Below are 56924 nucleotides of genomic sequence, written 5' to 3'. Positions count from 1 at the left end.
GGGGCCACGCGGTGATCCTTCAGCGACAGCGTGACGGCGGCATAGCCCGGCACCTTGTGCGGCGCGACGTTGCGCTCGACCCAGCGCGCAAACGCCTTGTTCTCGAGCAGGTGCTGTTCGAACGACGCGTCGGTGTCGGCGAGCTTTTCGTAGACGGGCGGCAAGAAGTACTGCGACACGCGGTCGACTTCCGCCTGCGTGAGCGTCGACGGGCCGTCCTTCAGGTGCTGCCACTCTTCCTCGACCTGCTGCGCGAACTTCGCGGGCGACAGCGCCTTCACGAGGATCTTGATACGCGCCTTGTACAGGTTGTCACGGCGACCGTAGCGGTTGTACACGCGCAGCACGGCTTCGCAGTAGGTCAGCAGGTGCTGCCACGGCAGGTCTTCCTTGATCACCGCGCCGACGATCGGCGTGCGGCCGAGACCGCCGCCCGCGAGGATGCTCGCGACCACTTCGCCCTGCGCGTTCTTCTTCAGGTACACGCCGAGGTCGTGGATCTGCACGGCCGCGCGGTCGTGCTTCGAGCCGGACACCGCGATCTTGAACTTGCGCGGCAGCCATGCGAATTCGGGATGGAACGTCGACCACTGGCGCAGGATTTCCGACCACGGACGCGGATCGATCTCCTCGTCCTGAGCGACGCCGGCGAACTGGTCGGCCGTGATGTTGCGGATGCAGTTGCCCGACGTCTGGATCGCGTGCATCTGCACCGACGCGAGCTTCGCGAGGATCTCGGGCGTTTCCTCGAGCTGGACCCAGTTGAACTGGATGTTCGAGCGCGTCGAGAAGTGGCCGTAGCCGCGGTCGTGTTCGCGGGCGATGCGCGCCAGCATGCGGAGCTGCTCGCTGCGCAGGTTGCCGTACGGAATCGCGATGCGGTGCATGTACGCGTGGCGCTGCATGTACAGGCCATTCTGCAGGCGCAGCGGACGGAACTCGTCTTCGCTCAACTCGCCCGACAGGCGGCGGCGCACCTGATCGCGGTACTGCGCGACTCGCTCGTCGACGATCGTCTGGTCGTACTGGTCGTACTGATACATTCGGGGACCCCAGGGTTTTCGTGGTGACCGCGCGACGTCCTAGCCACGTCGCGCCCGAATCTCCGTTCCGCCGCCACCGCCGGCCTTCCGCGGCCCGGCTGGATTGCTAATGACGAAAACAGATATCCATATTTGAAAAACTCCGGTGAATCGTAATAAACTCGCCTTATATTTCAAACGACTAAAAAATTCTGTTGATATGCGGAAGGGTTATAAATGAACCTGCACCAATTTCGCTTCGTGCGCGAGGCCGTCCGGCAGAATTTCAACCTCACCGAGGCCGCCAAGGCGCTCTACACGTCGCAACCGGGGGTGTCGAAGGCGATCATCGAGCTCGAGGACGAGCTCGGCGTGGAGATCTTCACGCGGCACGGCAAGCGCGTGCGCTCGCTCACCGAGCCGGGCAGGATCATCCTCGCGTCGGTCGAGCGGATCCTGCAGGAAGTTGAAAGCCTGAAAAGGGTCGGAAAAGACTATGCGGCGCAGGATCAGGGCAACCTGACGATCGCCGCCACCCACACGCAGGCCCGCTATTCGCTGCCGGCCGCGATCGCCGAATTCAAGAAGCGCTTCCCGAAGGTGCACCTGTCGATCCTGCAAGGCAGCCCGACGCAGGTCGCCGAGATGGTGATCCACGACCAGGCCGATCTCGCGATCGCGACCGAGGCGATCGCCGACTACAAGGAACTCGTGTCGCTGCCCTGCTTCCAGTGGCATCACGCGGCCGTGGTGCCGGCCGACCACCCGCTGCTCGAACGCAAGCCGGTCACGCTGGACGATCTCGCGCAATACCCGCTGATCACATACGACGACGCGTTCGCCGGCCGCAAGAAGATCAACCACGCGTTCGCGCTGCGCGGGCTGTCGCCGGACATCGTGCTGGAGGCGATCGACGCCGATGTGATCAAGACCTACGTCGAGCTCGGTCTCGGCGTCGGGATCATGGCCGACATCGCGTTCAACCCGGAGCGCGACCGCAACCTGCGGCTGATTCCGGTCGGCCACCTGTTCGGCAGCAACGTGACGCGCGTCGCGCTCAAGCAAGGTGCCTACCTGCGCAGCTATGTGTATACGCTCGTGGAGCTGCTGTCGCCGACGCTGAACCGCAAGCTGATCGAACAGGCGCTCAAGGGCGAATCCGAATCGTACGAGCTTTGAAGGACAGGTATAAACACAGGGGCGCACATTGCGCCCCTTTTTATTGCCCGACGGAGATTCCCGCATGACGCTTCCCGCCCCGTTGCGCCGCGCCGCCGGCGCCGCCCTCGTGCTCGCCTGCGCGGCCGCGCATGCCGATCTGAAGGTCGGCGTCGACCTGTCGTCGACCGGCCCGGCCGCCGCGATCGGCATCACCAGCAAGAACGCGATCCTGATGTGGCCGAAGACGATCGCCGGGCAGCCGCTGCAGGTGACGGTGCTCGACGACGCGTCCGACCCGGGCGCCGCCGTGCGCAACATCCGCAAGCTGGTCGACGAGGATCACGTCGACGTCGTGGTCGGGCCGAACATCACGCCGGCCGCGCTCGCGGCGCTCGACGCGGTGGCGGCCGCGCAGACGCCGATGATCACGCTGGTCGGCTCCGGCGCGATCGTCGAGCCGCAGGAAGGCGCGCGGACCTGGGCATTCAAGATGGCGCAGAGCGACAGCGCGATGGCCGACGTGATGACGCGCTACATGGCCAACCACGGCGTGAAGACGGTCGGCTTCATCGGCTTCGCGGACAGCTACGGCGACAGCTGGCTGAATGAATTCACACGCTTCGCGGAAGTCCGCAAGATCCGCGTGATCGCGACGGAGCGCTTCAACCGCACCGACGCCAGCGTCACCGGCCAGGCGCTGAAGCTGATCGCGGCGAAGCCGGACGCGATCCTGATCGCGGGCTCGGGCACGCCAGCCGTGCTGCCGCAGCGCACGCTGATCGAGCGCGGCTACAAGGGCGTGATCTACCAGACGCACGGGATCGCGACGCCCGAATTCATCAAGCTCGGCGGCAAGGACGTCGACGGGACGCTGTTCCCGACCCAGCCGGTCGTCGTCGCGCGCACGCTGCCCGCCGACCATCCGGCCCGCAAGGCCGCGCTCGCGTTCGTCGATGCGTACGAAGCGAAATACGGCGCCGGCACCGTCACGCAGTTCGCGGGCGACGCGGCGGGTGTCTATCCGCGCCTCGCCGACGCGGTCGGCCGCGCGCTCAAGGCCGCGCAGCCCGGCACGCCGGCCTTCCGCGCGGCGCTGCGGCGCGAGCTCGAGCGTGCGCACGAGCTCGTCGTGCCGAACGGCGTCGTCAACACGAGCGACAAGGATCACGTGGGGCTCGATCAACGCGCGAGCGTGATGGGAATCGTGAAACACGGCCAGTTCGTCTATCTGAGCCAGTAACGCAAGGACGATCGCCGGACAGCTTGCCCGGTGCCCCGTTTTCCGCCATAATCCGCGTTTCGCCGCGCACAATCGCATGCGCGGCCAGGATCAAAGCCCAGGTGGTGAAATTGGTAGACGCAGGGGACTCAAAATCCCCCGCCGCAAGGCGTGCCGGTTCGATTCCGGCCCTGGGCACCAGTATTTCGCAGCGTCATGCGCTGCACCTGTCGAAACCCGCGCAAGCTCGCCGCTTCGCGGGTTTTTTGTTTTTGCCGCGTGTTTTTCCCGCGCGCATCGCACACCGCAACGCGCACCCTCCGCCGACAGTCCAAGCATCAGGACACGCAAGCACGGAGGCCGCTCATGTCCACGCGCGTCTTCTTTTCGAGCCGGATTGGCCGCGGCATGCTCGTCGCGCTGCTGTCGATCATGCTGGGCGGATGCGATCTGCTCCGCGAGCCGCCCGTGCCCGACTGGCCTGGGCCGCATGCGCCCTACCCGTTCCCGGACAACATTCCGCACCGCACCGAGTGACCGGCTCGACCGACCTCACCCCAAGGCGCGCGCCGCACGTTCAACCCTGCTCGCAGAACCGCAGGATCGCGTCCGCGACGGCCGTCGGCGCCTCGCGCTGCGGAAAGTGCCCGACGCCATCGAGCACGGTCCGCTCATAGCGGCCGGTGAAGAACCGCTCGCGCCCGGCCGAAGTCTCCGGCCCGTTGCAGGTATCCGCGCCGCCGTGCAGCACCAGCGTCGGCACCGACAGCTCGGGCGCGGGCGTCAGTTGCGCTTCGTCTTCCGCATAGGCGGCCCCGCCGTCGACGAATCCCCAGCGATAACGGTACGAATGCAGCACCACGTCGATCCAGTCCGGCCCGTCGAAGGCAGTCGCCGCCGCGTCGAAGTCGCGCGCGTCGTACCAGCCGGCCGGCGACCACGTGTCCCACATCAGGCGCGCGAACGCACGGCGATCGTCGCGCAGCGCCTGCTCGCCGCGCGGCGTCGCCATGAACCAGTGGTACCAGTAATTGCGCGCCTGCGGCAGCGACAGCGGCTGGGCCGGGTCGTTCGTGCCGTACCCCACCGACAGCATCACCAGATGCGAGGCCGCGCCGTCGCGCAATCCGCACGCGTTCGCAACCGCGCGGGCACCCCAATCGTGCCCGACCAGGACCGGCCGTTCGATGCCGAGCACGTCGATGAATTCGAGCAGGTCGCGGCCAAGCGCCGCGAGCTGGCCGCTGCGCGGCGTCGCGGGATCGCGAAAGCGGGTCGGTGCGAAGCCGCGCAGCGCGGGTGCGAGCACGCGGTAGCCGTGCGCGGCCAGCGTTTCGGCCACGGCTTCCCAGCCGACCGGGCTGTCCGGCCAGCCATGCAGCAGCACGGCCACGTGTTCGCCGCGCGGATTCCATTCGAGATAGGCAAGTTCGAGCGACGCGGTGGTCGCATATCGATAAGCGGTCATGTGCACTCCGGTGAGTCAGCCTGAATAGCCCATGGTAGACCCGCCTTTCATCACGATTCGCGGCGTATCATCATTCATTCTTCGAATATCGCGTTGAATTACCCATGGAACCGCTGACCGATCCCGCGTCGACCGCGCTCGACATCGCGCTGTTGCGCACCTTCCTCGAAGTCGTCGACAGCCGCGGCTTCGCGCCGGCCGCGGAACGCCTCGCGCTGACGCCGTCCGCGGTCAGCGGCCACATCAAGCGGCTCGAGCAGGCGGCCGGCACGGTGCTGCTCGCGCGCACCACGCGCCACATCGCGCTCACGCCGGCCGGCGATACGCTGTACGCGTACGCGCGCAACATCGTCGACATGGAGCGCGAAGTGCGCGCCCGGCTGCGCGGCGCGTCGGCGTATGGCCGGCTGCGCGTGGGCGCGTCAGAAGACTTCGCGGGAACGTGGCTGCCGCAGGTGTTGCGCACGTTCCGCGACAGCCATCCGCACACGTCGATCGAACTGAAGGTCGGCATCACCGCGGCGCTGCTGCGCGAGCAGACGCTGGGCCGGCTCGACGTCGTGTTCGGCAAGCAATGCCGGCAGGTCGACGCGCCGGGCGAACTGCTGTGGGAAGAGCCGCTGGTATGGGCGTTCGCGTCGGATACGCCGCTCGACGCCGAAAGCGACGTGCCGCTCGCGCTGTTTCCGGAGCCATGCGTGTACCGGGAAGCCGCGGTATCCGCGCTCGCGGCCGCACCGCGGCGCTTTCGCGTGCAGTTCGAAAGCGCGAGCATGGCCGGCTGCGTGTCGGCCGCGCTCGCCGGCTTCGCGGTCACGGCGCTCGCGCGCAGCCAATTGCGCGACGGCCTGCGCGCATGCGGGCCGCGCGATGGCCTGCCGACGTTGCCGGCCGCACGCTTTTACGCGTTCGCAGCGAAGCCCGGCGGTGCCGGCGCCGCGCTGATCGACGCGGTGCGGGCCACCGGACGCACGCGGCAGTTCTCGGCACACGCCGACTGAACGCGCGGCACCCTTTTCAGTCGCCGGTCGCAGCCGCGCCCGTGTCGTTCAGCGCATCCGTCATCAACTCCGCGAACCATTCGACGAACGCATTGAGCCGCCTCGACCGGTGCCGGCGATGCGGATAGACGGCCGACACGTCCATCGGCGCGGCCCGATGGCCGGGCATCACCTCGACCAGCGCCCCGCTGTCGAGCAGATGCACGACGTCGAAGCGCGGAATCTGGATCAGCCCCATCCCGGCGATGCAGCTCGCGATATAGGTTTCGGCGTTGTTGACGATCACGCGGCTCGGCAGCGCCAGTGTGCGGTGCTCGCCGTCCGCGCAGTATTCCCAGCCGAGCTCGCGGCCGGTCGTCGGCGACGCATAGCCGATCGCCCAGTGCCCGTGCGCGAGCGCATCGGGGTGCTCGGGCACGCCGCATTCGCGCAGGTAGTCGGGGCTCGCGCAGTTGATCAGCGCGAACTGGCCGAGCGGCCGTACCACGAGGCTGCTGTCCGCGAGCCGCCCGACCCGGATCGCGCAGTCGACGCCCTCCTGCACGAGATCGATCGAGCGGTCCGTCGAGCCGAGCGACAGTTGCAGCTTCGGGTAGCGGCGAAACAGCGACGGCAGCGCGGGCGCGATCACGCGGCGCGCGATCCGGCTCGGCGCATCGACGTTCAGCCGCCCGATCACGTCGCGATCGCGGCGCCGGAACAGCCGGTCGAGCTCGTCGGCTTCCGCGAGCAGGCGCCGGCCACGCTCCAGCAGCAGCGCGCCGTCGGCCGTCAGCTGCACCTGCCGCGTCGTACGGTGCAACAGGCGCGTGCCGAGTGCGGTCTCGAGCTGCTGGACGGCGGCCGACACCGTCGCGCGCGGCACGTCGAGCGCATGCGCGGCCTTGATGAAGCTGCCCATCTCGGCAACCTGAAGGAAGATTCTGACCTGGTCCAGCTTGTCCATCGGCGGGCGGAAAACGTGGGTTCGGACGACCGTCACCGGCAAGCGCCGCGCGTCGCGGCCGATCCCGGCGGCACAGAAGAAACGGGCGCGCGGCCTCGTGCCCGCGCGCCCGCCCATTGTCCATGCAAACGGTCCATTGCGGGTCGCCGCGCGCACGCGGCGACCGCCGGCACGGCCCGTTACTTGGTCGTATAGCCGCCGTTGATCAGGATCGTCTGACCGGTGATCCACCAGCCGTCGGTCACGAGATGGCGGATGAACGGCACGACGTCCTCGATGTCGGTGAGGCCCGTCTTGCTGAACGGCGACAGCGCGGCCGCCGTCTTGTGATACGCGACGGCGTCGGCACCTTCGGCCGGATAGAAGAACGGCGTGTCCATCGGGCCCGCCCCGACCGCCGTCACCGAGATGCCGCGCGCGCCGTATTCCTTCGACGCCGCGCGTGTGAAGTGCTCGACGGGCGCCTTCGATCCTTCATAGGCCGCATAGAACGGCGTGAACGCGCCGAGCAGCGACGTCACGAGCGTGACGAGCTTGCCGTGATCCTCGAGGTGCCGCCCCGCTTCCTTGATGAAGAAGAACGCGGACTTGCTGTTCACCGCGAACATTTCGTCGTATTCGGCCTCGGAGATTTCGGTGAACGGCTTCTTCAGCACCTTGCCGACGGTGTTGATCGCGATGTCGATCTTGCCGAAGCGCTGCTTCGCGTCGCCGAACAGCTTCTCGACCGCGGCGGCCGTCGTCAGATCGGCCTGGAACGTCGCGGCTTGCGCGCCGGCCGCGCGCACGGCGGCGGCCGTCTCTTCGGCCTGCGCCTGCGATGCCGCGCTGTTGTAGTGAATCGCCACCGCCTTCGCGCCGTGGCCGGCCAGATCCCGGGCGATCAGGCCACCGAGATTCTTGGCGCCGCCTGCGATCAGGACGACCTTGTCTGCGAGCGTGTGAGTAGCCACGGTTGACTCCTTTTTGCGTTGGGTGAAGCTAGGAGTGTAGGCACGCACGACGCGCCGGTCAGCCGGGCATGGCTGGATGAATTATCCAGAAAAACGATCCAATCAGGCATCCGAAATGGCGGGCTGCCCCACCGACGCGGGCGGCGAAATCTGCCTGGCCTTGGCGCGACACGTCGCACCGCCACCGCGCCCGCGTGAGTCAGCGTGCGTAAAGCGCCGCGTCGATCTTGCCGAGCAGCCACTGCATCCCGGCCAGATGCTGCTGGTCGTGGCTGCACAGATAATGAACGAGGCCGCGCACGGTCAGCGCGCCATAGCCGTCGAATTCGCCCGTGCGTGCAAGCTGCCCGGGCGTCAGTCGCGACACGACGTCGAGCGTCTCGCGCCGCGCGTCGCGGATCGCCGCGAGCACGTCGGACGCGTTCGCGGCGTCGTAGCGGCGCTCGATCGCAAGCGCGTCGCCGTCGACCGATACGAGCAGCGGATGATCCTCATCGAGCATCCGCCTCAACCGCACGTGGTAGCCGTCGATCTCGATGTCGCGCACGTGGCAGAGTTGCCCGAGCGGCGAGAAGTGCTCGCTCGGGATGCCGTTCCAGTCGTCGGGAGTCCAGCGTGCATAGCCGTCCGGCACGGCGGCGAAATGAGCTTCGAGCTGGCGGGGAAAATCGGCGAGTGCATCGAGCGTCGTCGGATTCATGCGGCAAACTCCGTGTCGGGTGAAGACGGCAACAGCCCTGGCACGGACCCGCCGCCGCGGTGGCACTGCTTCACGCTGGAGCCGTACGTACCTTGCGTGCGATGGCCACTTTCCATGAAGAAGGAACGTGCCCCGCGTCGCGCCCAGCGCTCCGCAGCTTACCAGCGCGGGCGAGTTCGTGCCGGCGCCGGCGCGCCGCTTGATAGAATGCGCGCGCTATGGATCTCGAAAGCATTCTCTACACGCAGGGCTTCGGCTCGCGCCGCCAGTGCCGCGGCCTGATCGAAACGGGCCGCGTCACCGTCGCGGGCGCGAGCGCGACCGACCCCGACGCGTCGTTCGACACCGACGGCCTCGTGTTCACGGTCGACGACAACGCCTGGCCGTTCCACGCCCGCGCGTATCTCGCGCTCAACAAGCCGGCCGGCTACGAGTGTTCGCGCGACCCGCAACACCACGCGAGCGTGTTCAGCCTGCTGCCCGCGCCGCTCGTCGCACGCGGCGTGCAGTGCGTCGGCCGCCTCGACCAGGACACGACGGGCCTGCTGCTGCTGTCCGACGACGGCCAGTTCGTGCATGCGTACACGTCTCCGAAGCGCAAGGTGCCGAAGACCTACGTCGCGACCGTGCGCCACCCGCTCGACGATGCCCAACTGGACGCGCTGCGCGCCGGCGTGCAGCTCCACGGCGAGCCGAAGCCGATCGCGGCGGTCGCCGCCGACGCGCGCGACACGCACGCACTCGCGCTGACCGTCCTCGAAGGCAAATATCATCAAGTGAAACGCATGGTCGCCGCGGCCAGCAACCGCGTCGAGGCACTGCATCGCGAAAGCATCGGCGGTTTCACGCTGCCGGACGACCTGGCGCCGGGCGCATGGCGCTGGCTCGGGGAAGACGACCTTTCAGCCCTGCGCAATTCCGTCAAAACCCTGTAAGGGAAAATCCGCACGATCGTTCGGTGTCCGGCCGCGTCGCGGCCGCACGATCCCCCGCTATACTGAAATCACAAGCTGTACGAGCAGCAATGCAGGGGAGACATCATGAACATCAACCATTCTTTCGAACTGTCGTACGTGACGATCGCCTTCGCGGTCGTGGGTGCCATCGTGATCGGCGGGCTGCTGGCCACGATGCACATGAAGCACAAATATCATCCGAACCTGATCGGCGCGCTGATCGGCGCGTTGCTGTGCTTCCTGCTGATCGAGGCGTTACCGGCGCTCACCTGACGCGCCGCGCGGCGCGAGCGTTTGAAGGAATTCGTCTACGGTCGGATAGCGCAACGTCACGCACAATTCGGCCTTGAGCCGTGCATTCGACAGGCGCCGCGACTCGCGCATGAACGACAGAAGCGTCGGTTCGAGCCGATGTTCGGCGTCCGCGCGACTGATCCGCGGCGGCAGCGGCAGGCCGAACACCTGCGCGACCCGGTCGAAATACTCCCCCATCCGCAGTTCGCTGTCGTCCGACGCGTGCACGGCGCGCGCCGGCTTGCCGCGCACGGCCGCGCGCCGCAGGATCGCCGCGAGATCGTCCGCGTGGATATGGTTCGTGTAGACGTCGTCGGCCGCGTCGAGCGCCGGCGTGCCGCGCTCGAGCCGCGCGAGCGGCAGCCGGTTCGCCGCGTAGATGCCGGGAATGCGCACGATGCGCGCGGACAGCACGCCGCGCACCGTCGCCGCGCGCAACTGACGCTCGGCCGACACGCGCCGGAACGCGCGCGGATTCGCGGGGCGCAGCGGCTGCGTCTCGTCGATTCGCGCCCCGCCGCAATCGCCGTATACGCCCGTCGTGCTGGCGTAGACGAGCGTCGGCGCGCGAAGGGCGTCGGGTACAATACGCGCTGCCCGCGCCGGCACGCCGGCCTGCCGGGTCGCGGCACGCAGCGTGCGGAGCCGGCCGACCGGCGACACCGGCGGTGCGGATGGCCGCCGTGCAGGCACGGACAATGCGGCGATCAGCGCGCGGGTGCGGCGATCGTCGCGGCCGTCGGATTGCGGCGGCGCGAGATGCAGGATCGTGCGGGCGAGCCCCGCGATACGTCCGAGCGTCGCGCGGCGATCGAGGTCGCCGACGATCGGCGTCGCGCCTGCCGCGCGCAATTCGTCGCAGCGGCCCGGATGGCTCGTCAGCGCGACGATGCGCAGGTTGCGGCGCGCGGCGCGCCATTGCGCGACGCAACGCAGGCCGACGTCGCCGCAGCCGACGATCAGTGCGCGCGGCCGGCGCAGGATTCGAGTCGCGATCATGATGGTTGCGAAATCAGTAGCCACCGTTGCGCGGCGCGCAACGGGTTTGCATTGTAGCTGCCGTGCCGACATGCACGGTCCCCACATTTTGTTCTATTTGGTTCTATGGCATTCAACGTTACTCTCAAGCAAAGCGGCCGGCAGTTCCAGGTCGAGTCGGACGAAACCGTGCTGGCGGCGGCGCTGCGCCAGAACGTCCACCTGCCGTACGGATGCAAGAACGGCGCGTGCGGCTCCTGCAAGGGCCAGATCGTGTCGGGCCAGATCGAACAGGGCCCGCACGCCGCGTCGGCACTGTCCAACGACGAACGCACGCGCGGCCTCGCGCTGCTCTGCTGTTCGAAGGCGCAATGCGACCTCGAGATCGACGTGCGTGAAATCGCCGGCGTCGACGGCGTGCAGGTGAAGAAGCTGCCGTGCCGGATCGCCGCGCTCGAGCGCCGCGCCGACGACGTGATGGTCGTGAAGCTGCAGTTGCCCGCCAACGAGCGCCTGCAATACCTCGCGGGCCAGTACGTCGAGTTCATCCTGAAGGACGGCTCGCGCCGCAGCTACTCGATGGCGAATGCGCCGCACGAGGAAGGCCCGATCGAGCTGCACATCCGCCACATGCCGGGCGGCAAGTTTACCGACCATGTGTTCGGCGCGATGAAGGAGCGCGACATCCTGCGCTTCGAAGGCCCGCTCGGCACGTTCTTCCTGCGCGAGGATTCCGACAAGCCGATCGTGCTGCTCGCGTCGGGCACCGGCTTCGCGCCGATCAAGGCGATCATCGAGCACGTCAGGCATTCCGGCATCACGCGCCCGATGACGCTCTATTGGGGCGCACGCCGCAAGAAGGACATCTACCTCGGCGAGCTCGCCGAGCAATGGGCGCGCGAGATCCCGAACTTCAAGTACGTGCCGGTGCTGTCCGAGCCGGACGACGCCGACCAGTGGACGGGCCGCACCGGCTTCGTCCACCGCGCGGTGATCGAGGACCTGCCCGATCTGTCGGGCCACCAGGTGTACGCGTGCGGCGCGCCGGTGATGGTCGAATCCGCGCAGCGCGACTTCACGCAGCACCACGCGCTGCCGGCCGACGAGTTCTACGCCGACTCGTTCACGAGCGCCGCCGATCTCGCGCACCCGGTCTGAGCACCGGGCGCGCCCGCGTCCCCGCTGCGCGCCGCCGTGTCACATCCGTGGCATCGCGGCGGTTTACAGTGGGGCGCGGGATGCCTTATGCTTGCGCACATGAACCGCTTCCTGTCCGCTCTCCGACGTCGCCGCTCGCCGCTCCGCCCGGATGCCGCCGGCTCGTCACGGACTCGCGCGTAACCCTCCCTCCGCTTCACCGGTTACGCACAAGCTGTTCGACCTACCAGCCACGGCCTTCCGTGGCTTTTTTATTGCCCGTTTCCCTTTCAACGTCCGCTGGAGTCTGCTGTCATGTCCCTGAACGATTACCCGATCGACTCGCTGATGTACATCACGAACCGCCCCGACATCGTGTTTACGCACGGCAAGGGTTCGTGGCTCTACGATCACACCGGCAAGCGCTATCTGGACTTCATTCAGGGCTGGGCCGTCAACAGTCTCGGCCACTGCAACGACGGCATCGTCGAAGCGCTGAAGACGCAGGCCGAGAAGCTGCTGAACCCGTCGCCCGCGTTCTACAACGAACCGATGGCGAAGCTTGCGGGGCTGCTGACGCAGCACAGCGTGTTCGACAAGGTGTTCTTCACGAACAGCGGCGCGGAAGCGAACGAAGGCGCGATCAAGCTCGCGCGCAAATGGGGCCGCAAGTTCAAGAACGGCGCGTACGAGATCATCACGTTCGACCACAGCTTCCACGGCCGCACGCTCGCGACGATGTCGGCCAGCGGCAAGCCGGGCTGGGACACGATCTACGCACCGCAGGTGCCGGGCTTCCCGAAGGCCGAGCTGAACGACATCAACTCGGTCGAGAAGCTGATCACCGACAAGACCGTCGCGGTGATGCTCGAGCCGATCCAGGGCGAAGGCGGCGTGATTCCGGCGACGCGTGAATTCATGCAGGCGCTGCGTGCGCTGACGAAGCAGCACGACCTGCTGCTGATCGTCGACGAAGTGCAAAGCGGCTGCGGCCGCGCGGGCACGCTGTTCGCGTACGAGCTGTCCGGCATCGAGCCGGACATCATGACGCTCGCGAAGGGCATCGGCGGCGGCGCACCGCTCGGCGCGCTGCTGTCGAAGGCCGACGTCGCGGTGTTCGAGGCCGGCGACCAGGGCGGCACGTACAACGGCAACCCGCTGATGACGGCGGTCGGCCATTCGGTGATCTCGCAACTCGTCGCGCCCGGCTTCCTCGAAGGCGTGCGCGCGCGCGGCGAATACTTGAAGCGCAAGCTGCTCGAGCTGTCGGAGGAGCGCGGTTTCGAGGGCGAACGCGGCGAAGGCCTGCTGCGCGCGCTGCTGCTCGGCAAGGACATCGGCCCGCAGATCGTCGAGAAGGCGCGCGACATGCAGCCCGACGGCCTGCTGCTGAACGCGGCGCGCCCGAACCTGCTGCGCTTCATGCCCGCGCTGAACGTCACGACCGAGGAAATCGACCAGATGATGGCGATGCTGCGGTCGATCCTCGACACGCTCTGAGGAGACCGCCGCGATGGATGCCGCCGCCGATGCTGTCGCTATCCGCCCGTTCGAACGCGCCGACACCGATGCCGTGCTCGCGGTCTGGCGCGACGCGTTCCCGCAGTACGACGAAGCCGGCGCGCCGCCGCACCGCGATTCGCTGCGATCGATCGAGCTGAAGCTCGCGACGCAGCCGGAACTGTTCTTCGTCGCGACCAGCGGCGCGCGGATCGTCGGCACGCTGATGGCGGGTTTCGACGGACATCGCGGCTGGCTCTACTCGTTCGGCGTGTCGAACGATGCACGGCGACTCGGCATCGGCCGCGCGCTGATCGCGCATGCGGAACGCGCGCTCGCCGCGCGCGGCTGCCTGAAGATCAATCTGCAGGTGCTGCCCGGCAACGACGATGCGTGCCGCTTCTATGCGGCGCTCGGCTATCGCGTCGAGGAACGCATCTCGTTCGGCAAGGCGCTGCCGGCCGCCTGACGCCGGCAGCCCCCATCAGCGCGTGATCGGCCCCGCGTCCGGCAGCGGATTGCCGAGCGCGTCGGTCGGCACGGCCTGCTGCTCGAACGCCGCGAAATACGCGGCCCACTGCGACTCGCTCACGCGCACGATCAACGCGCCGTCCTGCCAGACGTCGTTGTGATCGTTGTGGTCGTCGCCCGCGCGGTGCAGATAGTGCGAGCCCGTCGACCCCTGGTTCATGTGCGTGTCGTGAATGCCGTTGCCTTCCGAATACGTGCGGCCGAACACGACGACGTCGAGCCCCTGCGACTGCGCGGCGTTGACGAGCCGCAGCAGCGACGGGATCGGCTCCGCGTTCTCGGTGCCGTCCATCACCGCGCTGGCGCGCCATGCGCCGGTCTCGTTCAGGATGTCGCTGCGCAGATAGTCGAGCGCCGGCAGCGCGGTTTGCCCGGTGAGATCGGTATAGCCTTCGGCCGCGGCCGCGAGCGTCGCCGTGACCGGATGATGGAAATCGTAGACGAGCTTGTAGTTCAGCAAGTCGTCCGCGTCGTTGGTGCCGACGTTGATCGCGACGTCCCAGTCGCCCGTCGGCAGTGCGAGTGTCAGGTGGATGTGATACTGGATCTCGCTGCCGTGCGGCGAGCCCTTCAACTGCGCCACCGACGTCACCTTCGCCTTCACGAAACCGTAGTCCAGACTCATGCGTGCTCTCCGTGTCCCGATGGATCGACCATGCTACGCAGCCCGCGTGTCGGTTTGCGGACGGCCGGTTGCGGAAGGCCGGTCGCGGACGGCCGGTTGCCGCGTCCCGCGCCGCATGGTCGGCGTCACCGCCGAATGAATGGAGTCGCCTCCGCATGCACAAGTTCGCCGCCGGGCGCGCTGCACGAAAAAAAAGCTGCCACGGCATCCCGTGACAGCTTTTCGAAAGCCCTTGCGCGGCACGCCGGCATCCGCCGCCGCGCCGCACCGGCCTCGCTCATTCGCCCAGATACGCGGCCCGCACCTTCGGATCGTCGAGCATCTGCTTCGCGTCGCCTTCCATCGTGACCGTGCCCGAGTCCATCACATAACCGCGGTCGGCCGCCTGCAGCGCGAGGCGTGCGTTCTGCTCGACCAGCAGCACCGTGATGCCCTCCTTCGAGATCTCGCGCACCACTTCGAAGATCTTCTCGACCATGATCGGCGACAAGCCCATCGACGGCTCGTCGAGCAGCAGCAGCTTCGGCTTCGACAGGATCGCGCGCGACATCGCCAGCATCTGCTGCTCGCCGCCCGACAGCGTGCCCGCCAGCTGCGTCGCGCGCTCCTTCAGGCGCGGGAAGAAGCCGAACATCCGGTCGACGTCCTTCTTGATCTGCTCCTTGTCGTTGCGCAGATACGCGCCCATCTGCATGTTCTCGATGATCGACATCCGCGCGAAGATCCCGCGGCCTTCCGGCACCATCGCGAGGCCGCGCTTGAGCAGTTCGTGCGACGGCACGCCCTTGATCGACTTGCCGTCGTACTCGATGTCGCCCGCCGAGTACGGCTTGAGACCCGTGATCGCCTTCATCGTCGTGGTCTTGCCGGCACCGTTCGCGCCGATCAGCGTCACGAGCTCGCCCTGGCGGACTTCCATGTCAACGCCCTTGACGGCCTGGATACCGCCGTAGTTGACCTGCAAGCCCTTGATTTTCAACATTGCCGCTGCCATCAGTGCACCCCTGCGCCGAGATATGCCTCAATCACCTTCGGATTCTTCTGCACGTCCTGCGGCAGACCCTCGGCGATCACCTTGCCGTAATCGAGCACCGTCATCCGGTTGCACAGCCCCATCACGAGCTTCACGTCGTGCTCGATCAGCAGGATCGTGCGGCCGTCCGAGCGGATCTTGTCGAGCAGGCGCGTGAGTTCGACCTTCTCGGTCGCGTTCATCCCGGCCGCCGGCTCGTCGAGCGCGAGCAGCTTCGGGTCGGTCGCCAGCGCGCGGGCGATTTCCAGCCGGCGCTGGTGGCCGTACGACAGGTTGCGCGACGTGTAGTCCGCGTACTGCAGCACGCCGACGTATTCGAGCAGCTCGATCGCGCGTTCCTTGATCTCGCGCTCTTCCTGGCGTTCGGCCGGCGTCTGGAACACCGCGCCGAGCAGCCCGTGCTTGGTGCGCACGTGGCGGCCCACCATCACGTTCTCCAGCGCGGTCATCCCGCCGAACAGGCGAATGTTCTGGAACGTGCGCGCGATGCCCGTCTTCGCGACCTGGTGCACCGCGGTCGGCTTGTATTCCGTGCCGTCCAGCTTGAACTCGCCGGAGTCCGGCGTGTAGAGGCCCGTGATCACGTTGAAGAACGTGGTCTTGCCGGCGCCGTTCGGGCCGATCAGGCCGTAGATCTCGCCTTCCTTGATCTCGAGGCCGACGTCGGACAGTGCCTGCAAGCCGCCGAAGCGCTTGTTCACGCCTTTGACGGACAGTCGGATTTGCTTGTCGCTCATGTGTGATATCCCCTTGTCCGTTGGTTAAGCGCGCACCGGCTTCTTGCTGTTGCGCTTCGCCAGTTTCGCGATCTTGTCCTCATGCTTCGGCGCCGGCCACAGGCCTTCCGAGCGATACAGCATGATGATCACCATCGCGAGGCCGTACAGCGCCTGACGGATCACTTCGGTATCGACGATGTCGTGACCGAAGATCGCATGCTGCAGCGGGCTCATCGTCGAACGCAGGAATTCCGGGAAGATCGCGAGCAGCACCGCGCCCAGGATCACGCCGGGGATGTGGCCCATGCCGCCGAGCACCACGCAGGCGAGCACGACGATCGATTCCCAGAACGTGAACGACTCGGGCGACACGAAGCCCTGGAACGCACCGAACATCGCGCCCGACAGGCCGCCGAACGACGCGCCCATCGCGAACGCGAGCAGCTTCACGTTACGGGTATTGATGCCCATTGCCTTCGCGGCGATTTCGTCTTCGCGGATCGCGGCCCATGCACGGCCGATACGCGAGTGCTGCAGGCGCGTACAGACCCAGATCACCAGCAGCGCGCAGAGCACGAACAGGTAGTAGTACATGTAGACCGACGGCAGCTGGAAGCCGAAGATCGAGTGCGTCTGCGACAGGTTGAAGCCGCCGACGTGCACCGGATCGATGCCCGTGATCCCCTTCGGGCCGTTGGTGATGTTCACCGGACGGTCGAGGTTGTTCATGAAGATCCGGACGATTTCACCGAAGCCGAGCGTGACGATCGCCAGGTAGTCGCCGCGCAGGCGCAGCGTCGGCGCGCCGAGCAGGATCCCGAAGGTCGCCGCCAGCGCCATCGCGATCGGCACGATGATCAGGAACGGGATGTGCAGGCCGTTCGGCGCGAGCGCCGCGATCCACTCGAACTGCGAGGTCAGGTGAGGCGAGCTCAGCAGCGCCGCCGTGTACGCGCCCACCGCGTAGAACGCGATGTAGCCCAGGTCGAGCAGGCCGGCGAAGCCGACCACCACGTTCAGACCCAGCGCGAGCATCACGTACAGCATCGCGAAGTCGAGCACGCGGACCCAGTAGTTGCCGCCCGCCGAGCCGATGATGATCGGCGCCGCGATCACGAAGGCCGCGGTCAGGATGCCGATGACGACGGTCTTCGTCGTGTTGCGTTCTTCGACGAGCGACGTCGAGGATTCGATCGGTTGAATGGATGTCATGTTGTTTGCTCCCCTTCCGTTACGCGCGGTCCGCGACACGTTCGCCCAGCAGGCCCGACGGACGGAACACCAGCACGATGATCAGCACGATGAATGCGAACACGTCCTGGTAGTTACTGCCGAATACGCCGCCCGTGAGGTTGCCGATGTAACCCGCGCCGAGCTGCTCGATCAGGCCGAGCACCACGCCGCCGACCATCGCGCCGCCGAGGTTGCCGATCCCGCCGAGCACCGCCGCCGTGAACGCCTTCATGCCGGGGATGAAGCCCATGTAGAAGTGCACGTTGCCGTATTCGGATGCGATCATCACGCCGGCCAGCGCGGCGAGCGCGGAGCCGATCATGAACGTCGCCGAAATCACGAAGTTCGGGTTCACGCCCATCAGGCTCGCGGTGTTCGGGCTTTCGGCGATCGCACGCATCGCGCGGCCGAGCTTGGTCTTGTGCACGAGCAGCAGGAGGCCCGCCATCACGATGAACGCCACCGCGATGATCACGATTTCAGTCACCGAGATCACGGCGCCGGGCGTCGTGTCGGTCGCCTTGATCACGTTGATCGGATCGGTCGGCAGCAATTGCGGGAACGGCAGCGGGTTGCGCGACCAGATGATCATCGCGGCCGTCTGCAGCAGGATCGACACGCCGATCGCGGTGATCAGCGGGGCGAGACGCGGCGCACGGCGCAGCGGCCGGTACGCGACACGTTCGATCGTGTAGCCCACGCACGCGCAGACGACGGCGGCGATGCCAAGGCCGATCGTCAGCGTCGCGACGTTGCCGAGTCCGGGGAAATGGTTCTGCAGCACGGTGATCGCCGACAGGGCGACCATCGCGCCGATCATCAGCACGTCGCCGTGCGCAAAGTTGATGATGCCGAGAATGCCGTACACCATCGTGTAACCCAACGCGATGATGGCGTACACACTGCCGAGCACCAGCCCGTTGAGGATCTGCTGGATGAAAATATCCATTTAAAGCTCCTTGGCCCATGCTGCCGGAGGACGTTGCGCCCCGCGGGTAAGCGAGGAATCGCGCCTTCTCGGCGACACTGCGGGTACTAGTCGATACCGGTAAGGGTGGATCGTCCCGGCGCGCGCCGCCCGGCCTGTACGGCCGGACCTGCCGCCGGAGCGGATACAGAAACGGCACCGCACTGTTCCGGTGCCATCATGAGTCCCGTCGCTAAATCGTCACGACATCGAGGACGGTGTACTTGGCCTCCTTGAAGTCGTAGGGCAGCGTGCCGCAACGGTGTCCGGTTGCCCGAACGCCGTGCCTTTTTCCGTCCGGGCCGGGGCGAACCCTGCTTCCGGGCAGATCAGGTTCCGCGCCGCGTCGCCCGCGGGCTCGACCACCTTGGCGGCGCACATGCCGTTGTCGCCAAGGATTTGCGCTCCGATGCCGGACGCCGTCGCCTGCGCTGCAAGCGGGCCGTCCGCCGCCGCCCGCGCGGCGCCCGAACCGGCATCGCGAAGGTGGCGCCCGACTTTCGTCAGGACTGCGTCGGAATCCGTGAAACGAAGCAGCCCGCCCGCCGCGACGCGATGAGTCGCGGCGACACGCTGTTTCGTCGAATCGAAATGAACGGGGATCAGTGACATCCGCACGTCGCCTGCGTTGCCCCGAAACCCGGGCGTCCGTCGTTCGACGCGCCCTGCTGTTGCCGCATCACGGTCCGCGGCTCGTTGTCGGACAATCTGCATGCCCGTCGCCCGGTCGATGGCAGCGCCGCCGGCGCGTGCTGGCCGCCGTGCCGAATGCATGCCGATCTTCGAGCCCTGCGCGTTGATTTCCTCGATCGCCAAACGTGCCCCGTTGTCCTTGTCACTGTCCGATTGCGCAACGCGGCACGCCGACGGCACCGCACGACCGGTTCCGGCAGCGCGCACGTCGCTGGCAGCCGGTACTGCGCGTGCCGCAGCGTCCCTGCCCGCCTCGTCGTCGCTCTTTTTGCTGCAGCCGGCAAGCATTGCAACCGGTGCGGCGACGGACATGGCGTAAGCCAACTTCACATGCATCGAGTAGGTCTCCCGCGCCTTGCCAAAACCCTATTTCAAAGCCATTCCGGCCTGAAAACGGGCGCATTGTAACTCCATTTATAGGACGCCAATAATCCTGATTCGATGGGGTTTTCCTGCATTGCAACCATTTTTGAGAGGCGGTTAAGCGCAGCGATAGCAACCGGGTTGCACCATTGGTGTGAATAATGGTTGCGCTCGCATTTTCGCAACGCAAAAAAAAGCGCGCCAAACGGCGCGCTTCGGGGTACCACGGGTGCGATGCGGCAATCAGGCGGCAGGCGGCAGGTTCAGCCCGCGCGGCAGCGGAAACGACACGTTTTCCTCGATGCCGTCGAGGGCGCGGACGTTGCGCACGCCGAGCTCGCGCAGCCGCGCGATCACGGCCTGGGCGAGCACTTCCGGCGCCGATGCGCCGGCCGTCACGCCGATGCGGCGCTTGCCGGCGACCCATGCCGGATCGATTTGATCGGGTGCGTCGACCATGTACGCGGCCACGCCGCGCTTCTCGGCCACTTCACGCAGGCGGCTCGAATTCGAGCTGTTCGGGCTGCCGACGACGATCACGACGTCGCACTGCGGCGCCATGAACTTCACCGCATCCTGGCGGTTCTGCGTCGCGTAGCAGATGTCCTGCTTCTTCGGTTCGCGAATCTTCGGATACTTCGCCTTCAGCGCGCCGATGATCTCGGCGGCGTCGTCCACGGACAATGTCGTCTGCGTGACGAGCGCGATGCGCTCGGGATCAGCGAGCTCGAGCTTCTGCACGTCCTCGACGCTTTCGACGAGATGCATGCCGCGCTCGACCTGCCCCATCGTGCCTTCGACTTCCGGGTGGCCCTTGTGGCCGATCATCACGATGTCGACCCCGTCCTGGCGCATCTTCGCCACTTCGACGTGCACCTTCGTGACGAGCGGGCAGGTTGCGTCGTAAATGCGCAACCCGCGCACGTCCGCCTCGTCGCGCACGGCCTTCGACACGCCGTGCGCGCTGAAGATCACGGTATTGCCGGCCGGCACTTCCTCGAGTTCCTCGACGAAGATCGCGCCTTTCTTCTTCAGATCCTCGACCACGTACTTGTTGTGGACGATTTCGTGACGGACGTAGATCGGCGCACCGTGCATCGCGATCGCGCGCTCGACGATCTCGATCGCGCGATCGACGCCCGCGCAGAAGCCACGCGGCTGGGCCAGCAGGATTTCGGCATCGGCGGCGACGGTCTGCCCGGACAGCGTATCGGTGGTGCTCATGATTACAGGATTCCGATGATTTTCACTTCGAACGTGAGCGCTTGGCCCGCGAGCGGATGATTGAAGTCGAACAGCGCCGAGGTTTCGCTGACTTCCTTCAGCACCCCTGCATAGCGGCCGCCGTCCGGCGCGTTGAACTCGATCAGGTCGCCCGGCGTGAAATCGTCGCCGACCATCCCGTTCTCGCGCAGCGTCGACAGCGTCACGCGCTGGAGCATGTCGGGATTGCGGGGACCGAACCCCTGCTCGGGCGTTAGCTGATAAGTCGAATGGTCGCCCACCCTGAGCCCGATCAGAATCTGTTCCAGCGAGGGCGCCAGTTGCCCCGCGCCGAGCAGCAGCGTGGCGGGCTTGTCGGAGAAGGTGTTGACGATGTCGGCGCCGTCGGCCAATGCAAGCCGGTAATGCAGCGTGACATGGGAACCGGGCTTCACTTCGGATAGATCGATGATGCTCATGAATGACTCGTGTTCGTCGGCGCCCGAACTGGCCGAAAGGCCCGGCGCAAAGCCAATATTGTAAGTCACCTGAGCGCGCAAGGCTGAAAGTGCGACGACATCGCGCCCGCGCCCGCCGCCAATGGAGTTTCGATCATGCTGTCACCCTGTCCCGCCGCACCGGCGACCGAATGTCGCGACACCGCCGATGCCCCCGTCGCTCCGGCCCGCCTCATCGACGCAGCCAGGCCGCCGGGCAAGCGCCGCCCGCGAAACTGGAAACCCCATCTGCCGCGCGAGCGCTTGCTGGAACGCGGGCCGGCGGCGCTGACCGACGCGGAGCTGATCGCGCTGCTGCTCGGCACGGGCGGCGGCGGCCACGACGTGTTCGCCAGCGCCCGCGCGCTGCTCGCACGTTTCGACGATTCGCTGCGCGACATGCTCGACGCGGAGCCCGGCGCGTTCGCCATGCACCCCGGCATCGGCCCCGCGCGCTCGGCGGTGCTGATCGCGGTGACAGAGATCGTGCGGCGCGCGCTGGCCGAGAAAGCCCGCGAGCGGATGCAGATCGGCTCGCCAGGCGCGGTCGAGGATTATCTGCGGCTCCGGATCGGCACGCGTCCGCACGAGGTGTTCGTCACACTGTACCTGGACGCCCGTCACGGCCTTATCGACGTGGAAGAGAGCGCCCGCGGCTCGCTGACGCGAATGGTCGTCTATCCGCGCGAGATCGTGCGGCGCGCGCTCATGCTGAATGCCGCCGCGCTGATCATCGCGCACAATCACCCGTCGGGCGCGGTGCAGCCGAGCGCGGAGGATCGCCGCCTGACGCGGATGCTGCACGAAGCGCTCACGCTCGTCGACGCGAAGCTGCTCGATCACGTGGTCGTCGGCACCGCCGATACATTTTCGTTCGCACGCGCCGGTTGGCTGTAGACTGTGGCCCGGCGACCCGCCCGGGGTGGCCGCAACGACGAAGCGAAATTGGGTTTGATTTTTCTGAACTTTTTCTGCTAGAATCGTCGTCTGTCTTTTTTCCAACCAGTTCTAGCCATCGAAGGGCCTTGTCTGTAAAGGCTTCGGCGTTCTGAGTGCAGCCATGGATCACGTGGCGGTACGATGGAACCTTCATCGGCGATCGAACCCCGAATTTAGCGTATTAGGAGTGCTCTCATGGCACGCGTATGCCAAGTAACTGGGAAAGCGCCGATGAGCGGCAACAACGTTTCCCACGCAAACAACAAGACGAAGCGCCGCTTCCTGCCGAACCTGCAAAACCGCCGGTTCTGGGTGGAGAGCGAAAACCGCTGGGTGCGCCTGCGCGTCTCGAACGCCGGCCTGCGCCTGATCGACAAGAACGGCATCGATTCCGTGCTCGCTGACCTGCGCGCACGCGGCGAAGCCTAAGCCCAAGGAGCACAATCATGGCAAAAGGCGCACGCGACAAGATCAAGCTCGAGTCGACCGCTGGTACGGGTCACTTCTACACGACCACGAAGAACAAGCGCAACATGCCGGAAAAGATGGCGATCAAGAAGTTCGATCCCGTCGTCCGCAAGCATGTGGAATACAAAGAAACCAAGATCAAGTAATCTCCGGTTTCTGCCAGCCTGACGGCGACCAAAAAGCCCCGCACATGCGGGGCTTTTTGTTTTGCGCGCACGCGCGGGCCCGACGCGGTATGCTCTCCCCTTTCCGCGGCCACGGCCGACGGAACGCACAAGAGCTAAAGCGTAACGATGGAGATGCAGCATGAAATTCGACGTGGCGATCGTCGGCAGCGGCCTGGCAGGGCTGTCGGTCGCACTCAACCTGGCCAGCACGCGACGTGTCGCGCTGATCGCGAAACGTTCGATGATGGAGGGGGCAAGCGATAACGCGCAAGGCGGCATCGCGGCCGTCCTCGATTCGGCGGACAGCATCGAGAACCACGTCGACGACACGCTGGTCGCCGGCGGCGGCCTGTGCGACGAAGGCGCAACGCGCTACATCGTCGAGCACGGCCGCGAAGCGATCGAGTGGCTGATCTCGCAGGGCGTGCCGTTCACGAAGGACGATGCGGCCGAACTCGGTTTCCATCTGACGCGCGAAGGCGGCCACAGCCACCGTCGAATCATCCACGCGGCCGACGCGACCGGCCATGCGGTGCTCGCGACGCTGTCCGACCGCGCGCGCCAGCATCCGAACATCACGTTCTTCGAAAACCACCATGCGATCGACCTGATCACGTCGGACCGGCTCGGGCTGCCCGGCCGCCGTTGTCACGGGCTGTATGCGCTCGACGTCGACAACGATCGCACGATCACGATCGAGGCGCCGCACACGGTGCTCGCGACCGGCGGCGCCGGGAAGGTCTACCTGTACACGACGAACCCCGACACCGCGACCGGCGACGGCATCGCGATGGCGTGGCGCGCGGGCTGCCGCGTGTCGAACATGGAATTCATCCAGTTCCACCCGACCTGCCTGTTCCATCCGTACGCGAAATCGTTCCTGATTTCGGAAGCCGTGCGCGGCGAAGGCGGCCTGCTGAAGCTGCCGGACGGCACGCGCTTCATGCCCGCGCACGATCCGCGCGCGGAACTCGCGCCGCGCGACATCGTCGCGCGCGCGATCGACTTCGAGATCAAGAAGCGCGGGATCGACTGCGTGTATCTCGACATCAGCCATCAGCCGGAAGCCTTCCTGCGCGAACACTTCCCGACGATCCACGCGCGCTGCCTCGAATTCGGCATCGACATCGCGAAGCAGCCGATCCCGGTCGTGCCGGCCGCGCACTACACGTGCGGCGGCGTCGTCACCGACCTCGCGGGACGCACCGATCTCGCGGGCCTGTATGCGGTCGGCGAGACGTCGTACACGGGGCTGCACGGCGCGAACCGGCTTGCGAGCAATTCGCTGCTCGAATGTCTCGTGATCGGCCGCGCGGCGGCCGAGGCAATCGAGGCGGCCGGCTTCGACGCCGAAACGCCGGGCACGCTGCCCGCATGGGACGAAAGCCGCGTGTCGGATGCGGACGAGGAAGTCGTCGTCGCGCACAACTGGGACGAACTGCGCCGGCTGATGTGGAACTACGTCGGCATCGTGCGTACCGACAAGCGTCTCGAGCGCGCGAAGCACCGGTTGTCGCTGCTGCGCGACGAGATCCACGAGTACTACGCGAACTTCCGCGTGACGCGCGACCTGCTCGAACTGCGCAATCTCGTCGACGTCGCGACGCTGATCGTGAAGAGCGCGTATTCGCGCCGCGAAAGCCGCGGGCTGCACTACAGCCGCGACTGGCCGCACACGTTGCCGAAGGCGCTGCCGAGCGTGCTCACGCCCCGCTCGCGCCGCTGAGCGGCACGCCCTTCCGGCTTGCGGCCCACGAAAAAAAGCCGCCGGCGTTTGAGCGCCAGCGGCTTTTTTCGTCAGACGGTATGTCGCGCGGTCAGTCAACGATCCGCATCGAATAGTCGGTCGCGTGCACGTCCTTCGTCAGCGCGCCGATCGAGATGCGGTCGACGCCCGTCTCCGCGAACGTGCGCACCGTATCGAAATTGACACCGCCCGACACCTCGAGCACGGCCCTGCCGGACGCAACGCGCACCGCCTCGCGCATCATGTCGAGCGTGAAGTTGTCGAGCAACACCGACTGCGCGCCATGCGCGAGCGCCGTGTCGAGCTGCGCGAGCGTCTCGACTTCGACCTGCACCGGCACGCCGGCATCGAGTGCGAACGCCGCATCGAGCGCCTCGCCGACACCGCCGGCCGCCGCGATATGGTTTTCCTTGATCAGGATGCCGTCGTACAGCGCGAGACGCTGGTTCTCGCCGCCGCCGACGCGCACCGCGTACTTCTGCGCGAGCCGCAGGCCCGGCAGGGTCTTGCGCGTATCGAGGATCTTCGCGCGCGTGCCTTCGACGCGATCGACGTAACGACGCGTCGCGCTCGCGACGCCCGAAAGCAGTTGCAGGAAGTTCAGCCCGTTGCGCTCGGCCGTCAACAGCGCGCGCGCCGGCCCTTCGAGTTCGCAGACCGCCGAATCCGGCGTCATCCGGTCGCCTTCGCGATACCGCCACTGCACGACGATCGACGGATCGATCCGCGCGACGACGGCCTCGAACCACGGCACGCCGCACAACACCGCCTCCTCGCGCACGATGATGCGCGCACGGCGCCGCTCGCCTGCCGGCACGAGCCGCCCGGTCTGGTCGCCGGTGCCGACGTCTTCAGCGATCGCATCGGCGACGTTGCGCGCGATCGCTTCGTCGAATGCCGTGCCGTATTGGGCGCGCACGGCTTCGAACAACGGAGAGACTGCGCTGGTCATGCAGCCCCCACGTTCGCAAACAGTTGCTGATCGCGCTGCAGATCGCCGCTCGCCTGCACGCGCTTCTTGTGCGCCGCTGCGAAATCGAGCATCCGGTCGATCGGCAGACGCGCGCGCGCGCCGATCGCGGGATCGACGAAGATCTCGTTGTGACCGCGCTCGAGCACGTCGGCGAGGTTCGCGAGGCCGTTCATCGCCATCCACGGGCAATGGGCGCAGCTCTTGCAGGTCGCGCTGTTGCCGGCCGTCGGCGCGGCAATGAAGGTCTTGCCGGGCGCCGCGAGCTGCATCTTGTGCAGGATACCGAGGTCGGTCGCGACGATGAAGTGCGTCGCGTCGAACTTCACGGCAGCGTCGATCAGCTGCGTCGTCGAGCCGACGACGTCCGCCTGCGCGACGACGTTTTCCGGCGACTCGGGATGCACGAGCACCTTCGCGTCCGGATACTCGGCGCGCAGCAGGTCGAGCTCGATGCCCTTGAATTCGTCGTGGACAAGGCACGAACCCTGCCACAACAGCATGTCCGCGCCGGTTTTCTTCTGGATGTAGCTGCCGAGATGGCGATCGGGTGCCCAGATGATCTTTTCGCCCCGTGCGTGCAGGTCGGCGACGATCTCGAGGCCGATCGACGACGTGACCATCCAGTCGGCGCGCGCCTTCACGGCGGCGCTGGTATTCGCGTAGACGACGACGGTGCGGTCGGGATGCGCATCGCAGAACGCGGAGAATTCGTCGACCGGGCAGCCGAGATCGAGCGAGCAGGTCGCGTCGAGGTCGGGCATCAGTACGCGCTTGCCGGGGCTCAGGATCTTCGCGGTTTCGCCCATGAAGCGCACGCCGGCGACGACGAGCGTCTGTGCGTCGTGGTCGCGGCCGAAGCGGGCCATTTCGAGCGAATCGGCGACGCAGCCGCCGGTTTCGTCGGCCAGTTCCTGCAGCTCGGCATCCACGTAGTAGTGCGCGACGAGCACGGCCTTTTCACGCGCGAGCAGCGCCTTGATGCGCGCCTTCAGCGCGGTGCGTTCTTCGGCGGACGGTGCCTCGGGCACCTTGGCCCACGCCTGGCCCACGCCGCAGACGGTCCCTGCCGAGACCGGCCGGTCGTACTCGACGGGTTTGATCGTCGATTGCATCTCCATATCTCCTGTCGACCCGAGTTAGTGCTTCAGCACTTACTCGGGTCCCATGCTTCGCGTTCGACCAGAGTTAGCGCGTGAGCACCTGCTCTGGCCCCATCCTCTACGCTTGCCCCGGGGCGCCACGTCGGCGCGGCCCCGAGCCTCATGCGAATTCCGGCACGTCGGGTCGCCCTTCGAAAACCGGCCGCCCAAATGAAAAAACCCCGCCAACGCGGGGTTTGTGACGTCCTGAGATTCTAATCGATTTCGAATCAGGCGTAGCGACGCAGGCGCGTCGCAAATTCCTGCAGCGCCTTGATGCCGCTTTGTTCCGCGCGATGGCACCAATCCTGCAATTGCGCGAGCAGTTGTTCGCGCGAGGCGGTCGAGCGATCCCAGATCGCGGCCAGATCCTGGCGCAGCTGGAAGTACGTATGCAGCTTCTGGCTGTTCGCGAAAATCTCCGGCAGCAGCTTCTTCTGCGGCTCGTCGAGGCCGTCGGCGTCCTTGTGGAACCACTTGCGCGCGCCGCGCATCAGCTGGTACTTCTCGCTCGAACCGAGTTCCTTCAGATGCGCGAGCTCCTGGCGGTACGCACGCTTCACGGCCTTGCCGTAGCGCGCCATCACTTCGTACCGGTTCGACAGCACGGCCTGCAGCGTTTCCTGGTCGAGCACCGTCTTCGGCTTGTTCAGACGCGGCGTCGGTGCAACCTTCTTCACCTTCGCGAGACCGAATGCCGACATGATGCGGATGTACATCCAGCCGATGTCGAACTCGTACCACTTGTTCGACAGCTTCGCCGACGTCGCGAACGTGTGGTGGTTGTTGTGCAGTTCCTCGCCGCCGATCACGATGCCCCACGGGAACAGGTTCGTGCTCGCATCGGCCGAGTTGAAGTTGCGGTAGCCCCAGAAGTGGCCGAAGCCGTTCACGACACCCGCGGCCCAGAACGGAATCCAGACCATCTGCACGGCCCATACGGTCAGGCCGAGCACGCCGAACAGCGCGATGTCGATCACCATCATCAGGCTCACGCCGAGGATCGGGTACTTCGAGTACAGATTGCGCTCGATCCAGTCATTCGGCGTGCCGTGGCTGAACTTGCGCATCGTTTCTTCGTTCTTCGCTTCCGCGCGATACAGCTCGGCGCCTTCGAGGAACACCTTCCAGATGCCGCGCGTCTGCGGGCTGTGCGGATCTTCCTCGGTTTCGCACTTCGCGTGGTGCTTGCGATGGATCGCGGCCCACTGGCCCGTCAGCATGCCGGTCGTCATCCACAGCCAGGCACGGAAGAAGTGACTCGCGATCGGGTGCAGCTCCAGCGCGCGGTGCGCCTGGCAGCGGTGCAGGTAGACCGTCACACCGATGATCGTGACGTGCGTGACGGCGAGCGCGAACAACGCGACCTGCCACCACGAAAAGCGCAGGAGCCCGTGGGAAAGAAAATCGAGCAGGGAATTCAACAAGGCAGTTACCTGTGGTGAGAGCGATGCCGGCGCAAGCCGACGTCATAAAAATGAAAGCATACCGCGTGTAGACCGGAATTTTACTTCAACCGTTCCAAGTCTTTGTAAAAAATGAATATTTTCTTGTCTTGACGCAACGCAAACAGTCCATCGGCGGACCGGGAAAGCGCCACGATCCGGTTCTGACCGCCCGATTCGCCCGGTTCGCGCCTAGGCCGCCGACGCCCGCCCGTCCGCCGCACCGCCGACCACCGCCACAGGCGTCCCGTCCGCTACGGCGCCGGTCGCGGCCAGACCGTCTGGCAGGCCGACCACGCGCACTTCACGCTGCGGGAACGGAATCGAGATTCCGTGCTCGCCGAAAAGCCGCCAGATGTTGCGGTTCACGGACGAACGCACGCCCGACGTGCCTTTCGCCGCATCCTCGATCCAGAAGCCGAGTTCCAGATCGATCCCGTCCGCGCCGAAGCTGACCAGATAGGGGGTCGGCGCCGGGTCCGCGAGCACGCGCGGCACGTCCTTCGCGGCTTCCGCGAGCACCGCGAGCGCCTGCTCGACGTCGCTGGTATAGGCAACCTGCACGGCGACCTTCGCGTAGCCGCGCGTCAGGTACGACGACTGGTTCTGCACGACGTCGGTGATCAGCTTCTCGTTCGGGATCAGCGTCTCGTTGCCGTCGAGGCCGCGCACGACCGTATAACGCGTGCGGATCTGCGTGACGACGCCCTGCAGCCCGCCGACACTGATCGCGTCGCCGAGCCGCAGCGAGCGGTCGAGCAGGATGATGAAGCCCGACACGTAATTGCTGGCGATCTTCTGCAGCCCGAAGCCGAGGCCGACGCCCACCGCGCCGCCGAACACGCCGAGCACCGTCACGTCGATGCCGACGAGCGACAGCCCGATCAGGATCGCCGCGAACACGAGCAGCGCGCGGCCGACGCGCGACATCACGACCTTCAGGTTCGCGTCGAGCGTGGTGGCGCGCGCGAGGCGCTCCTCCAGCACCGAGCCGAGCCACATCGCGACCATCAGCGTCACGCACACCCACAACGCGCCGGAAATCACCGACAGCAGCGTCAGGTGCGCATTCGCGACGCGGAACTGCACGCTGTCGAGCCACGCGATCACGTCGCGCTGGATCCCGAGCACCGTCAGCACCATCGCCGCCCACACGATCACCGACACGATCTTCTCGACGATCGACAGCCACGCATGCGTATGGCCGTCGCGCGCGAACACGCGCCGCGCGAAGAAGAACAGCACGTAGATGAGCCCGATGCCGAACAGCGGCACGAGCGCGAGCGACAGCAGCGACGTCGACATGAACGGGTCGAACCCAAGCTGCGCGGCCAGCACGAACAGGCCGCCGAACAGCGGGAACAGCGCGCGCTTCAGGCTTTGCGCACCGGCGCCCGGCGTCCGGCCGGCCGCGCGCCGGCGCGCGTCGATGCGGCCGTGCACGAAGCGCGCGGCAACCCACGCGAAACACAGCGCGCCGACGAGGATCGCCGCCTGCCAGATCATCACGGGCTGGTTGAAGTCGCGAATCACCGACGCGAGCCGGTGCGACAGCAGGCGGTTCTGCATCATCCGTGGGTCCTGCCGTTACTGCGCGCGTCGTTCGAGGACCGCGGCGAAGAAGCCGTCGGTCGCATGGCGGTGCGGCCACAGCGACAGGTAGTCGCCGGTCTCGAGCTCGATGCGCTGGTCGGCCAGCACCTTCTGCGCGGGCACCAGCACGAAGTCCGGATGGTCAGCCAGGAACTGCTCGACGATCGCTTCGTTCTCCGCGTCGAGCACGCTGCAGGTCGCATAGACGAGCCGGCCGCCCTTCTTCACGAGACGCGCCGCGCTCGCGAGAATCGACGCCTGCTTCGGCGTGAGCTCCTCGATCGACGTGCGCGTCTGGCGCCACTTGAGGTCGGGGTTGCGGCGCAGCGTGCCGAGGCCGCTGCACGGTGCGTCGACCAGCACGCGGTCGATCTTGCCGGCGAGCCGCTTGATCTTCGCGTCGTGCTCGCTGTCGATCAGCACCGGATTCACGTTCGACAGCCCGCTGCGCGCGAGGCGCGGCTTCAGCTTCGTCAGGCGCTTTTCCGACACGTCGAACGCGTACAGGCGCCCGGTCGAGCGCATCATCGCGCCGAGCGCGAGCGTCTTGCCGCCGGCGCCCGCGCAGAAATCGACGACCATCTCGCCGCGACGCGGCGCGACCAGCGAGCACAGCAGCTGGCTGCCCTCGTCCTGCACCTCGATCTGGCCTTCCTCGAACAGCTTCAGGCGCGTGAGCGCCGGCTTGCCGACGACGCGCACGCCCTGCGGCGCGAACGGCGTCTCGCCCGCGTCGATGCCGTTCGCGCGCAGCGCGTCGATCACCTGTTCGCGCGTCGCCTTCTGCGCGTTGGCGCGCAGGTCCAGCGGCGCGGGGTAATTCAGCGCCGCGGCGAGCTGCGCGAGCTCCTCGGCGTCGAAACGGGCCGACAGCGCCTGATAGATCCAGTCCGGCAGGTTCGTGCGCACGCGCACCGGCAGGCTCGCCGGATCGATCTTCGACACGTGCTCGAGCCACGCGGCCTCGGTGTCGGACACGAACGGCTTGAGCGCATTGCGGCCGAGCGTCTGCATCAGGCCGAGCAACGTCAGGCGCCGCGCGGGGCTGCCCGTGCCGCTCTCGGCCAGGTGCGAAAACTCCATCTTCCGGCGCAGCACCGCGAACACCGCCTCGGCGATCACGCCGCGTTCGGCGTGGCCGAGCTTCGGGTGCGCGCGGAAGAACCGGCTCGTGGTCGCGTCGGCGGGGCCGGTGAACTTCAGCACCTCGGCCAGCAAGGTCTCGGTCTGGCCAATCAGGAATCCGTGCAGCTTCATACGCCCTCGCTCGTTTCGGTATGCGGTTGATCCGCGAAAATCCAGCGCGCCTCTTCCGGCGCCACCACTGCCCGGCCGTTCTCGAGGCGCAGGCGCCCCTCGACGAACCAGCGCACCGCACGCGGATACAGCACGTGCTCGACCGTCAGCACGCGCTGCGCGAGCGCGGCCGCGTCGTCGCCGGCGCGCACGGGCACCGCGCCCTGCGCGACGATCGCGCCGCTGTCGAGTTCGGGAATCACGAAATGCACGCTCGCGCCATGCAGCGCGACGCCGGCATCCAGCGCCTGCTGGTGCGTGTGGATGCCCTTGAAGCTCGGCAGCAGCGACGGGTGGATGTTCAGCAGCCGGCCTTCATATCGTCTGACGAAATCGGGCGTGAGGATGCGCATGAAGCCGGCGAGCACGACGAGATCGGGCGCAAAGCGGTCGATTTCGGCGGCGAGTGCCGCGTCGAAGCTGTCGCGGCTGTCGAACGACCGGTGGTCGACCACCGCGGTCGCCACCCCGTGCGACGCGGCAAAAGCCAGGCCGGCCGCGTCGGGCCGGTTGGCGATCACGGCGGCGACCTCGGCCGGCCAGCGCTCCTGCGCGCACGCGCGGACGATGGCCTCCATGTTGCTGCCGCGACCGGAAATCAGGATCACGAGTTTTTTCATCCGCGAATTTTACCATTCGCCCCCGCGTTTCCCCCCTTCTCGGCCGCCGGGCCGCCCGAACGTTTATAATCTTCTGCTTTGCGGCATCCCACCGCCCATTCCCCCGACGCTGCATCCGCTATCGTGAAAGTCTTCCGCGGCCTGCCCAACGCCGAGAGCCGCGCGCCGTGCGCGCTGACGATCGGCAACTTCGACGGTGTCCATCGCGGCCACCAGGCCCTGCTCGCGCGCGTGCGCGCGGCAGCGGACGCGCGCGGCCTGCCCGTGTGCGTGATGACCTTCGAGCCGCATCCGCGCGAATTCTTCAACCCGGCCGGCGCGCCGCCGCGCATCGCGATGCTGCGCGACAAGCTGGAAGCGCTGCGCGAACACGGGGTCGACCGCGTCGTCGTCGAGCACTTCAACCATACGTTCGCGAGCCAGTCGCCGCAGGCGTTCGTCGAACGCACGCTGGTCGGCGGGCTGCACACGCGCTGGATGATGGTCGGCGACGATTTCTGCTACGGCGCGAAGCGCGCGGGCACCTTCGACACGCTGAAGGCGGCCGGCGAGCAGTACGGCTTCGAGGTCGAGCAGATGGGCACGGTCGCCGGCAGCGACGGCACGCGCATCTCCAGCTCGGGCGTGCGCGCCGCGCTCGCCGCGGGCGATCTCGACGCGGCCGCGCAGGCGCTCGGCCACGGCTACGCGATCAGCGGCCACGTCGCGCACGGGCTGAAGCTCGGCCGCGACCTCGGCTTCCCGACCCTGAACCTGCCGATCGCACACAAGCGGCCGGCGCTCGCGGGCATCTTCGTCGTGCAGGTGCACGGCCTGGGCCCCGCCCCGCTGCCGGGCGTCGCGAGCCTCGGGCTGCGTCCGACCGTCGACGATTCCGGCCGCGTGCTGCTCGAAGTCCACCTGCTCGACTGGCACGGCGACGCGTACGGCAAGCTCATCCGCGTCGAATTCCTGAAGAAGCTGCGCGACGAGGCGAAGTTCGACGACCTCGAGGCGCTGTCGCGCGCGATCGCGCTGGACGTCGCGAACGCGCGCGCGTACTTCATCGAGCGCGACCGCGCGCCGGGCAGCCGCGCGACCGGCTTCGCGACATCGGCGACCGACCGAATTAGCTGATCCGGCCGGCGGCGCCCCGCGCCGCACCCTCGCGCCGCCGACACGCGCGCATCCCCGATTCACGACGCACGAGCGTCCCCCGATTTAGATAGCGATCCCATCATGAGCAACAAGAAAGCCGATTCGAAACCGCAGGCCAAGTATCCGGTCAACCTGCTCGACACGCCGTTCCCGATGCGCGGCGACCTGCCCAAGCGCGAACCGCAGTGGGTCAAGGAATGGGAAGAGCGCGGCATCTACGACAAGATCCGCGCGGCCAGCCAGGGCCGGCCGAAGTTCATCCTGCACGACGGCCCTCCGTATGCGAACGGCGACATCCACCTCGGTCACGCGGTCAACAAGATCCTGAAGGACATCGTCGTGAAGTCGCGCAACATGGCCGGCTTCGACGCGCCGTACGTGCCGGGCTGGGATTGCCACGGGATGCCGATCGAGATCCAGATCGAGAAGCAGTTCGGCAAGTCGCTGCCGGCGGCCGAAGTGATGAGCAAGGCGCGCGCGTACGCGACCGAGCAGATCGAGAAGCAGAAGGTCGGCTTCAAGCGCCTCGGCGTGCTCGGCGACTGGTCGAACCCGTACAAGACGATGAACTTCGTCAACGAGGCGGAAGAGATCCGCGCGCTCGGCAAGATCATCGAGAAGGGCTACGTGTATCGCGGGCTGAAGCCGGTGAACTGGTGCTTCGACTGCGGCTCGGCACTCGCCGAGGCGGAAGTCGAGTACAAGGACCGCACCGACCCGACGATCGACGTGATGTTCGCGTTCGCGGAACCGGAAAAGACCGCGCAGGCGTTCGGCCTGCCCGCGCTGCCGCGCGCCGAGGGCGGCATCGTGATCTGGACCACCACGCCGTGGACGATCCCCGCCAACCAGGCGCTGAACCTCCATCCGGAAATCGTCTACGCGCTGGTCGACACCGAGCGCGGGCTGCTGATCATCGCGGAAGAACGCGTCGAAACCTGCATGGCCGACTTCAAGCTGACGGGCCGCGTCGTCGCGACCGCGCCCGGCGTGAAGCTCGCGAACCTGCGCTTCCACCACCCGCTCGCATCGGCCCACCCCGGCTACAAGCGCACCGCGCCCGTCTACCTCGGCGACTACGTGACGACCGACACGGGTACCGGCGTCGTGCACTCGTCGCCGGCCTACGGCATCGAGGACTTCCAGTCGTGCAAGGCGCACGGGATGACCGATTCGGACTTCATCAACCCGGTGATGGGCGACGGCCGCTACATCGAATCGCTGCCGCTGTTCGGCGGCCTGTCGATCTGGGACGCGAACCCGAAGATCGTCGACGCGCTGAACGCGGCCGGCTCGCTGCTGCGCAGCGAGAAATACACGCACAGCTACATGCACTGCTGGCGCCACAAGACGCCGATCATCTACCGCGCGACGTCGCAGTGGTTCGCCGGCATGGACGTCAAGCCGCGCGACGACGGCAAGACGCTGCGCGAAACCGCGCTCGAAGGCGTCGAGGCAACCGCGTTCTATCCGTCGTGGGGCAAGCAGCGCCTGTTCAGCATGATCGCGAATCGTCCCGACTGGACGCTGTCGCGCCAGCGCCAATGGGGCGTGCCGATGGCGTTCTTCGTGCACAAGGAAACCGGCGAGCTGCATCCGCGCACGCTCGAGCTGCTCGAGGAAGTCGCGAAACGCGTCGAGCAGTCGGGCATCGAGGCATGGCAGACGCTCGACCCGCGCGAGCTGATCGGCGACGACGCGAACCTGTACGAAAAGAACCGCGACACGCTCGACGTGTGGTTCGACTCGGGCACGACGCACTGGCACGTGCTGCGCGGCTCGCACAAGGATCAGCTGCAGTTCCCGGCCGACCTGTACCTCGAAGGCTCGGACCAGCACCGCGGCTGGTTCCACTCGTCGCTGCTGACCGCGTCGATGATCGACGGCCGCGCGCCGTACAAGGGCCTGCTGACGCACGGCTTCACGGTCGACGGCGAAGGCCGCAAGATGAGCAAGTCGCTCGGCAACGGCATCGATCCGCATGAAGTCGCGAACCGTCTCGGCGCGGAAATCATCCGCCTGTGGATCGCGTCGACCGACTATTCGGGCGAGCTCGCGATCTCCGAGGAAATCCTGAAGCGCGTGACGGAAGGCTATCGCCGCATCCGCAACACGCTGCGCTTCCTGCTCGCGAACCTGTCGGACTTCGACTTCGCGCAGCACGCGGTGCCGGTCGGCGAATGGCTCGAGATCGACCGCTACGCGGTCGCGTTCTCCGCGCAACTGCAGACGGAACTGCTCGGCCACTACGAGAAGTACGAGTTCCATCCGGTCGTCGCGAAGCTGCAGACGTACTGCTCGGAGGACCTCGGCGGCTTCTACCTCGACGTGCTGAAGGACCGCCTGTACACGAGCGCGCCCGATTCGCGCGCCCGTCGCTCCGCGCAGACCGCGCTGTACCACCTGACGCACGGGCTGCTGCGCGTGCTCGCGCCGTTCCTGTCGTTCACCGCGGAAGAAGCGTGGAAGGTGTTCCAGCCGGCCAGCGACACCGTGTTCACGGAAACCTACTACACGTATCCGGAAGTCGCCGGCGCGGCCGCGCTGATCGAGAAGTGGGCGCTGCTGCGCGACGTGCGCGGCAACGTGACGAAGGCGCTCGAGGAGGCACGCACCGCGAACCGCATCGGTTCGTCGCTGCAGGCGGAAGTGGCCGTGCATGCGAGCGGTGCGCGCTACGACGCCCTCGCGAGCCTCGGCGAAGACCTGAAGTTCGTGCTGATCACGTCGGCGGCGACGGTCGTGAAGGTCGACGACGAAGCGCAGGAAAGCGTCGACGTCGCGGCGTCGAAGTACCAGAAGTGCGAACGCTGCTGGCATTACCGCGAGGACGTCGGCGCGCACGCCGATCATCCGACGCTGTGCGGCCGCTGCTTCTCGAACCTGTTTGAAAACGGCGAAAACCGGAGCGCTGCTTGAATATGGCGAAGACTGTGTCGAAACCGGCCAGCGGCGCGCTCGCGCCCTGGCTCGGCATTTCGCTGATCGTGATTCTGTTCGACCAGCTGTCGAAGATCGCGATCCTGAAAACGTTCGCGTACGGCGCGCAGCATGCGCTGACGTCGTTCTTCAACCTCGTGCTGGTGTACAACCGCGGCGCCGCGTTCGGCTTCCTGTCGACCGCGAGCGGCTGGCAGCGCTGGGCGTTCACCGCGCTCGGCATCGGCGCGACGCTCGTGATCTGCTTCCTGCTGCGCCGTCACGGCCAGCAGCGGCTGTTCAGCCTGTCGCTCGCGCTGATCCTCGGCGGCGCGCTCGGCAACGTGATCGACCGGCTGATCTACGGCCACGTGATCGACTTTCTCGATTTCCACCTCGGCGCCTGGCACTTCCCGGCGTTCAACCTCGCCGATTCCGCGATCACGATCGGTGCGGTGCTGCTGATCTACGACGAACTGCGTCGCGTGCGCGGCTCGCGCTGAGCGCGCATACTCGGTGTCGACGGCCGGCTTTGCGCCGGCCGTTCCGTTTGACCCTTGGAGGCCTGAGTTGGCACACGCAGAACTCGCAGGAAAACACCTCGTTCTCGGCCTGACGGGCGGCATCGCCTGCTACAAGATCGCCGAGCTCACCCGGCTGCTGACGAAGGCGGGCGCGACCGTGCAGGTCGCGATGACCGAAGCCGCCACGCAGTTCATCACGCCCGTCACGATGCAGGCGCTGTCCGGCCGGCCCGTCTACACGAGCCAGTGGGATGCGCGCATCGACAACAACATGGCGCACATCGACCTGTCGCGCGAAGCTGACGCGATCGTGATCGCGCCCGCGTCGACGGATTTCCTCGCGAAGCTCGCGCACGGATTCGCTGACGACCTGCTGTCGACGCTGTGCGTCGCGCGCGACTGCCCGCTGCTCGTCGTGCCCGCGATGAACCGCCAGATGTGGCAGAACCCGGCCACGCAGCGCAACGCAGCGCAACTGCGCGCCGACGGCGTGACGGTGCTCGGCCCCGATTCGGGCGCGCAAGCGTGCGGCGAAGTCGGCGACGGACGCATGCTCGAACCCGAGGCGATCTATGAAGCGATCGTCGCGCACTTCGCGCCGAAGGTGCTCGCGCACCGTCGCGTGCTGATCACGGCCGGCCCGACGTTCGAGCCGCTCGATCCGGTGCGCGGCCTCACGAACCGCTCGAGCGGCAAGATGGGCTTCGCGCTCGCGCGCGCCGCGCAGCAGGCCGGCGCCGACGTGCATCTCGTCGCGGGGCCGGTCGCGCTCGACACGCCGTGGGGCGTATACCGCCAGGACGTGCAGACGGCACAGCAGATGTACGACGCGGTGATGCAAGCCGTGTCCGACGCCGACATCTTCATCGCGGTGGCCGCGGTCGCCGACTGGCGCGTCGATCATCCGGCCGAGCACAAGATGAAGAAGACGGCCGACCGCAAGATGCCGGCGCTCGCGTTCGTCGAGAACCCGGACATCCTCGCGTCGGTCGCGGCGCTGCCCGATCCGCCGTATTGCGTCGGGTTCGCGGCCGAAAGCGGCGACCTCGACGTGCACGGCGACGAGAAGCGCAAGCGCAAGAACGTGCCGCTCCTGGTCGGCAATCTCGGTCCGTTGACGTTCGGCCGCGACGACAACGAAGTCGTGCTGTTCGAGGCGGCCGGCCTCACGCGCCTGCCGCGCGCCCCGAAGGACGAACTCGCGCACGTGCTCGTCGCGGAAATCGCGAAGCGCCTGCCGGACAACCGCCTGATCTGATCACCCGCGCGGCGGCCCGCGCCGCCGCGCTCTTCCCGACCGATTCGACGACCGCATGAAACTCGATCTGAAGATTCTCGACGCGCGCATGCGCGACTACCTGCCCGCCTACGCCACCACCGGCAGCGCGGGCCTCGACCTGCGCGCGTGTCTCGACGCGCCCGTCACGCTGCAGCCGGGCGAAACGACGCTCGTACCGACCGGCCTCGCGATCCACCTCGCGGATCCCGGCTACGCGGCGCTGATCCTGCCGCGCTCGGGCCTCGGCCACAAGCACGGCATCGTGCTCGGCAACCTCGTCGGCCTGATCGATTCCGACTACCAGGGTCAGCTGATGATCTCGACGTGGAACCGCGGCCAGACCGAGTTCGTGCTGAACCCGTTCGAGCGGCTCGCGCAGCTCGTGATCGTGCCGGTCGTGCAGGCGCAATTCAACATCGTCGACGACTTCGCGCAAAGCGATCGCGGCGAAGGCGGCTTCGGCAGCACCGGCCGACACTGAACGACGCCATGCAAAAAAGGGGCCTCGCGGCCCCTTTCCTTTTTCCGCGACCGTTCACCGATCGGCCGTCTGCGCAATCCGCGCGGGCACGAGCTCGCGTCGCCGCGCCTGCACGATGATCGCGTAGATCACCATCGCGACGAGTACGCCGAGCAGCACCGCCGACGATCCGACGGTGCCGAGCGCGAGCCCGCCCTTGGCAACCGGTTTCGTCAGCAGGTCGCCGACCGTCGCCCCGAACGGACGCGTGAGCACGAACGCGGCCCAGAACAACAGCACGCCCGAAATGCGCGTGAAATAGTGGGCCAGAACGATCAGTGCGAGCAGCCCGCCGATCAGCAGCGCGCCGCCGCCGAAGCCGAGGCCCGAGCTGTCCGCGAGGAAATCGCCGAGCGCGGTGCCGAGCGTGTTCGAGAACAGGATCGCGATCCAGTACAGCAGTTCGACCTTGCGCGTGCGGATCAGGTCGACCGACAGCGATTCGCCGCTCAGCCGCCATACCGCGAAGATCGCCAGCAGGATCGCGACGAGAATCGACGAGCCGGCGGCATAGCCGAGGCCGAGCGTCCGGTCCATGAAATCGGACATCGTCGTGCCGGCGGTGCTCGTCGCGACGATCACCGCCCAGTAGATCGCCGGGCGATACTGCGTCGTTCTGAGCTGGGCGCCCAGCGTCACGAGAAAGAAACCGAACAGCAGGATCGAGCTCGCCGCATAGCCCACGTTCAGCGTCATCGACAGCAGGTCGCCGCCGGTCTCGCCGAGCGTCGTCGCGCAGATCTTCATGATCCAGAACGCGAGCGTGATTTCAGGAAGTTTGTTCATTCGAACCCCTTTTTACAGATGGCGACGGACTGGCGCGCGCCAGCCCGGATCGCGGACAGGTTCGAATGTAGTCGCCGCCGGCTTAACGGAACCTTAGCGGTGTGGCAGCGCCGCGCAGCCCGCGGCGCGCGCAGCCGCGCGTCAACGCGCGTCAACGCGCGTGCCGGTGCCGGTAGTGCAGCGCGTACGCGAGCGTCAGCAGCACGACGAACACGACGCCGACCACCATCGTCATCCGGAATTCGCGCGTGAAAGCGGTCGTCAGCAGGATCGCGCCGACGAGCCCCGCACCGAGCAGGCTGCCGAACGGGTGCCCCCACATCCGGAACGCGAGCGCCGGGCCACGATATTGCGCGCGAAAACGCAGGTGCGTGACGAAGATCATCAGCCATGTGAACAGTGCGCCGAACATCGCGATCGCCATCATCACGGTGAACGCGGTATCCGGCGACAGCGCGACCAGCACCGCCGCGACCGCGACGCCGCTGGTCGAGATCCACAGCGCCGCACGCGGCACGCCGTTGTTGCCGAGCCGGCCGAACACGGCCGGCGCGAGCCGTGCGCGCGACAGGCTGAACATCATCCGCGTCGTCACGTAGAGCTGGCTGTTCATCGCCGACAGCGCCGCGATCAGCAACACGAAGTTGATCACGCCGGCCGCGTACGGCACGTGCGTCGCGGCCATCACCTTCACGAACGGGCTTTCGTCGGTGCCGGCCTGCGTCCAGGGCACGATCGCGAGCATCAGCGACAGCGTGAGCAGGTAGAACAGCACGAGCCGGAACACCGTCGAGCGGAACGCGCGCGTGACCGCATGCTGCGGATCGCGCGCCTCGCCGGCCGCGATCGCGACCGCCTCGATGCTCATGTAGCTGAAGATCGCGACGATCACCGCGACCCACGTGCCCCACGGCCCTTTCGGCATGAAGCCGTCGTGCGCGGTGTAGTTCGCGAAGCCGATGCCCGAGGCCGCCGGCGCCGCCCACACGAGATACGCGCCGAGCGCGATGAACACGACGATCGCCGCGATCTTCAGCAACGAGAACGCATATTCGACCGACCCGTACAGCGTGACGCTCGCGAGGTTCACCGCGATCAGCAGCGCGGAGAAGCCGATCACCCAGTACCAGCCGGGCACGGCGGGGAACCAGTACTTCATGAAGACGGCGATCGCGCTGATCTCGGTGCCGATCGCGAACACGACCGCGAACCAGTACGCATAGCGCACGAGAAAGCCCGCGAGCGGGCCGACGTAATGCTCGGCGTACGCACCGAACGAGCCGGCCGTCGGATGCGCGACCGTCATTTCCGCGAGCGCGCCCATCAGCAGCAGCGCGATCAGCGCGCCGATCGCGTACGAAACCAGCACGCTCGGGCCCGCGAGCCCGATCGCGAACCCGCTGCCGAGGAACAGCCCCGTGCCGATCGCGCCGCCGATCGCGATCATCGCCATCTGCCCCGACGTCAGCGCATGGCGCAACCCTTGTTCGCGCGCGACGATGTTGTCGAACGACCGTTGTTGTTGTGTCACCGCGTTACCACTCCCCTGCACCACCATCGCGCCACCGGCGCCAGATAAAGCGAAACGGCGCGGAAAACTTCCCGCGCCGTTCGCATGAACAACGAATTATCGCTTACTCGACTTCGACCGTCTCTTCGTTCGGCTTGTGCGGCGGATTCGCCAGCTTGTCGAACGACAACTGCACCTTGTCGTTTTCGTCGACGTCGACCGTCACGTGACCGCCATTGACGAGCTTGCCGAACAGCAGTTCATCGGCCAGCGCGCGACGGATCGTGTCCTGGATCAGCCGCTGCATCGGCCGCGCGCCCATCAGCGGGTCGAAGCCGTGCTTCGCGAGATGCTTGCGCAACGCGTCGGTGAAGAGCGCGTCGACCTTCTTCTCGTGCAGCTGCTCCTCGAGCTGGATCAGGAACTTGTCGACCACGCGCATGATGATTTCCTCATCGAGCGAGCGGAAGCTGATGATCGCATCCAGACGGTTGCGGAACTCCGGCGTGAACAGGCGCTTGATGTCGGTCATCTCGTCGCCCGTCTCGCGGCGCGTCGTGAAGCCGATCGTCGCCTTCTGCATCGACTCGGCGCCCGCATTCGTCGTCATGATGATGATGACGTTGCGGAAATCCGCCTTGCGGCCGTTGTTGTCCGTCAGCGTGCCGTGGTCCATCACCTGCAGCAGCACGTTGAAGATGTCCGGATGCGCCTTCTCGATTTCGTCGAGCAGCAGCACGCAGTGCGGCTTCTTCGTGACGGCTTCGGTCAGGAGGCCGCCCTGGTCGAACCCGACGTAGCCCGGCGGCGCGCCGATCAGGCGGCTCACCGCGTGACGCTCCATGTATTCCGACATGTCGAAGCGGATCAGCTCGATGCCGAGCGTGAACGCGAGCTGACGCGCCACTTCGGTCTTGCCGACGCCCGTCGGGCCGGAGAACAGGAACGCGCCGATCGGCTTGTCCATCTTGCCGAGGCCCGCACGCGCCATCTTGATCGACGCCGCGAGTGCGTCGATCGCCGGATCCTGGCCGAACACGACGCTCTTCAGGTCGCGATCGAGCGTCTGCAGCTTGCTGCGATCGTCCTGCGACACGCTCTGCGCCGGCACGCGCGCGATCTTCGAGATGATTTCCTCGATCTCGCTCTTGCCGATCGTCTTCTTCTGCTTCGACTTCGGCAGGATGCGCTGCGCGGCGCCCGCTTCGTCGATCACGTCGATCGCCTTGTCGGGCAGGTGACGGTCGGTGATGAAGCGTGCCGACAACTCGGCCGCGGCCGACAGCGCACCCGACGAATACTTGACGCCGTGATGCTCCTCGAAGCGCGACTTCAGCCCGCGCAGGATCGCGACCGTCTGCTCGACGGTCGGCTCCGTCACGTCGACCTTCTGGAAGCGCCGCGACAGCGCCGCGTCCTTTTCGAAGATGCCGCGATATTCGGTGAACGTGGTCGCGCCGATGCACTTGAGCGTGCCCGACGACAGCGCCGGCTTCAGCAGGTTCGATGCGTCGAGCGTGCCGCCCGAAGCGGCGCCCGCGCCGATCAGCGTGTGAATTTCGTCGATGAACAGGATGGCGTGCGGCCGTTCCTTCAGCTCCTTCAGCACCGTCTTCAGACGCTGCTCGAAGTCGCCGCGATACTTGGTGCCCGCGAGCAGCGCGCCCATGTCGAGCGAATACACCTGTGCGTTCGCGAGGATGTCCGGCACTTCGCCGCGCGTGATGCGATAGGCGAGCCCTTCGGCGATCGCGGTCTTGCCGACGCCGGCTTCGCCGACGAGCAGCGGATTGTTCTTGCGGCGGCGGCACAGCACCTGCACGACGCGCTCGACTTCCGGCTCGCGACCGATCAGCGGATCGATGCGGCCGTCCTTCGCCATCTGGTTCAGGTTCTGCGTGAACTGCGCGAGCGGGGTTTCCTTTTGCGCGTTCGCGTCTTCGCTTTCCGCGTTCGCGTCGGCCGACTTCGCGGCTTCGCCGCCGTTCGTCTTCGCGATGCCGTGCGAAATGAAGTTCACCACGTCCAGGCGCGTGACGCCCTGCTGCTGCAGGTAATAGACGGCGTGCGAGTCCTTCTCGCCGAAGATCGCGACCAGCACGTTCGCGCCGGTGACCTCCTTCTTGCCGTTCGACGTCGACTGGACGTGCATGATCGCGCGCTGGATCACGCGCTGGAAACCGAGCGTCGGCTGGGTATCGACATCGTCGGTGCCCGGGACGGTCGGTGTGTTGTCGTGGATGAAATTGCGCAGGTTCTGACGCAAGTCCTCGATGTTGGCCGCACACGCGCGCAACACCTCGGCTGCCGTCGGATTATCCAGCAGGGCCAGCAGCAGATGCTCGACCGTAATGAACTCATGGCGCGCCTGGCGTGCTTCCATGAACGCCATGTGCAGGCTGACTTCCAATTCCTGGGCAATCATGCTTCCTCCATCACGCACTGCAGCGGATGCCCGGCCTGCCGCGCATGGGTAACGACTTGCTCAACCTTGGTCGACGCGATGTCCCGCGTATAGACCCCACAAACCCCTCGCCCTTCACGATGGACCTTCAGCATGATCTGCGTGGCCGTCTCGCGATCCTTCTTGAAATACTCCTGTACGACCATCACGACGAACTCCATCGGCGTGAAGTCGTCGTTCAGCAGCACCACCTTGTACATCGAAGGCGGCTTGAGCTTCTGCTGCTTGCGTTCCAGGACGGTGCTGTCCTGCTTGTCCGGGATAATCGCCATACACCCATTCTAAACAACTCGGACAGGCCCGCAATCCTGCCATTACCCGACCGACCGGCCGGCGCCCTCCCTGGTTCCCGACGACTCGCGATCGTCTTCGTGCCATACGAAAGCCGGCTGCGGTGCCGGCTTTCACGCGTGGCGCGGAACACGAACCGTCAGGGGGAAACCGCACCGGACCGTCGCATCCGCATCCAGTATCCCACAAGCCGGGACGACTCGATCGCGTGTCACTCGAGCCTGGTATATGAGCCGATTATGCGACTTTTCAAGTCCGCGCGCTCGGCGGCATGCTGCAAAGCAAAGCCGGAAAAACCCTGAAAATGGGTTCTTTACAACGGCCCTCTAACCGTCTAAAAATTCCGCTTGACACTCAAATAAAGAGCGCCAACAATCAAGCTGGCACTTTTTTCAACTCGTCGGTTGGCGAAATGAAAGAGGCCGAAGGTGAGCTTGTGAGGGGGGAACGGCTGTATTTTCCGGTCGTTTAGCTTTTCGAGCGTGCTCGTGGTAAGTAGCAGCGACTGTGTGACAGGGGAAGTAGGAAAATGGCAACTGGTATCGTTAAGTGGTTCAACGACGCGAAGGGCTTCGGTTTCATCACTCCCGACGAGGGCGGTGAAGATCTGTTTGCGCACTTCTCGGCCATCAACATGCAGGGCTTCAAGACCCTGAAGGAAGGCCAGAAGGTTAGCTTCGAGGTCGTTCAAGGGCCGAAGGGCAAGCAAGCGTCGAACATCCAGGCCGCGTAAAGGCACCGGATATCAGACGAAGAAACCCGGCATTGCGCCGGGTTTCTTTTTTTTCAGGCCGGCCACGCGTTAATTCGATTGGCCGGCCTTTTCGTTCAATCCCGATAATTGAACATGTATTGTCTTGTCTCACGCGCAGATCGAATGCCGTCATACGCGTGAAACATATTCAATACTCGTTACACGACCTTCAGCGTGCCCATCATGCCGAGATCCTCGTGTTCGAGAATATGGCAGTGAAACATGCGCTCGCCGGGCATGTCCTGCCTGACGAGCATCGTCACGGTCTCGCCGCTGCGCACGTTCACGGTGTCGCGCCACGCGCGGAACGGTTCGCTCGAGCGCGTGCCGTCCGATGCGCGCTCGATCACCTGGAATTGCGTGCCGTGCAAATGGAACGGATGATCCATGTCGGTGGCATTGCGAATCGCCCAGCGCTCGACGTCGCCGCGGCGGCTCGTCAGCGTCGCACGGTGCGGCGCGTAGGTCGCGCCGTTGATCGTGAAGCGCATCCCGGCCGGGCGGCCATGCGCCGGGCTGTTCATCATCGCGTCCATGTCCATCTCCTCGCCGAACGCGACCTCCTTGTGCGCAACCGGTTCGCCGAGGGCAGGCACCGCGCGCAGCGTGGCCGGCAGCGCACGGGCGGCGGCCGGCGCGAACGTGACGTCGGCGAGCGGCAGCGCCGGATCGGGCGGCAGACTGCCGTGGCCGCCGTCGTGCGACATCGCCATCTTGCGGCGGTCGTATTCGGCCGCCTGCAGCACCGCGCGTGACGCGCGATCGCCCGCGCGCACCAGCAGTTCCGCGCGCTCGCCCGGCGCGAGCACCAGCGACGTCACGCGGCGCGGCGCATCGAACAGCCCGCCGTCGGTGCCGACCTGCTCGAACGCTCGGCCGTCGTCGAACGCAACGCGCAGGTAGCGCGCGCTGCACGCGTTCCACACGCGCCAGCGCTCGTCGCCCGCGACGTCGATCCGCGGCCGGCGCGCACCGTTGACCAGCACGAACTGGCCTTCGCGGCCGTTCATCCAGTCCATCATGTCGTTCGGCGGAATCGTGCCGTCGCGCGCGAGCTTCAGGTCGGACACGAACAGGTTGCGCTCGGGCCAGCCGGCGAGCGGATCGTCGGCGGCACGCACGACCAACGGGCCCGCCAGCCCGCGGAACACCTGCTCGGCGGTCATCATGTGCGGATGCGGGTGATACCAGTAGGTGCCGGCACTCCCCTTCGGCAGCGTGAAGCGATACACGCGCGACGCGCCCGGCGCGACGGGATCGGACGGGTTGCCGTCCTGGTCGGGCGGCACCGGCAGGCCGTGCCAGTGGATCGTCGACGGCTGCGGCAGCTTGTTCACGAAGCGGATTTCGACCGTGTCGCCCTCGCGCACGTCGATCAGCGGCCCGACCACCGGCCCTTGCGTGCCCGCGCCGAACTGCCAGAACGTCGTCGGACGCGCACCGCGCAGCATCGGACGCACGACCGGCTGGGCGACCAGCGTCGCGCGGAACGTGCCGGGCTCGCGGCTTTCGTTCGCGAGCGTGCGCAGCGACGCGAGCGGCGCGCCGGACGGCAGCGCATCGGCCGCCGCGAGCGCGGCCGGCGCCGGCTTCGCGTGCTGCGCGTGGTCCGCCATCCCTGACATGCCCGACATCCCCGGCATGTCGTCCATCTGATCCATGCCGGCCATGCCCGTATGACCGGCATGCTGCGCCCAGGCGGTGCGCGCAAACAGCGATGCCGCCGCGACGCCGATGGCGCGCGACAGGAAGGTTCTCCGTATCATCAATCGTTCCTCGTTATTCGTGCTGCGTCGCGCGGCCGTCGCGACGCTCGCGCCGGCCGGCACGGAGAAGCGCTCGTGCGCGACGCGAATCCTGATGCCCGCGTCATCATAACCGCAGCCCCCGGCCGAGGCGCGGCGACGGCGAGCGAGCGTCGATACGACGCAGCGCGCGGCCGGTCGGACGAACGGACCGGCCCCGGATCATCGAGCGTTTTCGATCTTCGCCAGGTGCTGCGGCGCCTCACCGCATTCACCGCAATCGGCGCCGCCCGCTTTCGCCACGCCCCGTCGAGACGATTCGCCCCTGCCGCTCATCCCGCGATCGGCTTGCCTGGCGCCACCCATATGCGAACCCGCCAATTTTTCACGATGCGGAACAAGTCCCTGCGTTATAAAAATTCGTGGTGCACGGCACAAATTGGTTGTTTCGCGATGCCAAAAAACGTTCCGCAATACAAAACGTGCGAAATAAACCACTGTTTTTACGGAAGAATTTTTGTTTCGAGAAAGCGCTCTACGCGCGCCATCGGGCGCGGCCCCGGACGTAGACTTTGTTCCATGCACTGACGCTTCGCCACGACGGTCGATACGGAATCCGGCGCAAGCAGCCAGTCGGGCCACGGCCGAACGAACCGGCGGGCGGCACAACAGAATCGCTTGTGATCAGAAAGGGAGAACGGAAATGAAGGGATTTCGCTTTGGTTCAGCGCTCGGGTCGTTCTACATCCTGCCGGGTAACGGCGGCTGGGAAGCGACGTTCGGCAACGCCCTGCTCGGCGCGTTCTCGTGCCCGGAAGTGGCGGCCGACCACATCTCCCGCGGCGACTGCGAGCAACTGTCCGAACTGGATACGGCCACGCTCGAAGTGCCGCACGAAATCGCCGAGTGGGAAATCGTGCACGTCTGAATGGCACGCCTGCAACGAAAAACGCCCCGGGTGACCGGGGCGTTTTCATGTTCGGCGGAACGGCGAGCCGCCAGGCCCGCCGCATCGGCTGGTGCCGCCGCCGCTGCCGTGGCGCGCGCGGGAGCGCGGCCCGCGTCAGGCGACTGCGTCGACGATGCCGTTCAGCGTTGCGCTCGGACGCATCGCCCGGCTCGTCAGCTCGACGTTCGGACGGTAGTAGCCGCCGATCGCCTGCACGCTGCCCTGCGCCGCCGACAGTTCTTCCAGGATGCGCGCCTCGTTGTCGGACAGCGCCTTCGCGACGCCTTCGAACTGCGCCTTCAGCGCGGCGTCCTCGGTCTGCTCGGCCAGCGCCTGCGCCCAGTAGAGGCACAGATAGAAGTGGCTGCCGCGGTTGTCGAGGCCGCCGACCTTGCGCGCCGGCGATTTGTTCTCGTCCAGGAACTTGCCGGTCGCCTGGTCGAGCGTCTTCGCGAGCACGAGCGCCTTCGGGTTCTGATACGCGTTGCCGAGATGTTCGAGCGACGCGGCCAGCGCGAGGAATTCGCCGAGCGAATCCCAGCGCAGGAAGCCTTCCTCGACGAACTGCTGCACGTGCTTCGGCGCCGAGCCGCCCGCGCCCGTTTCGAACATCCCGCCGCCGGCCATCAGCGGCACGATCGACAGCATCTTCGCGCTGGTGCCGAGTTCCATGATCGGGAACAGGTCGGTCAAGTAGTCGCGCAGCACGTTGCCCGTGACCGAGATCGTGTCCTTGCCCGCGCGGATGCGCTCGAGCGAGAAGCGCGTGGCGTCTTCCGGCGTCATGATGCGGATGTCGAGGCCGTTCGTGTCGTGATCCTTCAGGTAGCGTTCGACCTTCGCGATGATCTGCGCGTCGTGCGCACGTGCCGGATCGAGCCAGAACACGGCCGGCGCGCCGGTCGCGCGGGCGCGGTTCACCGCGAGCTTGACCCAGTCCTGCACCGGCGCGTCCTTCGTCTGGCACATGCGCCAGATGTCGCCCGACTCGACCGCGTGCTCGAGCAGCACGTTGCCGGCGTCGTCCGTGACGCGCACGACGCCGTCGGCCGGGATCTGGAACGTCTTGTCGTGCGAACCGTATTCCTCGGCCGCCTGCGCCATCAGGCCGACGTTCGGCACGCTGCCCATCGTGACCGGGTCGAATGCGCCGTGCTGCTTGCAGTCCTCGATCACGGCCTGGTAGACACCCGCGTAGCAGCGATCCGGAATCACGGCCTTCGCATCGTACAGTTCGCCGTCCGGGCCCCACATGCAGCCCGACTCGCGGATCATCGCCGGCATCGATGCGTCGACGATCACGTCGCTCGGCACGTGCAGGTTCGTGATGCCCTTGTCCGAGTTGACCATCGCGAGGCGCGGACGCGCTGCGTATTCGGCCTTGACGTCGGCTTCGATCGCTTCGCGCGTGTCGGCCGGCAAGTCCTTCAGGCGCGCGTACAGGTCGCCGATGCCGTTGTTCGGGTTGAAGCCGGCCTGCGTCAGCACGTCCGCGTGCTTCGCGAGCGCGTCGCGGTAGAACACCGACACGAAGTGACCGAACAGGATCGGGTCCGAGACCTTCATCATGGTCGCCTTCAGGTGCACCGAGAACAGCACGTCCTGCGCCTTCGCGTCGGCGATCTGCGCTTCGATGAAGCTGCGCAGCGCCTTGCGGCTCATCACCGATGCATCGATGACTTCACCGGCCTTCACGGCCGTCTTTTCCTTCAGCACCTTCTTGACGCCGTCGGCCGTCGTGAGTTCGATCTTCACGCTGCCGGCATCGGCGATCAGCGCCGACTTCTCGCTGCCGTAGAAGTCGCCTTCGCTCATGTGCGCGACGTGCGCCTTCGACGTCGCCTTCCATGCGCCCATCTTGTGCGGGTGCTTGCGTGCGTAGTTCTTGACCGACAGCGGCGCGCGACGGTCGGAGTTGCCTTCGCGCAGCACCGGGTTCACCGCGCTGCCCTTGATCTTGTCGTAGCGGGCCTTGACGGCCTTCTCTTCGTCGGTCGACGGCTCTTCCGGGTACGCCGGCAGCTTGTAGCCCTGCGCCTGCAATTCGGCGATCGCGGCCTTGAGCTGCGGCACCGATGCGCTGATGTTCGGCAGCTTGATGATATTCGCTTCCGGCTTCAGCGTGAGCTGGCCCAGTTCGGCCAGATCGTCGGAACCCTTCTGCTCCGGCGGCAGGACGTCGGCGAATGCCGCGATGATGCGGCCGGCGAGCGAGATGTCGCGCGTTTCGACGGCGACGCCCGACGAGCGCGTGAAGGCCTTGACGATCGGCAGCAGCGAATAGGTCGCGAGCGCCGGCGCTTCGTCGGTGAGGGTGTAGATGATCTTGGGCGAAGTGGACATGGTCGATGCGTTGCTACGTGAAAATTTGGGACTGAGGAGCGCCGACGGTAATCGGCGGGGAGCGACCGGGTCGATCGCGAAAGGGGCGTGCCGGCTAGCCGGGCGGTGGTGTTGCGAGGGCCGTCATGTTCTACCTTGCAGGGCGTGCGAGCCGCATCGCGGCGCCGCGGCCCGCATGCCGGACCGCCCTGCCAACAAACCTGCCGTTCATGAAATGCCCCGGCGCCGGCAGTAGGCGCCGGGGCTGCCGGCGGTCCGCCGGCCTGCCCCGGAAGGGGACTTACATGTTCTCGATCAGCACTTCGCCGAAGCCCGAGCACGACACCTGCGTCGCGCCTTCCATCAGGCGCGCGAAGTCGTACGTGACGCGCTTCTGCAGGATCGACTTCTCCATCGCGGCGATGATCGTGTCGGCCGCTTCCGTCCAGCCGAGGTGGCGCAGCATCATTTCCGCCGACAGGATCTCGGAACCGGGGTTCACGTAATCCTTGCCCGCGTACTTCGGCGCCGTGCCGTGGGTCGCCTCGAACATCGCGACCGAATCCGACAGGTTCGCGCCCGGCGCGATCCCGATGCCGCCGACCTGAGCGGCCAGCGCGTCGGAGATGTAGTCGCCGTTCAGGTTCAGCGTCGCGATCACGTCGTATTCGGCCGGGCGCAGCAGGATCTGCTGCAGGAACGCGTCGGCGATCGAATCCTTGATGACGATCTCGTTGCCCGTCTTCGGGTTCTTCACGCGCATCCACGGGCCGCCGTCGATCAGCTCGCCGCCGAACTCCTTCTGCGCGAGCGCGTAGCCGGCGTCACGGAACAGGCCTTCCGTGAACTTCATGATGTTGCCCTTGTGCACCAGCGTGACCGACTTGCGATCGTTGTCGATCGCATACTGGATCGCCTTGCGCACGAGACGCTCGGTGCCTTCCGTCGACACGGGCTTGACGCCGATCCCCGAGGTTTCCGGGAAGCGAATCTTCTTCACGCCCATTTCTTCCTGCAGGAACTTGATGACCTTCTTCGCCTGCTCGGAGCCCGCGGCCCATTCGATGCCTGCGTAGATGTCTTCCGAGTTCTCGCGGAAGATCACCATGTCGATCTTTTGCGGCTCGCGCACCGGCGACGGCACGCCCTTGAAATACTGGACCGGGCGCAGGCACACGTAGAGGTCGAGCTCCTGGCGCAGCGCGACGTTCAGCGAACGGATGCCGCCGCCGACCGGGGTCGTGAGCGGCCCCTTGATCGACACCACGTATTCCTTCAGCACCTGCAGCGTTTCGTCCGGCAGCCACACGTCCGGACCGTACACCTTCGTCGCCTTCTCGCCCGCGAAGATCTCCATCCAGTGGATCGTGCGCTTGCCCTTGTAGGCATGCGCGACCGCCGCGTCGACGACCTTGATCATCACCGGCGTGATGTCGAAGCCCGTACCGTCGCCTTCGATATAGGGAATGATCGGCTGATCGGAAACGTTGAGCGAGAAGTCCTTGTTGACGGTGATCTTGTCACCGCCCTCCGGAACCTTGATGTGCTGATACGGCATGATCGACTCCAGTGACGTGGCTGAGCAGGTGATGCTGGTCGAAACTGCGCGCGCGGCGAGGTGGCCCTGCCACCCTCGTGACGGCAACAGCGAGCGCTATTCTAGCGCCCCAACCGGGGCCGGCGGCACGAAGCGCGACGCTGCGTATCAAGTCTTCCCTTATGTCTTATATAAGACAGAGGACTTGCCGTTCCGTATTATGCATTAAGATTCCGCCATTTGCCATAGACCGCCCGTCCCGCTTCCCGCGGCACGTCGGGCGGGCGCCTCGACATGACCCTGATCGCCCTCAACAAGCCGTTCGGCACGATTTGCCAGTTTTCCGCGCACGAGACGCGGCCGTCGCTCGGCGACTGGGTGAAAGCACCCGGCGTCTACCCGGCCGGCCGGCTCGACGCGGACAGCGAGGGCCTGCTGCTGCTCACCGACGACGGCGCGCTGCAGGCGCGCATCGCCGAGCCGCGCCACAAGCTCGTCAAGCGCTACTGGGCGCAGGTCGACGGCGCGCCGGGCCCGGCCGACCTGAAGGCGCTCGCGCGCGGCGTCGATCTCGGCGACTACGTGACGCGCCCGTGCCGCGCCGAATTCATCGAACCGCCCGACACGCTGTGGCCGCGCAATCCGCCGATCCGCTATCGCGCCGCGATCCCGACCACGTGGATCGAACTCGCGATCACCGAAGGCAAGAATCGGCAGGTGCGGCGCATGACCGCCGCGATCGGTTTCCCGACGTTGCGTCTTGTGCGCGTCGGCATCGGCGCGCTCGACATATTCGCGCTCGGCATTGCACCGGGCGAAACAATCGCGCTGCCGCCGCGCGCCCCGTGGGATGGTTTCGCGCGCGCTGAATGACGCATTCCGGCCGCGCGAATTTTTCGTCATCTTTTTCGTCAACCGCCTGCGAAGATCGCGCGTTAAACCACGCAGATGCCAACCTTAGCTATCCGGCATTGGCAGCCGAATCCGTGTTTGCGTCACGAAAGCGACGTTTTCATCGAATACGATTCGGCGCCCGCAGCGCAATGAGAAATTTCTCGAAGCGTCTGTCAACCGAAAGGTGGATGGCACCGTTAGACGACATGACTCCTATTGCCGGGTCATTTGGTTAATTAACTAAAGCTGAGGAACACAACATGAACAAACTGATCGCTGCTCTGGTCGCTGGCCTCTTCGCAACGGCTGCTTTCGCACAAGCTTCGGCTCCGGCCGCTCCGGCTGCTGCTGCTCCGGCAGAAGCTGCTTCGGCACCGGCTAAGAAGGCAACGCACAAGAAGCACCACGCTGCTAAGAAGCACCACGCAGCTAAGAAGGCAGCTAGCGAAGCCGAAGCACCGGCAGCTGCTTCGAACTAAGTAAGCAAGCTGTAATAACGCAGTCAAGAACACGCAGTCTTGCCGTTCTTACGGCGTTGAAAGGCAGATCACCGCGAGGCGATCTGCCTTTTTCTTTTTTGTGCCCGCCGGCGCGCTTCGCGTACCATGCGGGTCTCGTTTTCCCGATAGGAGCCCTGCTGTGCGATTCTCCCTGCGCTCGTCGCTCGGCCGCCTTGCGCGCGCCGCCGTGTTTCCCGCCGCGCTCGCCGTCCTCGCGCTCGGCATGCAGACCGCCCACGCGCAGATGCCGCCCGGCGCCAAGCAGCCGAGCGAGTTTCCGCGCGCGAAGCTGCGCGCCGGCATGTACGTGATCGACGCGGCCGTCGCCGCGAACGACGCCGACCGCGAACAGGGGCTGATGTACCGGTCGCAGCTCGCGCCGAACGAAGGCATGCTGTTCGTGTTCAACGAGAACGCCGTGCACTGCTTCTGGATGAAGAACACGCTGATTCCGCTGTCGATCGCGTTCATCCGCGCGGACGGCACGATCACCGACATCGACGAGATGAAGGCCGAGACGACCGACAACCACTGCCCGCGCAACAACGGCGTCTATGCGCTCGAAATGAGCAAGGGCTGGTTCGCGGCGAAGGGCATCAAGCCGGGCATGAAGCTCGAAGGCCTGCCGAAGGCCCAGTAACGGCCATTGCCGCGGCGCCGCCGCACGTCGACCGAAGCCGGCCGCCCATTCTTGTGTTGGGCGCCGGTTTTTTTTCGCCGGCCGACGGCGACGCGCGCCTTGATTCGGCCAATGGTGCCCGCATCTGCAAAAGCCACGGACAAGCGCTATGCTTTAAATCTCGCTAGTTCCAGCCCGGGCCGGTGCAGCCGGCCCGCTTACGATCCGAACCACCAGGAGGTTCACGTGCCCCGCAAAACCCCCATCGAGCGCTATCGCAATATCGGGATCAGTGCTCACATCGATGCCGGCAAGACCACGACGACCGAGCGCATCCTGTTTTACACCGGCGTGAGCCACAAGATCGGTGAAGTGCACGACGGCGCGGCCACGATGGACTGGATGGAGCAGGAGCAGGAACGCGGCATCACGATCACGTCGGCCGCGACCACGGCCTTCTGGAAGGGCATGGCCGGCAACTATCCGGAACACCGGATCAACATCATCGACACCCCCGGGCACGTCGACTTCACGATCGAGGTCGAGCGCTCGATGCGCGTGCTCGACGGTGCGTGCATGGTCTACGACTCGGTCGGCGGCGTGCAGCCGCAATCCGAGACCGTGTGGCGCCAGGCGAACAAGTACAAGGTGCCGCGCATCGCGTTCGTCAACAAGATGGACCGCGTCGGCGCGGACTTCTTCCGCGTGCAGCGCCAGATCGGCGAGCGTCTGAAGGGCGTCGCCGTGCCGATCCAGATTCCGATCGGCGCGGAAGATCATTTCCAGGGCGTCGTCGATCTCGTGAAGATGAAGGCGATCGTCTGGGACGACGAAAGCCAGGGCGTGAAATTCACGTACGAGGACATCCCGGCGAATCTCGTCGAGCTCGCGCACGAATGGCGCGAGAAGATGGTCGAAGCCGCCGCGGAAGCCAGCGAGGAACTGCTCGAGAAGTACCTGCACGACCATGAATCGCTGACCGAGGACGAGATCAAGGCCGCGCTGCGCCAGCGCACGATCGCGAACGAGATCGTGCCGATGCTGTGCGGCAGCGCGTTCAAGAACAAGGGCGTGCAGGCGATGCTCGACGCGGTGATCGACTATCTGCCGTCGCCGGTCGACGTGCCCGCGATCCTCGGCCACGACTTCCACGATCCGGAGAAGCCGGCGGAACGTCATCCGAGCGACGACGAGCCGTTCTCGTCGCTCGCGTTCAAGATCATGACCGACCCGTTCGTCGGCCAGCTGATCTTCTTCCGCGTGTATTCGGGCGTCGTCGAATCGGGCGACACGGTCCTGAACGCGACGAAGGACAAGAAGGAGCGGCTCGGCCGGATCCTGCAGATGCACGCGAACGAGCGCAAGGAAATCAAGGAAGTGCGCGCGGGCGACATCGCGGCGGCGGTCGGCCTGAAGGAAGCGACGACGGGCGACACGCTGTGCGATCCGGCCAAGCCGATCATCCTCGAGAAGATGGAATTCCCGGAGCCGGTGATCTCGCAGGCGGTCGAGCCGAAGACGAAGGCCGACCAGGAAAAGATGGGCCTCGCGCTGAACCGTCTCGCGCAGGAAGATCCGTCGTTCCGCGTGCAGACCGACGAGGAATCCGGCCAGACGATCATCTCGGGGATGGGCGAGCTGCACCTCGAAATCCTGGTCGACCGGATGAAGCGCGAGTTCGGCGTCGAGGCGACGGTCGGCAAGCCGCAGGTCGCGTATCGCGAAACGGTGCGCACGACGGCGGCCGATGTCGAAGGCAAGTTCGTCAAGCAGTCGGGCGGGCGCGGCCAGTACGGGCATGCGGTGATCACGCTGGAGCCGAACCCCGGCAAGGGCTACGAGTTCCTCGACGAGATCAAGGGCGGCGTGATTCCGCGCGAATTCATCCCGGCCGTCGACAAGGGCATCATCGAAACGCTGAAGAGCGGCGTGCTCGCGGGCTACCCGGTCGTCGACGTGAAGGTGCACCTGACGTTCGGCTCGTACCACGACGTCGACTCGAACGAAAACGCGTTCCGGATGGCCGGCTCGATGGCATTCAAGGAAGCGATGCGCCGCGCGAAGCCGGTGCTGCTCGAGCCGATGATGGCGGTCGAGGTCGAGACGCCCGAGGACTTCATGGGCAACGTGATGGGCGACCTGTCGAGCCGGCGCGGCATCGTGCAGGGGATGGAGGACATCGCGGGCGGTGGCGGCAAGCTCGTGCGCGCCGAGGTGCCGCTTGCCGAGATGTTCGGCTATTCGACGTCGCTGCGCTCGGCGACGCAAGGTCGTGCGACGTACACGATGGAGTTCAAGCAGTACGCGGAAACGCCGGCGAACGTGTCGGAAGGCGTGATCAACGCGAAAGTGAAGTAAGCGCGGGGTGCGCGCCCTGCTGCGCGCAGACCTCAGGCCCGTCCGGTTCCGGACGGGCCTTTTTTTCGTCCGTCCGACGCGGCACGGCCGGTGGCCGACGCCCCGACGCCGTTTTTGATCGGCACGCCAGGCCATTTTTGCGCATGCCACAATGCATCGCGATTCGTCCGATGGAACCAGCCCGATGCCGCCCACCCCTGCCCTGCGCCGCCTGCTGATGCTGTATGCCGGCCTCATCGCCGCAAATGTCGCCGTCTGGCTGTGGGCGCTCGCGGTGCTGCACGACCATCCGCTGCTGCTGGGCACCGCCGCGATCGCGTACGGGCTCGGGCTGCGTCATGCGGTCGACGCCGATCACATCGCCGCGATCGACGTCGCGACGCGCAAGCTGATGCAGGACGGCCAGCGTCCGGTGACGGTCGGCCTGTTCTTCTCGCTCGGCCACTCGACGATCGTGGTCGTCGCGACGCTCGGCATCGCGCTGAGCGCGTTCGCGCTGCGCGACCGCTTCGACGCATTCCGCGAGATCGGCGGCACGATCGGCACGGCGGTGTCCGCGACCTTCCTGCTCGTGCTCGCGTGCATGAACCTGGCGATCCTGCGCGACGTGTGGCGGCGCTATCGCGGCGCACCGGACGCGGCTCCCGGCGCCGCGCACACGCATCGCGCGAGCGGCATCGTATCGCGGCTGCTGCGTCCGCTGTTCCGGTTCGTGTCGAGAAGCTGGCACATGTATCCGGTCGGCGTGCTGTTCGGCCTCGGTTTCGATACTGCAACAGAAATCGCGTTGCTTGCGATCGCGGCCACGCAGGCGAGCCACGCGCTGCCGATCCATTCGGTCATGCTGTTTCCCGCGCTGTTCGCGGCCGGCATGACGCTGATCGACTCGACCGACAATGTGCTGATGATCCATGCGTACGGCTGGGCAATGGACGATCCGCGGCGCAAGCTGCTCTATAACGCGAGCATCACGCTGCTGTCGGCGGCCGTCGCACTGGCGGTCGGCGGGATCGAGGCCGCCGGCCTGCTCGCCGACAAGCTGTCGCTGACGGGCCCCGTACGCGATGTGCTCGACGCGCTTGGCGCGCGCTTCGGCGCGATCGGTTACGGCATCGTCGCGCTGTTTCTCGTCGCCTGGATCGCGTCGATCCTCTGCCACCGCTGGCCGCGCGCTGCCGACACGACGGCGCGATAGAACTAGTCAGACGTTTCATTTCGGAAACAAAAAGCTCACGACGGCGTATCACGCGCTGTCACGCGATACGTGCGCGCCTTGCGCCACGGACATGGCCGGCCGTTGGCACGAATCTCGCAGTTAAGGATTCGCACGGCGGGCCCGCGGGCCGATTCGTGTTCCCGGCTGGCCTCTGACGCCAGTCCGACACGCATCGGCCGCCGATACGACAATGCATCGTTGCTGGTCCCCTGCATCACACGTTGATGGTCGCGCGTGACGAGGCATCGCGCGCATCGGGGAGATCAATAATGAGCAGAACGAATCAACGGTCCCGCACGGCGGGACGGTGCTATCGCACGACCCTGCTGGCCGCAGCCGCGTTTGCGTGCTGCTGTTCTTACGCGATTGCTCAGGACTCGATGCCCGACGTCGCGTCCGACCCGACCGCCAGCGCAGACCCCGTCATGATGCTCGCCGAGGACTCGGCGTCCTGCGCCGCCGGTCCGGCTGCTTGCGCGGTACACATATATGCCGGCCGCGGCGCTGCGGGCAGCGGTGCCGGAAGCACCTCTGGTGGTAGCAGCCCGGGGAACAGCGGGAATGGCGGAAGCGGCGCCGTCGGGCCTGCGGGCGTCGGTGGATCGATCGGGGCGACATCCGGTGGTACGAGCGGAACAGGTCGTAGCGGCGGTGCATCGGGCAACGGGGGTAAAGGCGGCGGGACCTCGGGTAACGGCACTTCGGGTGGCGGTTCCTCGGGTGGTGGTGGCTCGGGTGGCGGTTCCTCGGGTGGCGGTTCCTCGGGTGGTGGCTCGGGTGGCGGCTCCTCGGGTGGTGGCTCCTCGGGTGGTGGTTCCTCGGGCGGTGGCTCCTCGGGCGGCGGCTCCTCAGGGGGCGGCTCCTCGGGTGGTGGCTCCTCGGGTGGTGGCTCCTCGGGCGGCGGCTCCTCAGGGGGCGGCTCCTCGGGCGGCGGCTCCTCGGGCGGCGGCTCCTCGGGCGGCGGCTCCTCGGGTGGCGGCTCCTCGGGTGGCGGCTCCTCGGGTGGCGGCTCCT

General features: G+C 66.4%; 52 protein-coding genes, 1 tRNA gene and 2 pseudogenes (1 of these 55 running past the window's edge). 28 read left to right on the top strand and 27 right to left on the bottom strand.

All coding sequences use genetic code 11. From position 1 onward, the window contains the following. Positions 1-1043, bottom strand: partial view of a nitrite/sulfite reductase gene (locus tag WS46_RS26090; protein WP_059527662.1) — the 5' portion only. It extends 637 nt beyond the left edge of the window; 1043 of the gene's 1680 nt are visible here — the first part of the coding sequence; its start codon is at positions 1041-1043; the stop codon falls past the left edge of the window. Between the two features lie 216 nt (positions 1044-1259). On the opposite strand from WS46_RS26090, the gene WS46_RS26085 reads away from it, so the two are divergent. The 4 genes from WS46_RS26085 to WS46_RS36155 all read left to right on the top strand — a co-directional run bounded on the left by WS46_RS26085 (position 1260) and on the right by WS46_RS36155 (position 3939). Then, a complete protein-coding gene (locus tag WS46_RS26085; RefSeq protein ID WP_009689198.1) occupies positions 1260-2201 on the top strand; it encodes a CysB family HTH-type transcriptional regulator in 942 nt (313 codons plus the stop codon). Positions 2202-2265: 64 nt separating this feature from the next. Continuing rightward, a complete protein-coding gene (locus tag WS46_RS26080; RefSeq protein WP_059692229.1) occupies positions 2266-3423 on the top strand; it encodes an ABC transporter substrate-binding protein in 1158 nt (385 codons plus the stop codon). 95 nt (positions 3424-3518) lie between these two features. Next, positions 3519-3603, top strand: a tRNA-Leu gene (locus WS46_RS26075). Positions 3604-3768: 165 nt separating this feature from the next. Then, a complete protein-coding gene (locus WS46_RS36155; RefSeq protein ID WP_179949186.1) occupies positions 3769-3939 on the top strand; it encodes a hypothetical protein in 171 nt (56 codons plus the stop codon). Between the two features lie 40 nt (positions 3940-3979). On the opposite strand, the gene WS46_RS26070 is transcribed toward WS46_RS36155, so the two are convergent. Beyond that, on the bottom strand, positions 3980-4870 hold the full coding sequence (locus WS46_RS26070; protein WP_059692228.1) for an alpha/beta fold hydrolase: 891 nt from the start codon (positions 4868-4870) through the stop codon (positions 3980-3982). Between the two features lie 104 nt (positions 4871-4974). On the opposite strand from WS46_RS26070, the gene WS46_RS26065 reads away from it, so the two are divergent. Then, positions 4975-5871 carry a LysR family transcriptional regulator gene (locus WS46_RS26065; protein ID WP_059692227.1) on the top strand — a complete coding sequence of 299 codons (897 nt, stop codon included), beginning with the start codon at positions 4975-4977 and terminating at the stop codon, positions 5869-5871. A gap of 16 nt (positions 5872-5887) precedes the next feature. Here the strand turns inward: WS46_RS26065 and WS46_RS26060 are convergent, their stop codons facing one another. The 3 genes from WS46_RS26060 to WS46_RS26050 all read right to left on the bottom strand — a co-directional run bounded on the left by WS46_RS26060 (position 5888) and on the right by WS46_RS26050 (position 8470). Then, positions 5888-6817: a LysR family transcriptional regulator gene (locus WS46_RS26060; protein ID WP_059692269.1), complete on the bottom strand. Its 930-nt coding sequence runs from the start codon at positions 6815-6817 to the stop codon at positions 5888-5890. Between the two features lie 179 nt (positions 6818-6996). Next, positions 6997-7770: an SDR family oxidoreductase gene (locus WS46_RS26055; protein ID WP_059692226.1), complete on the bottom strand. Its 774-nt coding sequence runs from the start codon at positions 7768-7770 to the stop codon at positions 6997-6999. 199 nt (positions 7771-7969) lie between these two features. Further along, positions 7970-8470: a DinB family protein gene (locus tag WS46_RS26050; RefSeq protein WP_059692225.1), complete on the bottom strand. Its 501-nt coding sequence runs from the start codon at positions 8468-8470 to the stop codon at positions 7970-7972. A 218-nt stretch (positions 8471-8688) separates the two neighbouring features. Here WS46_RS26050 and WS46_RS26045 point away from each other — a divergent pair, with 218 nt between their 5' ends. Both WS46_RS26045 and WS46_RS26040 read left to right on the top strand, forming a co-directional pair. Continuing rightward, positions 8689-9405, top strand: coding sequence for a pseudouridine synthase (locus WS46_RS26045; RefSeq protein WP_059692224.1), 717 nt, complete (start codon positions 8689-8691; stop codon positions 9403-9405). A gap of 105 nt (positions 9406-9510) precedes the next feature. Beyond that, positions 9511-9699, top strand: coding sequence for a hypothetical protein (locus WS46_RS26040; protein WP_059527680.1), 189 nt, complete (start codon positions 9511-9513; stop codon positions 9697-9699). Here the strand turns inward: WS46_RS26040 and WS46_RS26035 are convergent. Further along, a complete protein-coding gene (locus WS46_RS26035; protein WP_059692223.1) occupies positions 9682-10719 on the bottom strand; it encodes an NAD-dependent epimerase/dehydratase family protein in 1038 nt (345 codons plus the stop codon). The two genes, WS46_RS26040 and WS46_RS26035, sit on opposite strands and share 18 nt — an antisense overlap. Before the next feature lie 105 nt (positions 10720-10824). Here WS46_RS26035 and WS46_RS26030 point away from each other — a divergent pair, with 105 nt between their 5' ends. From WS46_RS26030 to WS46_RS26020, 3 genes are all read left to right on the top strand, one after another. Next, positions 10825-11856 carry a CDP-6-deoxy-delta-3,4-glucoseen reductase gene (locus WS46_RS26030; protein ID WP_059527685.1) on the top strand — a complete coding sequence of 344 codons (1032 nt, stop codon included), beginning with the start codon at positions 10825-10827 and terminating at the stop codon, positions 11854-11856. Between the two features lie 294 nt (positions 11857-12150). After that, entirely contained in the window at positions 12151-13335 is a 1185-nt protein-coding gene (locus tag WS46_RS26025) for an acetylornithine transaminase (protein ID WP_059527689.1), read from the top strand. Positions 13336-13348: 13 nt separating this feature from the next. Further along, positions 13349-13804, top strand: coding sequence for a GNAT family acetyltransferase (locus WS46_RS26020; RefSeq protein WP_059692222.1), 456 nt, complete (start codon positions 13349-13351; stop codon positions 13802-13804). 15 nt (positions 13805-13819) lie between these two features. Here WS46_RS26020 and WS46_RS26015 read toward each other — a convergent pair whose 3' ends face one another. The 8 genes and pseudogenes from WS46_RS26015 to WS46_RS25980 form a co-directional block, all read right to left on the bottom strand. Further along, positions 13820-14491 carry a DUF2278 family protein gene (locus WS46_RS26015; RefSeq protein ID WP_059527695.1) on the bottom strand — a complete coding sequence of 224 codons (672 nt, stop codon included), beginning with the start codon at positions 14489-14491 and terminating at the stop codon, positions 13820-13822. A gap of 277 nt (positions 14492-14768) precedes the next feature. After that, positions 14769-15485, bottom strand: a complete 717-nt coding sequence (locus WS46_RS26010; protein ID WP_027785191.1) for an ABC transporter ATP-binding protein — start codon at positions 15483-15485, stop codon at positions 14769-14771. Next, positions 15485-16261 carry an ABC transporter ATP-binding protein gene (locus WS46_RS26005; RefSeq protein WP_011352945.1) on the bottom strand — a complete coding sequence of 259 codons (777 nt, stop codon included), beginning with the start codon at positions 16259-16261 and terminating at the stop codon, positions 15485-15487. Before WS46_RS26005 ends, WS46_RS26010 begins: the two co-directional genes overlap by 1 nt. Positions 16262-16285: 24 nt before the next feature. Then, positions 16286-17455 (bottom strand): ABC transporter ATP-binding protein, encoded by a 1170-nt coding sequence (locus WS46_RS26000; protein ID WP_059527698.1) that lies wholly within the window; start codon positions 17453-17455, stop codon positions 16286-16288. 19 nt (positions 17456-17474) lie between these two features. After that, a complete protein-coding gene (locus WS46_RS25995; protein WP_059468282.1) occupies positions 17475-18425 on the bottom strand; it encodes a branched-chain amino acid ABC transporter permease in 951 nt (316 codons plus the stop codon). 211 nt (positions 18426-18636) lie between these two features. Further along, positions 18637-19472, bottom strand: a pseudogene (locus WS46_RS25990) (branched-chain amino acid ABC transporter). A gap of 270 nt (positions 19473-19742) precedes the next feature. Then, entirely contained in the window at positions 19743-20723 is a 981-nt protein-coding gene (ispH, locus tag WS46_RS25985; protein ID WP_006488968.1) for a 4-hydroxy-3-methylbut-2-enyl diphosphate reductase, read from the bottom strand. 2 nt (positions 20724-20725) lie between these two features. After that, a complete protein-coding gene (locus tag WS46_RS25980) occupies positions 20726-21181 on the bottom strand; it encodes a peptidylprolyl isomerase (protein WP_059468284.1) in 456 nt (151 codons plus the stop codon). Positions 21182-21316: 135 nt separating this feature from the next. On the opposite strand from WS46_RS25980, the gene radC reads away from it, so the two are divergent. From radC to nadB, 4 genes are all read left to right on the top strand, one after another. After that, a complete protein-coding gene (gene radC / locus WS46_RS25975; RefSeq protein WP_059692221.1) occupies positions 21317-22096 on the top strand; it encodes a DNA repair protein RadC in 780 nt (259 codons plus the stop codon). Between the two features lie 237 nt (positions 22097-22333). After that, on the top strand, positions 22334-22567 hold the full coding sequence (gene rpmB, locus WS46_RS25970; protein ID WP_004186391.1) for a 50S ribosomal protein L28: 234 nt from the start codon (positions 22334-22336) through the stop codon (positions 22565-22567). 17 nt (positions 22568-22584) lie between these two features. Then, positions 22585-22752 carry a 50S ribosomal protein L33 gene (gene rpmG / locus WS46_RS25965; protein ID WP_006478046.1) on the top strand — a complete coding sequence of 56 codons (168 nt, stop codon included), beginning with the start codon at positions 22585-22587 and terminating at the stop codon, positions 22750-22752. A 160-nt stretch (positions 22753-22912) separates the two neighbouring features. Next, entirely contained in the window at positions 22913-24499 is a 1587-nt protein-coding gene (gene nadB / locus WS46_RS25960; RefSeq protein ID WP_059692220.1) for an L-aspartate oxidase, read from the top strand. 91 nt (positions 24500-24590) lie between these two features. Here nadB and nadC read toward each other — a convergent pair whose 3' ends face one another. The 6 genes from nadC to purN all read right to left on the bottom strand — a co-directional run bounded on the left by nadC (position 24591) and on the right by purN (position 31586). Next, complete coding sequence (nadC, locus tag WS46_RS25955) at positions 24591-25472, bottom strand: carboxylating nicotinate-nucleotide diphosphorylase (RefSeq protein ID WP_059692219.1); 882 nt, start codon at positions 25470-25472, stop codon at positions 24591-24593. Further along, positions 25469-26605 carry a quinolinate synthase NadA gene (gene nadA / locus WS46_RS25950; protein ID WP_059692268.1) on the bottom strand — a complete coding sequence of 379 codons (1137 nt, stop codon included), beginning with the start codon at positions 26603-26605 and terminating at the stop codon, positions 25469-25471. Before nadA ends, nadC begins: the two co-directional genes overlap by 4 nt. A gap of 257 nt (positions 26606-26862) precedes the next feature. After that, on the bottom strand, positions 26863-28059 hold the full coding sequence (locus tag WS46_RS25945; protein ID WP_059527709.1) for an acyl-CoA desaturase: 1197 nt from the start codon (positions 28057-28059) through the stop codon (positions 26863-26865). Between the two features lie 210 nt (positions 28060-28269). Further along, on the bottom strand, positions 28270-29649 hold the full coding sequence (locus tag WS46_RS25940; RefSeq protein ID WP_059692218.1) for a mechanosensitive ion channel family protein: 1380 nt from the start codon (positions 29647-29649) through the stop codon (positions 28270-28272). 15 nt (positions 29650-29664) lie between these two features. Continuing rightward, entirely contained in the window at positions 29665-30927 is a 1263-nt protein-coding gene (locus WS46_RS25935) for an RsmB/NOP family class I SAM-dependent RNA methyltransferase (protein WP_059692217.1), read from the bottom strand. Then, positions 30924-31586, bottom strand: a complete 663-nt coding sequence (gene purN, locus WS46_RS25930) for a phosphoribosylglycinamide formyltransferase (RefSeq protein WP_059527718.1) — start codon at positions 31584-31586, stop codon at positions 30924-30926. The genes WS46_RS25935 and purN overlap by 4 nt, the downstream gene beginning before the upstream one ends. 123 nt (positions 31587-31709) lie before the next feature. On the opposite strand from purN, the gene WS46_RS25925 reads away from it, so the two are divergent. The 5 genes from WS46_RS25925 to dut all read left to right on the top strand — a co-directional run bounded on the left by WS46_RS25925 (position 31710) and on the right by dut (position 37926). Then, the gene (locus WS46_RS25925) at positions 31710-32702 is read left to right on the top strand and encodes a bifunctional riboflavin kinase/FAD synthetase (protein WP_059527721.1); all 993 of its coding nucleotides are present in this window, start codon (positions 31710-31712) and stop codon (positions 32700-32702) included. A 102-nt stretch (positions 32703-32804) separates the two neighbouring features. Continuing rightward, positions 32805-35642, top strand: a complete 2838-nt coding sequence (gene ileS / locus WS46_RS25920; protein ID WP_059692216.1) for an isoleucine--tRNA ligase — start codon at positions 32805-32807, stop codon at positions 35640-35642. A gap of 2 nt (positions 35643-35644) precedes the next feature. Continuing rightward, positions 35645-36145, top strand: coding sequence for a signal peptidase II (gene lspA / locus WS46_RS25915; RefSeq protein WP_059527727.1), 501 nt, complete (start codon positions 35645-35647; stop codon positions 36143-36145). 67 nt (positions 36146-36212) lie between these two features. After that, complete coding sequence (gene coaBC, locus WS46_RS25910; protein WP_059692215.1) at positions 36213-37424, top strand: bifunctional phosphopantothenoylcysteine decarboxylase/phosphopantothenate--cysteine ligase CoaBC; 1212 nt, start codon at positions 36213-36215, stop codon at positions 37422-37424. Positions 37425-37479: 55 nt separating this feature from the next. Then, on the top strand, positions 37480-37926 hold the full coding sequence (dut, locus tag WS46_RS25905) for a dUTP diphosphatase (protein ID WP_059468295.1): 447 nt from the start codon (positions 37480-37482) through the stop codon (positions 37924-37926). Between the two features lie 54 nt (positions 37927-37980). Here dut and WS46_RS25900 read toward each other — a convergent pair whose 3' ends face one another. From WS46_RS25900 to clpS, 4 genes are all read right to left on the bottom strand, one after another. Next, a complete protein-coding gene (locus WS46_RS25900; protein ID WP_059692214.1) occupies positions 37981-38751 on the bottom strand; it encodes a hypothetical protein in 771 nt (256 codons plus the stop codon). Between the two features lie 151 nt (positions 38752-38902). Further along, a complete protein-coding gene (locus WS46_RS25895) occupies positions 38903-40282 on the bottom strand; it encodes an amino acid permease (RefSeq protein ID WP_059692267.1) in 1380 nt (459 codons plus the stop codon). A gap of 103 nt (positions 40283-40385) precedes the next feature. After that, the gene (gene clpA / locus WS46_RS25890) at positions 40386-42686 is read right to left on the bottom strand and encodes an ATP-dependent Clp protease ATP-binding subunit ClpA (RefSeq protein ID WP_059527738.1); all 2301 of its coding nucleotides are present in this window, start codon (positions 42684-42686) and stop codon (positions 40386-40388) included. Further along, positions 42683-42997 (bottom strand): ATP-dependent Clp protease adapter ClpS, encoded by a 315-nt coding sequence (clpS, locus tag WS46_RS25885; protein ID WP_006398529.1) that lies wholly within the window; start codon positions 42995-42997, stop codon positions 42683-42685. Before clpS ends, clpA begins: the two co-directional genes overlap by 4 nt. 290 nt (positions 42998-43287) lie before the next feature. Here clpS and WS46_RS35630 point away from each other — a divergent pair, with 290 nt between their 5' ends. Continuing rightward, positions 43288-43488, top strand: coding sequence for a hypothetical protein (locus tag WS46_RS35630; protein WP_156437253.1), 201 nt, complete (start codon positions 43288-43290; stop codon positions 43486-43488). Between the two features lie 57 nt (positions 43489-43545). Continuing rightward, on the top strand, positions 43546-43749 hold the full coding sequence (locus WS46_RS25880) for a cold-shock protein (RefSeq protein WP_004196460.1): 204 nt from the start codon (positions 43546-43548) through the stop codon (positions 43747-43749). Positions 43750-43928: 179 nt separating this feature from the next. Here WS46_RS25880 and WS46_RS25875 read toward each other — a convergent pair whose 3' ends face one another. After that, the gene (locus WS46_RS25875) at positions 43929-45536 is read right to left on the bottom strand and encodes a multicopper oxidase family protein (RefSeq protein ID WP_059692266.1); all 1608 of its coding nucleotides are present in this window, start codon (positions 45534-45536) and stop codon (positions 43929-43931) included. Between the two features lie 682 nt (positions 45537-46218). Here WS46_RS25875 and WS46_RS25870 point away from each other — a divergent pair. Continuing rightward, positions 46219-46443 carry a hypothetical protein gene (locus WS46_RS25870; RefSeq protein ID WP_006490888.1) on the top strand — a complete coding sequence of 75 codons (225 nt, stop codon included), beginning with the start codon at positions 46219-46221 and terminating at the stop codon, positions 46441-46443. 135 nt (positions 46444-46578) lie between these two features. Here the strand turns inward: WS46_RS25870 and WS46_RS25865 are convergent, their stop codons facing one another. Continuing rightward, complete coding sequence (locus WS46_RS25865) at positions 46579-48807, bottom strand: NADP-dependent isocitrate dehydrogenase (RefSeq protein ID WP_059692213.1); 2229 nt, start codon at positions 48805-48807, stop codon at positions 46579-46581. 280 nt (positions 48808-49087) lie between these two features. Next, positions 49088-50344, bottom strand: a complete 1257-nt coding sequence (gene icd, locus WS46_RS25860; RefSeq protein WP_059692212.1) for an NADP-dependent isocitrate dehydrogenase — start codon at positions 50342-50344, stop codon at positions 49088-49090. A gap of 273 nt (positions 50345-50617) precedes the next feature. Here icd and WS46_RS25850 point away from each other — a divergent pair, with 273 nt between their 5' ends. The 6 genes and pseudogenes from WS46_RS25850 to WS46_RS36585 all read left to right on the top strand — a co-directional run. Beyond that, positions 50618-51196 carry a pseudouridine synthase gene (locus WS46_RS25850; RefSeq protein WP_059527744.1) on the top strand — a complete coding sequence of 193 codons (579 nt, stop codon included), beginning with the start codon at positions 50618-50620 and terminating at the stop codon, positions 51194-51196. Between the two features lie 281 nt (positions 51197-51477). Further along, positions 51478-51696, top strand: a complete 219-nt coding sequence (locus tag WS46_RS34530) for a hypothetical protein (protein WP_072444916.1) — start codon at positions 51478-51480, stop codon at positions 51694-51696. 160 nt (positions 51697-51856) lie between these two features. Continuing rightward, entirely contained in the window at positions 51857-52357 is a 501-nt protein-coding gene (locus tag WS46_RS25845) for a DUF192 domain-containing protein (RefSeq protein ID WP_059465624.1), read from the top strand. Positions 52358-52582: 225 nt separating this feature from the next. Next, positions 52583-54694, top strand: a complete 2112-nt coding sequence (gene fusA, locus WS46_RS25840; protein ID WP_059692211.1) for an elongation factor G — start codon at positions 52583-52585, stop codon at positions 54692-54694. A 184-nt stretch (positions 54695-54878) separates the two neighbouring features. Further along, the gene (locus WS46_RS25835; protein ID WP_059527750.1) at positions 54879-55889 is read left to right on the top strand and encodes a HoxN/HupN/NixA family nickel/cobalt transporter; all 1011 of its coding nucleotides are present in this window, start codon (positions 54879-54881) and stop codon (positions 55887-55889) included. A gap of 290 nt (positions 55890-56179) precedes the next feature. Then, positions 56180-56924 (top strand): annotated as a pseudogene (locus tag WS46_RS36585) (hypothetical protein); the annotation flags it as partial.

The organism is Burkholderia sp. RF4-BP95 (assembly GCF_001521985.1).
Taxonomy (GTDB): domain Bacteria; phylum Pseudomonadota; class Gammaproteobacteria; order Burkholderiales; family Burkholderiaceae; genus Burkholderia; species Burkholderia diffusa.
The sequence above is the reverse complement of the archived record's forward strand: the minus strand, read 5'-3'. Positions and strand labels throughout refer to the sequence as shown.

Coding starts and splice junctions, on each gene's coding strand:
- WS46_RS25995 (WP_059468282.1), bottom strand. CDS start 18,425: ATGGATATTTTCATCCAGCAGATCCTCAACGGGCTGGTGCTCGGCAGT.
- WS46_RS26060 (WP_059692269.1), bottom strand. CDS start 6,817: ATGGACAAGCTGGACCAGGTCAGAATCTTCCTTCAGGTTGCCGAGATG.
- WS46_RS26040 (WP_059527680.1), top strand. CDS start 9,511: ATGAACATCAACCATTCTTTCGAACTGTCGTACGTGACGATCGCCTTC.
- WS46_RS34530 (WP_072444916.1), top strand. CDS start 51,478: ATGAACAAACTGATCGCTGCTCTGGTCGCTGGCCTCTTCGCAACGGCT.
- WS46_RS26065 (WP_059692227.1), top strand. CDS start 4,975: ATGGAACCGCTGACCGATCCCGCGTCGACCGCGCTCGACATCGCGCTG.
- dut (WP_059468295.1), top strand. CDS start 37,480: ATGAAACTCGATCTGAAGATTCTCGACGCGCGCATGCGCGACTACCTG.
- WS46_RS25880 (WP_004196460.1), top strand. CDS start 43,546: ATGGCAACTGGTATCGTTAAGTGGTTCAACGACGCGAAGGGCTTCGGT.
- WS46_RS26020 (WP_059692222.1), top strand. CDS start 13,349: ATGGATGCCGCCGCCGATGCTGTCGCTATCCGCCCGTTCGAACGCGCC.
- WS46_RS35630 (WP_156437253.1), top strand. CDS start 43,288: ATGCTGCAAAGCAAAGCCGGAAAAACCCTGAAAATGGGTTCTTTACAA.
- purN (WP_059527718.1), bottom strand. CDS start 31,586: ATGAAAAAACTCGTGATCCTGATTTCCGGTCGCGGCAGCAACATGGAG.
- WS46_RS25870 (WP_006490888.1), top strand. CDS start 46,219: ATGAAGGGATTTCGCTTTGGTTCAGCGCTCGGGTCGTTCTACATCCTG.
- nadC (WP_059692219.1), bottom strand. CDS start 25,472: ATGACCAGCGCAGTCTCTCCGTTGTTCGAAGCCGTGCGCGCCCAATAC.
- clpA (WP_059527738.1), bottom strand. CDS start 42,686: ATGATTGCCCAGGAATTGGAAGTCAGCCTGCACATGGCGTTCATGGAA.
- lspA (WP_059527727.1), top strand. CDS start 35,645: ATGGCGAAGACTGTGTCGAAACCGGCCAGCGGCGCGCTCGCGCCCTGG.
- WS46_RS25865 (WP_059692213.1), bottom strand. CDS start 48,807: ATGTCCACTTCGCCCAAGATCATCTACACCCTCACCGACGAAGCGCCG.
- nadB (WP_059692220.1), top strand. CDS start 22,913: ATGAAATTCGACGTGGCGATCGTCGGCAGCGGCCTGGCAGGGCTGTCG.
- WS46_RS25935 (WP_059692217.1), bottom strand. CDS start 30,927: ATGAAGCTGCACGGATTCCTGATTGGCCAGACCGAGACCTTGCTGGCC.
- WS46_RS26025 (WP_059527689.1), top strand. CDS start 12,151: ATGTCCCTGAACGATTACCCGATCGACTCGCTGATGTACATCACGAAC.
- radC (WP_059692221.1), top strand. CDS start 21,317: ATGCTGTCACCCTGTCCCGCCGCACCGGCGACCGAATGTCGCGACACC.
- WS46_RS26080 (WP_059692229.1), top strand. CDS start 2,266: ATGACGCTTCCCGCCCCGTTGCGCCGCGCCGCCGGCGCCGCCCTCGTG.
- WS46_RS25875 (WP_059692266.1), bottom strand. CDS start 45,536: ATGATACGGAGAACCTTCCTGTCGCGCGCCATCGGCGTCGCGGCGGCA.
- WS46_RS26050 (WP_059692225.1), bottom strand. CDS start 8,470: ATGAATCCGACGACGCTCGATGCACTCGCCGATTTTCCCCGCCAGCTC.
- WS46_RS26000 (WP_059527698.1), bottom strand. CDS start 17,455: ATGACATCCATTCAACCGATCGAATCCTCGACGTCGCTCGTCGAAGAA.
- WS46_RS25835 (WP_059527750.1), top strand. CDS start 54,879: ATGCCGCCCACCCCTGCCCTGCGCCGCCTGCTGATGCTGTATGCCGGC.
- WS46_RS26085 (WP_009689198.1), top strand. CDS start 1,260: ATGAACCTGCACCAATTTCGCTTCGTGCGCGAGGCCGTCCGGCAGAAT.
- WS46_RS26030 (WP_059527685.1), top strand. CDS start 10,825: ATGGCATTCAACGTTACTCTCAAGCAAAGCGGCCGGCAGTTCCAGGTC.
- rpmB (WP_004186391.1), top strand. CDS start 22,334: ATGGCACGCGTATGCCAAGTAACTGGGAAAGCGCCGATGAGCGGCAAC.
- WS46_RS26005 (WP_011352945.1), bottom strand. CDS start 16,261: ATGAGCGACAAGCAAATCCGACTGTCCGTCAAAGGCGTGAACAAGCGC.
- WS46_RS26070 (WP_059692228.1), bottom strand. CDS start 4,870: ATGACCGCTTATCGATATGCGACCACCGCGTCGCTCGAACTTGCCTAT.
- WS46_RS25980 (WP_059468284.1), bottom strand. CDS start 21,181: ATGAGCATCATCGATCTATCCGAAGTGAAGCCCGGTTCCCATGTCACG.
- clpS (WP_006398529.1), bottom strand. CDS start 42,997: ATGGCGATTATCCCGGACAAGCAGGACAGCACCGTCCTGGAACGCAAG.
- icd (WP_059692212.1), bottom strand. CDS start 50,344: ATGCCGTATCAGCACATCAAGGTTCCGGAGGGCGGTGACAAGATCACC.
- rpmG (WP_006478046.1), top strand. CDS start 22,585: ATGGCAAAAGGCGCACGCGACAAGATCAAGCTCGAGTCGACCGCTGGT.
- ispH (WP_006488968.1), bottom strand. CDS start 20,723: ATGAGCACCACCGATACGCTGTCCGGGCAGACCGTCGCCGCCGATGCC.
- WS46_RS25900 (WP_059692214.1), bottom strand. CDS start 38,751: ATGAACAAACTTCCTGAAATCACGCTCGCGTTCTGGATCATGAAGATC.
- WS46_RS26015 (WP_059527695.1), bottom strand. CDS start 14,491: ATGAGTCTGGACTACGGTTTCGTGAAGGCGAAGGTGACGTCGGTGGCG.
- WS46_RS25850 (WP_059527744.1), top strand. CDS start 50,618: ATGACCCTGATCGCCCTCAACAAGCCGTTCGGCACGATTTGCCAGTTT.
- WS46_RS26010 (WP_027785191.1), bottom strand. CDS start 15,485: ATGGCAGCGGCAATGTTGAAAATCAAGGGCTTGCAGGTCAACTACGGC.
- WS46_RS26035 (WP_059692223.1), bottom strand. CDS start 10,719: ATGATCGCGACTCGAATCCTGCGCCGGCCGCGCGCACTGATCGTCGGC.
- WS46_RS26045 (WP_059692224.1), top strand. CDS start 8,689: ATGGATCTCGAAAGCATTCTCTACACGCAGGGCTTCGGCTCGCGCCGC.
- WS46_RS36155 (WP_179949186.1), top strand. CDS start 3,769: ATGTCCACGCGCGTCTTCTTTTCGAGCCGGATTGGCCGCGGCATGCTC.
- ileS (WP_059692216.1), top strand. CDS start 32,805: ATGAGCAACAAGAAAGCCGATTCGAAACCGCAGGCCAAGTATCCGGTC.
- WS46_RS25940 (WP_059692218.1), bottom strand. CDS start 29,649: ATGATGCAGAACCGCCTGCTGTCGCACCGGCTCGCGTCGGTGATTCGC.
- nadA (WP_059692268.1), bottom strand. CDS start 26,605: ATGCAATCGACGATCAAACCCGTCGAGTACGACCGGCCGGTCTCGGCA.